This window comes from Citrobacter sp. wls615 (assembly GCF_005281355.1).
Classification (GTDB): Bacteria; Pseudomonadota; Gammaproteobacteria; order Enterobacterales; family Enterobacteriaceae; genus Citrobacter; species Citrobacter werkmanii.
In genome coordinates, this window is the sequence record NZ_SZXM01000008.1 from 1 (window position 1) to 57,671 (window position 57,671).

Below are 57,671 nucleotides of genomic sequence, written 5' to 3' on the forward strand. Positions count from 1 at the left end.
AAGTGTTACCCATGTTTCCGGTTCATACCATTAGCTCCACCGGGCAGTGCAACGGCTTAGATCGTATCAGCAGGCGGGATGCCAAAATCAGGCATCCCGTTTTCGTCCCAGCGTACCAGTTTCAGACGCGTATGGCGGTTTGGATCGTACAACGGATCGCCTTCAATTTCGGTGTAATTTCTCGCGTGGTACACCAGTACATCTTCACCTTCCGGCGTTTGCGTAAAGCTGTTGTGTCCCGGTCCATACTGACGATTTTCATAGCTGGTGGTAAAGACCGGGCGCGGTGATTTATGCCAGTTCTGCGGGGTGAGCGGATCGTCGTTGAGGTCAATCCACAGCAACCCCATACAGTAATTCTCATCGGTGGCGCTGGCCGAATAGCTGATAAATAGCTTGTCGCCATGCACCACGACGGCCGGACCTTCGTTGACCCAGAAACCCCGGCATTCCCAGTCATACTCAGGATGGCTGAGCATGACCGGCTCGCCTTTAATCGTCCATGGGTTTTCCAGCTCTGCGAGATAAATATTGGAATTTCCGGCGATATCGGGTGATTTTTGTGCCCATAGATACCATTGTTTCCCCTGATGATTAAAGGTGGTGGCATCCAGGGCGAAGGTATCAAACTGCGTTTTAATCTGGCCTTTCTCTGTCCACTTGCCGGTCAACGGATCGGCGTCTGCGCACTCCAAAGCAAACATGCGGTGCTGGAACATTCCCAGCTTATCAAGCGCCTGAGTATGGGTAGCGGCAAAATAGATGTACCACTTGCCCGCCAGATGATGAAGTTCCGGCGCCCAGATGAGCTGGCTCATAGGACCACTTTCCGGCTTACGCCAGACGACAACGGGAGTGGCGGAGCGCAATCCCTCCAGAGAGTCGGCCCGACGGATCTCCAGCCGGTCATATTCTGGCACTGACGCAATGAAATAGTAGTGGCTACCGTCGCGTAAGATAAACGGATCGGCGCGTTGTTCGATAAAGGGATTTGGCCACTGATTCATTAGGCTTTCCTTACGGGTTCAGTCGTTTTTATATCGTGGTATTCATTCAGTTCACGGTAGTTGGTACGGCGTTTTTCCAGATCGGTCTGGATTTGCTGCATAAACTCGCGGTCAACTTTTAGCAGGCGAACCACGCCTGCGGTAATCAGGTACCCTACGCCGGGTATGATGGTAAACAGCAGCATAATACCGTTGATGGCAGAGTCGCTTTGCGCTTTCGCCCCTGCGTCGTAGCCGTACCAGGAGAGCAGGAAGCCAACCATCGCCCCGGCAATCGCCAGGCCCAGCTTGAGGAAGAACAGGTTACCGGAGAAACTGATCCCGGTGATGCGCTTACCGGTTTTCCACTCACCGTAGTCATCGACATCCGCCATCAACGACCAGTGCAGCGGGGAAGGGATCTGATGCAGGATGTTGAGCAGGAAGTAGAGCACCATGATCATCATGGTGGCTTTCGGGTCGAAGAAATAAAATGCAGCGGAGAAAATCGCCAGGATGATGTTGGTCCAGAAGAACACCTTCAGTTTGCACCAGCGATCGGTTAATACCTTCGCCAGCATGCTGCCGATCATCATGCCGACGACGCCGAGGCTGATAAACAACGTGGCGAACTGCGTGCTTTGTTGCATAACCCACGTAACGTAGTACATGGTGGCGGCCATGCGAATAAAGCCCGGGCAGACGTTGCACAGGGTTAACAGCAGGATTTTTACCCACTGATCGTTCTTCCACACATCTTTCAGGTCGGCTTTTAAATCGTCGTTAGTCTGCACGGCGGGGCGAACGCGTTCACGGACTGATGCAAAGCAAAACAAGAACATGCACATGCCGATGAAGGCGAGCACCGCCATCGCCATCTGATACCCTTTAGCTTTGTCTTCCCCGCCAAACCAGTCAGCCATCGGCAGCAGGGTGAGGGAGAGTAGCAGGGTTGCAATCCCTACCAATACAAAGCGATATGACTGACAGGCGACGCGTTCATTGGGATCGTTGGTGATAACGCTGCCGAGCGAACAGTAGGGAATGTTGATCGCCGTATAGGTAATAGAGAGCAGGAAGTAGGTGACGAAGGCATAGATAACTTTGCTGTTATACGTCCACTCAGGGGTGGTAAACATAAGCACGCTGAATAATGCGTAAGGGAAAGCCATCCACAAAAGCCATGGACGAAATCGACCATATTTACTGCGTGTGCGGTCGGCCATCGCGCCCATTATAGGGTCGGTAACGGCATCTATAACGCGTACTGAGAGCAGTAATACGCCGACCAGGGCAGGCGCCAGACCAAAAATATCTGTGTAAAAATAGTTAACAAACAACATGATGGCGCCAAAGATGATGTTGCATCCGGCGTCGCCCATTCCATAGCCGATCTTTTCTTTCACCGTGAGCTTACTGGTTTCCATCAACTGCACTCCATTAATGAGATATGGAGAGAATTATTGTCTGGTACCGGTGTTTTTACGTTGCAGGATAACGCCGCTGATATGGACGAAACAGTCGTGAATGGGAAAGTGTGAGGCAGGTAACAACCCCCACCCGGTCCAGGTGGGGGAGGGAAGTTTAATGCGCTTTAACCGCGCGGGCCGTTTTCTGCTTGCACAGATAGCCGATGCCAAGAATACCAATCCATACCGGGATTAAGTACACCGAGATCGCCATGCCCGGCGTCATCAGCATAATCACCAGCACTGCGGCCATGAACAGCAGGCACACCCAGTTACCAAGCGGGTAGAGCAGAGCCGGGAAGCGGGTGGTTACGCCCTGCTGCTGTTTGGCTTTGCGGAACTTCATGTGCGCCAGGCTGATCATCGCCCAGTTGATCACCAGGGCGGAAACCACCAATGCCATCAGCAGGCCAAAGGCGGATTCCGGCGCCAGATAGTTGATCAACACACATAGAGCCGTTACCAGCGCGGAGACCAGAATGGTGTTCACCGGTACGCCGCGCTTGTCGACGTTCATCAGCGCTTTCGGCGCGTTGCCCTGCTGCGCCAGACCGAACAGCATGCGGCTATTGCAGTATACACAGCTGTTATAGACAGAAAGGGCGGCGGTCAACACCACGATGTTCAGCGCATTGGCAACAAAGGTGTCGCCCAGCTCGTGGAAAATAAGGACAAACGGGCTGGTATCAGCCGTGACGCGTGTCCACGGCATCAGGGAAAGCAGAACCGCCAGCGAACCGACATAGAAAATCAGGATACGGTAGATAACCTGGTTAGTCGCTTTCGGAATGCTTTGCTCCGGGTTATCGGCTTCTGCTGCGGTGATGCCGACCAGTTCCAGCCCACCAAAGGAGAACATGATAATCGCCATCATCATCACCAGACCGGTGAAGCCGTGTGGCAGGAAGCCCCCCTGGCTCCACAAGTTGCTGACGCTGGCCTGTGGGCCGCCGTTACCGCTAAACAGCAACCAGCCGCCGAACAGGATCATCGCAACTACGGCAATGACTTTAATAATGGCAAACCAGAACTCCATCTCGCCAAACACCTTCACGTTGGTCAGGTTGATGGCGTTGATCAGCACGAAGAAGGCAGCCGCAGAAACCCAGGTTGGGATCTCCGGATACCAGAACTGAATGTATTTACCTACGGCAGTCAGCTCTGCCATGGCAACCAAAACGTACAGTACCCAATAGTTCCAGCCGGAAGAGAAACCCGCGAAACCGCCCCAGTATTTATAGGCAAAGTGGCTAAAGGAGCCTGCAACCGGCTCTTCAACCACCATTTCACCTAACTGACGCATGATCAAAAAGGCGATAAAGCCGGCAATAGCGTAACCGAGAATAATCCCCGGTCCTGCAGACTGGATAACGGATGCGCTACCAAGGAATAACCCGGTACCAATCGCGCCACCCAGCGCGATTAGCTGTATATGGCGGTTTTTAAGGCCGCGCTTGAGCTGATCGCCATGCGGTTGACTTTCCATCATTAAACCTCGTGTGTGGTTTTACTCTTCATATTTCGAGTACTTATTTTTTGAACTACGCAGCAATGCGTGTGTAAGTTTGCAATTCCGTTTGTTGTATTAATTTGTTTACAGATGCCAATAAGGAAATGTTGCCTTAATACTTTTGTCTTGATCAGAATAATGTTATGCGAGCGCGAATGCACCTGCTTTATGCGAGGGTGTTGACGAGTTGAATAAAAAGAAACCATTTGTAAATGCGAGTTTATCTACCTCAAAATTTCCATTTTGAATATTTATTCATAAATTTCGCTTTACGAGTCGATAATTAGGTAGGTGAATCGGTTCAGATAATATATTTTTTCGTTTCAATTCGGTTAAAACTACCCCATGGTGGGTAAATTTAACATTTGTGCATAGTTACATGTTTGAAACGTTATTTCTGTAATGTTGTTAAAATATGCCCCCTTTACTGATTTCAATCAAAACCTGTATGGACAGAAGGTGAATACTTTGTTACTTTAGCGTCAAGAACATGAAATTGGTAAGACCAATTGACTCCGGGCAAATGGCTTAAGACAGGAAATCATGGCCTACAGCAAAATCCGCCAACCAAAACTCTCCGATGTGATTGAGCAGCAGCTGGAGTTTTTAATTCTTGAGGGGACACTTCGCCCCGGAGAAAAACTCCCACCGGAACGCGAGCTGGCAAAACAGTTTGACGTCTCCCGCCCCTCCTTGCGCGAGGCGATCCAACGCCTTGAAGCGAAGGGGTTACTGCTTCGTCGTCAGGGCGGTGGCACTTTTGTTCAGAGCAGCCTGTGGCAGAGCTTTAGCGACCCACTGGTAGAGCTGCTCTCTGACCATCCTGAATCCCAGTTTGACCTGCTTGAGACGCGCCATGCGTTGGAAGGTATTGCAGCCTATTACGCTGCATTACGCAGCACGGATGAAGACAAAACGCGTATCCGTGAACTCCACCATGCGATCGAGCTTGCGCAACAGTCCGGCGATCTGGACGGCGAATCCGATGCGGTACTCCAGTATCAAATTGCTGTCACCGAAGCCGCACACAATGTGGTACTGCTCCATCTGCTAAGGTGTATGGAGCCGATGCTGGCCCAGAATGTTCGTCAAAACTTCGAATTGCTGTACGCGCGTCGCGAGATGCTGCCGCTGGTAAGCAGTCATCGTACCCGTATCTTTGAAGCAATCATCGCCGGGAAGCCTGAAGAGGCGCGTGAAGCGTCTCACCGTCACCTGGCGTTTATCGAAGAGATTTTACTGGACAGAAGCCGTGAGGAAAGCCGTCGTGAACGCGCCTTACGCCGTCTGGAGCAACGAAAGAATTAGTGATTTTTCTGGCAGAACGTTAACCAGAAGATGTTGTAAATCAAGCGCTAATAAAATGCGCGGCAACTAAACGCAGAACCTGTCTTATTGTGCTCTTGAGCGAGAACACAATGGGACAGGTTCCAGATAACTCAACGTATTAGATAGATAAGGAATACCCCCATGTCAGAACGTTTCCCAAATGACGTGGATCCGATCGAAACTCGCGACTGGCTACAGGCGATCGAATCGGTCATCCGTGAAGAAGGTGTTGAGCGTGCTCAGTATCTGATCGACCAACTGCTTTCAGAAGCGCGCAAAGGCGGCGTGAAAGTAGCGGCAGGTGCAGGGGCCAGCAATTATGTAAACACTATTGCCGTTGAAGATGAACCGGAATATCCGGGTAATCTGGATCTGGAACGTCGTATCCGTTCTGCTATCCGCTGGAACGCCATCATGACCGTACTGCGCGCGTCTAAAAAGGACCTTGAGCTGGGTGGCCACATGGCATCCTTCCAGTCCTCCGCAACGGTATATGATGTTTGCTTCAACCACTTCTTCCGTGCACGCAACGAGCAGGATGGCGGCGACCTGGTATACTTCCAGGGGCACATCTCTCCGGGTATCTACGCACGCGCATTCCTGGAAGGTCGTCTGACCGAAGAGCAGATGAACAACTTCCGGCAGGAAGTTCACGGCAAAGGCCTGTCTTCCTACCCGCACCCGAAACTGATGCCAGAATTCTGGCAGTTCCCGACCGTCTCTATGGGTCTGGGCCCAATCGGTGCTATCTACCAGGCTAAATTCCTGAAATATCTGGAACACCGTGGCCTGAAAGATACCTCTAAACAAACCGTTTACGCCTTCCTCGGCGACGGCGAGATGGATGAGCCAGAATCTAAAGGTGCGATCACTATCGCGACCCGTGAAAAACTGGACAACCTGGTCTTTGTTATCAACTGTAACCTGCAGCGTCTTGACGGCCCGGTCACCGGTAACGGCAAGATTGTTAACGAACTGGAAGGCATCTTTGCAGGTGCTGGCTGGAACGTTATCAAAGTCATGTGGGGCGGTCGTTGGGATGAGCTGCTGCGTAAAGACACCAGCGGTAAACTGATCCAGCTGATGAACGAAACCGTTGACGGCGACTACCAGACCTTCAAATCCAAAGATGGCGCATACGTACGTGAGCACTTCTTCGGTAAATACCCGGAAACCGCAGCGCTGGTTGCTGACTGGACTGACGAGCAGATTTGGGCCCTGAACCGTGGTGGTCACGATCCGAAGAAAGTCTACGCTGCACTGAAAAAAGCGCAGGAAACCAAAGGCAAAGCAACTGTAATCCTCGCCCATACCATTAAAGGTTACGGCATGGGTGACACTGCTGAAGGTAAAAACATCGCTCACCAGGTTAAGAAAATGAACATGGACGGCGTGCGTTATATCCGCGACCGTTTCAACGTTCCAGTGACCGATGAGCAGGTTGAAAACCTGTCTTACATCACCTTCCCGGAAGGTTCTGAAGAGCACACCTATCTGCACGCTCAGCGTCAGAAACTGCACGGCTACCTGCCTGCTCGTCAGCCGAACTTCAGCGAGAAGCTTGAACTGCCGGCTCTGGAAGACTTCGGTGCGCTGCTGGAAGAGCAGAACAAAGAAATCTCCACCACTATCGCGTTCGTTCGTGCCCTGAACGTGATGCTGAAGAACAAGTCGATCAAAGATCGTCTAGTTCCGATCATCGCTGACGAAGCGCGTACTTTCGGTATGGAAGGTCTGTTCCGTCAGATCGGTATCTACAGCCCGAACGGTCAGCAGTACACCCCGCAGGACCGTGAGCAGGTTGCTTACTATAAAGAAGACGAGAAAGGTCAGATCCTGCAGGAAGGTATCAACGAACTGGGTGCCGGCGCATCCTGGTTGGCTGCTGCGACCTCATACAGCACCAACGATCTGCCGATGATCCCGTTCTACATCTACTACTCCATGTTCGGGTTCCAGCGTATCGGCGACCTGTGCTGGCAGGCTGGTGACCAGCAGGCGCGCGGCTTCCTGATTGGTGGTACTTCCGGTCGTACTACGCTGAACGGCGAAGGTCTGCAGCACGAAGATGGTCACAGCCATATTCAGTCTCTGACTATCCCGAACTGTATCTCTTACGATCCGTCTTACGCATACGAAGTTGCGGTCATCATGCACGATGGTCTGGAGCGTATGTACGGTGAGAAACAAGAGAACGTTTACTACTACATCACCACCCTGAACGAAAACTACCACATGCCGGCAATGCCAGCAGGCGCCGAGGAAGGTATCCGTAAAGGTATCTACAAACTCGAAACCCTCGAAGGTAGCAAAGGTAAAGTTCAGCTGCTGGGCTCCGGTTCTATCCTGCGTCACGTCCGTGAAGCTGCCCAGATCCTGGCGAACGACTACGGTGTTGGTTCTGACGTGTACAGCGTAACCTCCTTCACTGAACTGGCGCGTGATGGTCAGGATTGTGAGCGCTGGAACATGCTGCACCCGATGGAAACGCCGCGCGTTCCGTACATCGCTCAGGTGATGAACGACGCACCGGCAGTAGCATCTACTGACTATATGAAACTGTTTGCCGAACAGGTTCGTACTTATGTACCGGCTGATGATTACCGCGTACTGGGTACTGACGGCTTCGGTCGCTCTGACAGCCGTGAAAACCTGCGTCACCACTTCGAAGTTGATGCTTCCTACGTGGTTGTAGCGGCCCTGGGCGAACTGGCTAAACGTGGCGAAATCGATAAGAAAGTGGTTGCTGACGCAATCACCAAATTCAACATCGATGCAGATAAAGTTAACCCGCGTCTGGCGTAAGAGGTAAAAGAATAATGGCTATCGAAATCAATGTACCGGACATCGGGGCTGATGAAGTTGAAATCACCGAGATCTTGGTCAAAGTGGGCGACAAAGTTGAAGCTGAACAGTCGCTGATCACCGTAGAGGGCGACAAAGCCTCTATGGAAGTTCCGTCTCCTCAGGCAGGTATCGTTAAAGAGATCAAAGTCTCTGTTGGCGACAAAACTGAGACCGGCAAACTGATCATGATTTTCGATTCCGCCGACGGTGCAGCAGCAGCTGCACCTGCTCCGGCAGAAGAGAAGAAAGAAGCGGCTCCGGCAGCAGCACCTGCTGCGGCAGCGGCGAAAGAAGTACACGTACCGGACATCGGCGGCGACGAAGTTGAAGTGACCGAAGTGATGGTCAAAGTCGGCGACACCGTTGCGGCTGAGCAGTCGCTGATCACCGTTGAAGGTGACAAAGCCTCTATGGAAGTTCCGGCACCGTTCGCGGGCACCGTGAAAGAGATCAAAATCAGCACCGGCGACAAAGTGTCTACCGGCTCCCTGATTATGGTCTTCGAAGTGGCGGGCGAAGCGGGCGCGGCTGCACCGGCGAAAGCCGAAGCGGCGCCAGCAGCAGCGGCTCCGGTAGCATCTGGCTCGAAAGAAGTTAACGTACCGGACATCGGTGGTGACGAAGTTGAAGTCACTGAAGTGATGGTTAAAGTGGGCGATAAAATTGCCGCTGAACAATCACTGATCACCGTAGAAGGCGACAAAGCTTCTATGGAAGTTCCGGCTCCGTTCGCGGGTACCGTGAAAGAAATCAAAATCAGCACCGGCGACAAAGTGAAAACCGGTTCTCTGATTATGGTCTTCGAAGTTGAAGGCGCAGCGCCTGCGGCCGCTCCGGCTAAACAAGAAGCGGCGGCTCCGGCTCCGGCGGCGAAAGCTGAGAAGCCAGCAGCTCCAGCTGCAAAAGCGGAAGGTAAATCTGACTTCGCTGAAAACGACGCTTACGTCCACGCGACTCCGCTGATTCGTCGCCTGGCGCGCGAGTTTGGTGTGAACCTGGCGAAAGTGAAAGGTACCGGTCGTAAAGGTCGTATCCTGCGTGAAGACGTTCAGGCTTACGTGAAAGACGCGGTTAAACGCGCCGAGTCTGCACCGGCAGCATCTGCTGGCGGCGGTATCCCGGGCATGCTGCCCTGGCCGAAAGTGGACTTCAGCAAGTTTGGTGAAATCGAAGAAGTGGAACTGGGCCGTATCCAGAAAATTTCTGGGGCGAACCTGAGCCGTAACTGGGTGATGATCCCGCACGTTACGCACTTTGATAAGACCGATATCACCGATCTGGAAGCGTTCCGTAAACAACAGAACGCCGAAGCTGAAAAACGTAAACTGGACGTGAAATTCACCCCAGTAGTCTTCATCATGAAAGCCGTTGCCGCCGCTCTGGAACAGATGCCGCGCTTCAACAGCTCTCTGTCCGAAGACGGTCAGCGTCTGACCCTGAAGAAATACATCAACATCGGCGTTGCGGTAGATACCCCGAATGGTCTGGTTGTTCCGGTCTTTAAAGACGTGAATAAGAAGAGCATTACCGAGCTGTCTCGCGAACTGACCACCATCTCCAAGAAAGCGCGTGATGGTAAGCTTACTGCTGGCGAAATGCAGGGCGGTTGCTTCACTATCTCCAGCATCGGTGGCCTGGGTACTACCCACTTCGCGCCGATTGTTAACGCGCCGGAAGTGGCGATCCTCGGTGTCTCCAAGTCCTCTATGGAGCCAGTGTGGAACGGTAAAGAGTTTATGCCGCGTCTGATGATGCCGATTTCGCTCTCCTTCGACCACCGCGTAATCGACGGTGCGGATGGTGCGCGCTTTATCACCATCATCAACAACATGCTGTCTGACATTCGCCGCCTGGTGATGTAAGCGAAAAAGCCGGCCCGACGGCCGGCTTTTTTCTGGTAATCTCATGAAGTCAGTGAGGTTATTGTGCGAAAGACAAATCGGTTGCCGTTTGTTGTTTCAAAATTGTTAACAATTTTGTAAAATACGGGCGGATAGAACGACCCGGTGGACGACGGGTATAAATTAAGAGGTCATGATGAGCACTGAAATCAAAACTCAGGTCGTGGTACTTGGGGCAGGCCCTGCAGGTTACTCTGCTGCCTTCCGTTGCGCAGATTTAGGTCTGGAGACCGTCATCGTAGAACGTTACAGCACCCTCGGTGGTGTTTGTCTGAACGTCGGCTGTATCCCTTCTAAAGCGCTGCTGCACGTAGCAAAAGTTATCGAAGAAGCCAAAGCGCTGGCTGAACACGGTATCGTTTTTGGCGAGCCGAAAACCGATATCGACAAGATTCGTACCTGGAAAGAAAAAGTTATCACTCAACTGACCGGCGGTCTGGCTGGTATGGCTAAAGGCCGTAAAGTGAAAGTGGTTAATGGTCTGGGTAAATTTACCGGGGCGAACACCCTGGAAGTTGAAGGCGAAAACGGCAAAACCGTGATCAACTTCGACAACGCGATCATCGCGGCGGGTTCCCGTCCGATCGAACTGCCGTTTATTCCGCATGAAGATCCGCGTGTGTGGGATTCCACTGACGCGCTGGAACTGAAAACTGTTCCTAAGCGCCTGCTGGTTATGGGCGGCGGTATCATCGGTCTGGAAATGGGTACCGTGTACCATGCGCTGGGTTCAGAGATCGACGTGGTTGAAATGTTCGATCAGGTTATCCCAGCTGCCGATAAAGACGTGGTTAAAGTCTTCACCAAGCGCATCAGCAAGAAATTCAACCTGATGCTGGAAACCAAAGTGACCGCCGTTGAAGCGAAAGAAGACGGTATCTACGTTTCCATGGAAGGCAAAAAAGCGCCTGCTGAAGCACAGCGTTACGATGCCGTGCTGGTGGCTATCGGTCGTGTACCGAACGGCAAAAACCTCGATGCGGGCAAAGCTGGCGTGGAAGTTGACGACCGTGGCTTCATCCGCGTTGACAAACAGCTGCGCACTAACGTGCCGCACATCTTTGCTATCGGCGATATCGTCGGTCAGCCGATGCTGGCGCATAAAGGTGTTCACGAAGGTCACGTTGCCGCTGAAGTTATCGCCGGTAAGAAACACTACTTCGATCCGAAAGTTATCCCATCCATCGCGTACACTGAACCAGAAGTTGCGTGGGTTGGCCTGACTGAGAAAGAAGCGAAAGAAAAAGGCATCAGCTACGAAACCGCCACTTTCCCGTGGGCTGCTTCTGGCCGTGCTATCGCTTCTGACTGCGCAGACGGTATGACCAAACTGATTTTCGACAAAGAATCTCACCGTGTGATCGGTGGGGCGATTGTCGGTACCAACGGCGGCGAGCTGCTGGGTGAAATCGGTCTGGCGATCGAAATGGGCTGTGACGCTGAAGACATCGCGCTGACCATCCACGCTCACCCGACTCTGCACGAGTCCGTTGGCCTGGCAGCTGAAGTGTTCGAAGGTAGCATCACCGACCTGCCGAACCCGAAAGCGAAGAAAAAGTAATTTTTCCAAAATGATAAAAAGCGGCTGAATGGCCGCTTTTTTTATGTGTTTGTTACAAAGTAGTGTCAAAATCTGGAGAGAATTAAAGTAAATCGCCGAATTGCCAGAAAATGTTTTTTCCTGTACTGCACGATACGCCCGAACCGCATGAAATCGCCATTCCAAATCAACATCCTGTTTCACAAGAAATAAATCACCTTATCTTGTCATTAGATGAAATTAATAACCCTCTAAACTAATAGCGTGATAACAAATTGAGAGGGGAAATGATGAAACGTTTTTTAAAGGCAGCAGTAATGACTACCGTGTTTATTTCCGGCATGGCGCTGGCGCAGGACGCCGTCATCCCATGGGCTACCAACAGCGGCGGTACCGAAAGCACGCATATTGCGGCAATGGGACAAAATTTGAATGCGCAGCATCAGCAGATTAGCCAGACACAGGAAGGTGTGTGGGCCACAAACTCTGGCAGCATTCGAGCTGACGAAGTAGCACTTACCAGCACGAAGCCGACGTTTAAAGGTTATCCTGAATTAATGCCGCATCAGAATTGACTCTCCCGCTCACGTCAGACAAATCCACGCTGACGTGAGCGTCACCAATCCCAAACTACCAGTTCTGGTAGTCATCTTATTGATATTTCCTCTAAAAAAAATTGCGCAACTGCCGATACTTTTTTCGCCATTGTGTGGCTACTGGCCGCGCGGTTAAGAGGCTCTGGACTCTCTATTACACGAAAAAAGGAAAAAACATGTCTTTAAAAAAAATCGCGGTTGTTGGCATGGTTGTCGCGACAATTACGCTGACCGGGTGTGGCGCCATGACCACCGCCGTTAAAAAACGTAATCTTGAAGTGAAAACGCAGATGAGCGAAACCATCTGGCTGGAGCCTTCCAGCGAGAAGACCGTCTACATTCAGGTGAAAAACACTTCCGATAAAGACATGAGCAACCTGCAAACCCTGCTGGCAAATGACCTGTCCGCGAAGGGCTATAAAGTGACCAGTTCACCGGACAGCGCGTACTACTGGGTGCAGGCGAACGTACTGAAAGCGGACAAAATGGATCTGCGCGAAGCTCAGGGCTTCCTGAAGACCGGTTATGAAGGGGCGGCGATGGGGGCTGCTTTAGGCGCGGGGATTACCGCTTATAACAGCAACTCCTCCGGTGCGGCGCTGGGCGTTGGCCTGGCAGCGGGACTGATCGGTATGGCTGCTGATGCGATGGTGGAAGACGTAAACTACACCATGGTCACTGACCTGCAAATCTCCGAGCGCAGCAAAGCGAAAGTGACAACAGATAACGTTGCCGCGCTGCGTCAGGGGACGTCCGGCATTAAGCTGCAAACCAGCACCGCGCAAGGCGATCGCGCCAAATATCAGACCCGCGTAGTATCTAACGCCAATAAAGTGAACCTGAAGTTCGAAGAAGCGAAGCCGGTTCTGGAAGCTCAACTGGCGAAATCTGTTGCTAACATCCTGTAATTTGTTGCGAGTTGCCGGGTGGCGGCTTTGCCTTACCCGGCTTACTGACTGCGTATGGACCTCACGTTACGGGGTGACGGCTTGCCAAGTTTTATCCGGGCTGTACTCGCTTAACGCCTGCGCTTTTTGCTGTGATGCTTCGCCAAGATTGGCCTGATATACGGTGTCATCGCCGCTAATCATAAAGCTCATTATCCCTGTTTGGCCGTAGTCGACGGGCCACGCAACCATCGCGAATCCGCTGGCTTTGTCGGGAATAATACGGAAGCGATAACCGTGATAGCCAGCCCCTGGCTCCTGTGGGCTGAAAGCTGGCCCCAGAGGGCTTGGCGTTTCGCCCGGAGAGACGGGCCAATAAAGACCATCTTTTTTGCCTTCGCTGCTGACAATCTTTTGCGCATATGACTGATTGAGCGCGTAATAGCTTTGTTGAGCATCAACGTAAGCGTGCAGCGCCTCGATGGCGGAAAGCTCATTGCGACCGATAGTACGCGTGAGGATCTCTTCCTGAGCTTCAGCCATATCAAATTGCCAGCCTTTACTCGTTTTCACCATTGGAATGGGTAACTGCCAGTTCTCTTGCCCTACGTTCAGATGCGCCATGTTGTCCTGCTGAATAATATGATGGCTAATTTTCCAGTCGCGGTTAAAGCGCGCGATAGCCTCTGGGTCAGCGCCCTCCGGCGGCAAAAAATGCCGCCAGTTGTCGCCTAACAACGCCGTGAGCTGCGCTTCATTTTGCTGCGCCACTGCAGTGGCGAATGCACTCGCCGCATCCTCGGGCGACGTGAACGCCTGCTGCGCATAGCTCATGAATGGCAATGACAGCAACAGGGCGCTTAACATGATTTTTTTCATCATCGGCTCCGATTAACGACGGCGAAACTCGTGGTGCTCAGAAAAATTTTCACGTGCGGCAGCACGTTGTCCGGTATTGATATTGCCGATGCGGCGGCTTTCCTGCCCGCGCAACTGCTGCGACTGCCATGACGGTGAGCGGCTGTCATTCCCACTAAAGGCGTTGGCATGCATCTCCTGGCGGAAGGACTGACGCTGCTGCGGCGTAGAGGATTCAATACGCTGGCGGGCGGTGTCTCTCTGCTGCTGCGAAACAGGGTGTTGCTGGGCTTTAGCCTTCAGCTCGGAGCGATGCTGCTGCGTGGTAGATTTATTCAGCATCTGCTGTGCCGCCTCGCGACGACTGCTGTTTTGTGTTCCGTCATAGCCACGGTAATTATTACGCTGGGCAATTTGATTTAACTGCTGCGATGCCGCTTTGCGCTGGCTATCGCGGGATGTCTCGCCTGACAGGTTGGCGGGTGATGTATGGGTTCGCTGCTGGAACTGTGTCATCGCCGCCTGACGCTGGCTGTCACGTGTGGCGGAAGTGGTGGGGGTGTGCTGGGTTGAACTTAAGCCGCCGCTGACATTTGTTTGATGAAAGCGCTGGGCGACAGCGTTGTTCTGGTACGGCACGCCGTCACGATATGCCGGGTTATGCTGCCAGCCCATGGTCTGCCCTTTGATATTTTGCCCGGAGATATGGTTGAAGTTATTCACATTAATGTTGATGTTATCACCGTTGTGCTGGTAACCATTTCCACCATGCGGGCCGCCATTATCATGGTCGTGGTGATCGTCGTCATGATGATGGTCGTCGTCATCCCAGTCAATGTTGCTGAACAGAGCATAGGTGGTCGCAACGCCCAGGCTATAACCGAATCCTCTGACAAAACTGTCGGCAAACTGCTCTCCCGGAGGGGGCGGCAGATAGACAGGCGGGTACGCAGTATTAGGCCAGCTGCCGTAGACCACGCTCGGGTTGTAGTTGGGCACATAGACAACCTGCGGATCGGTTGGCTCAATTTTGATAACCGTTGTCGCAGGTGCGCTGCTTGCCGTATGGGATGTTGAGGTTGAGGATGATTGCGCCGGTACGACAACCGTCGTTTTTTGCGTGTTGGTCACGGTTTGCTGTGGCGAGGATTTTAGCGAACCGGTTTGTTGAGCCAACAGACGCAGGCGCTGTACCGCGTCCATCACGTCCTGCGGTTGAGCCAGAAACGCGTTCCCCAGATTTTGCACCCAGTCAGGGTTTTCGCCCATCAGAGCCATCAGTTGTGGGAATGCCACCAGCGATTTTACGCTTGGATCCCAGGACTGACCGGACACGGCCTGAATGGCGGCATCACCTTGCAGGGTTGGGTTATCACGCGACCATTGCACAGCCTGAACAACGTTTGATGGGTATGTGGAGGCCATCAATACCTGGGACAGTAGCGGATCGGGGTAGAGGGCGATAGGCGCAACCCACTGATCAAGTTGAGCCGTGGTATACGTGGCTGGCGCAGCGGGCGCGACAGGTGTCGCGGCAACAGGCGCCTGAGGCGCAACCGCTGCCGGGGCTGGTTGTTCGGGGGCTTCCGGTGTGCGGCTTTTTACATACAGCACGCCCGCACCGACAAACAACCCTGCACTGCACGCAAGAGCAATGATATGGGGCTTAAAGGGCAACGTCATTTTATCTCTCCCGGTTCAGGAAGAACCGTCATGGTCATCATGCCTGCCGCCAACGGGTGCAGTTTCAAGCGAGTATAAAGAGACGATAGTTTAATTTTTGACGAATCTTGGGATCGCCAGCGCAAGTTTTTTAAAGCGATGCGAAATAATGTGTCCAAATATTGCGGGCTGAAATAGCTGTGCCTGATATAGCAAGGGTGTTAGACCATTCTTAACGATTCAGCCAATTTTTTATGTTGCTTTTTTGTAAACAGATTAACACTTAAAGAAAATCCTGTTATTGTGCCTTATGCGGTACCGGGCATTTACCCTACTAACTACTGTCTCACAGGAGCGTGAAGAGAATCGCCCATCAACAAAAGCGCCGCATTATGACAATGAGAGCGAGGAGATATCGTCGTGCTAGAAGAATACCGTAAGCACGTAGCTGAGCGTGCTGCCCAGGGGATTGTGCCAAAACCTTTAGACGCAACCCAAATGGCCGCACTTGTCGAGCTGCTGAAGACCCCGCCTGTGGGCGAAGAAGAATTCCTGTTAGACCTGTTGATCAACCGCGTTCCTCCTGGCGTAGATGAAGCCGCATATGTTAAAGCCGGTTTTCTCGCTGCTGTCGCGAAAGGCGACACCACCTCCCCACTGGTCACGCCAGAAAAAGCCATTGAATTGCTGGGCACCATGCAGGGTGGTTACAACATTCATCCGCTGATCGATGCGCTGGACGACGCAAAACTGGCGCCGATTGCCGCCAAAGCGCTCTCTTCAACGCTGCTGATGTTCGATAACTTCTACGATGTAGAAGAAAAAGCCAAAGCGGGCAACGAATATGCGAAGCAGGTAATGCAGTCCTGGGCTGATGCCGAATGGTTCCTCAACCGTCCAGCGCTTGCTGAAAAAATTACCGTTACCGTCTTTAAAGTGACGGGTGAAACCAACACCGATGACCTCTCTCCGGCCCCGGATGCCTGGTCCCGCCCGGATATTCCTTTGCACGCGCTGGCGATGCTGAAAAACGCCCGTGAAGGCATTGACCCGGATCAGCCGGGCGTCGTTGGCCCGATCAAACAAATCGAAGCATTACAGAAAAAAGGCTACCCGCTGGCCTACGTGGGCGACGTGGTGGGCACCGGTTCCTCCCGTAAATCCGCGACCAACTCCGTGCTGTGGTTTATGGGCGATGACATCCCGAACGTGCCGAACAAGCGCGGCGGCGGTCTGTGCCTCGGCGGCAAAATTGCGCCTATCTTCTTCAACACCATGGAGGATGCGGGCGCGCTGCCGATTGAAGTCGACGTGTCGAACATGAACATGGGCGACGTGATTGACGTTTACCCTTACAGCGGTGAAGTGCGCAACCACGAAACCGGTGAACTGCTGGCAACCTTCGAACTGAAAACCGACGTGCTGATCGACGAAGTGCGCGCCGGTGGCCGTATTCCGCTGATTATCGGCCGTGGCCTGACCACCAAAGCGCGCGAAGCGCTGGGTCTGCCGCACTCAGACGTTTTCCGTCAGGCGAAAGACGTGGCAGAAAGCAGCCGTGGCTTCTCTCTGGCACAGAAAATGGTTGGCCGTGCCTGCGGCGTGAAAGGCATCCGACCGGGCGCGTACTGCGAACCGAAGATGACCTCCGTAGGTTCCCAGGACACCACCGGCCCGATGACCCGTGACGAACTGAAAGACCTGGCGTGTCTGGGCTTCTCGTCTGACCTGGTGATGCAGTCCTTCTGTCACACTGCGGCGTATCCGAAGCCGGTTGACGTGAACACGCACCATACGCTGCCAGACTTCATTATGAACCGTGGCGGTGTCTCTCTGCGTCCGGGCGACGGCGTTATCCACTCCTGGCTGAACCGCATGCTGCTGCCGGATACCGTGGGTACCGGCGGTGACTCCCATACCCGTTTCCCGATTGGTATCTCTTTCCCGGCGGGCTCTGGTCTGGTGGCGTTTGCTGCCGCGACCGGCGTGATGCCGCTGGATATGCCGGAATCTGTGCTGGTGCGCTTCAAAGGCAAAATGCAGCCAGGCATCACCCTGCGCGATCTGGTACACGCCATCCCGCTGTACGCTATCAAACAGGGCCTGCTGACCGTTGAGAAGAAAGGGAAGAAAAACATCTTCTCTGGCCGCATCCTGGAAATCGAAGGTCTGCCGGATCTGAAAGTGGAGCAGGCGTTTGAGCTGACCGATGCCTCCGCCGAGCGTTCTGCTGCCGGTTGTACCATCAAGCTGAACAAAGAGCCGATCGTTGAATACCTGACCTCCAACATCGTCCTGCTGAAGTGGATGATCGCCGAAGGCTACGGCGACCGTCGTACGCTGGAACGTCGTATCCAGGGCATGGAAAAATGGCTGGCGGATCCGCAGCTGCTGGAAGCCGATGCCGACGCGGAATACGCGGCGGTGATCGACATCGATCTGGCGGATATCAAAGAGCCAATCCTGTGTGCGCCGAACGATCCGGACGACGCGCGTTTGCTGTCCGACGTGCAGGGCGAGAAGATCGACGAAGTGTTCATCGGTTCCTGCATGACCAACATCGGCCACTTCCGCGCCGCTGGTAAGCTGCTGGATGCGCACAAAGGCCAACTGCCGACGCGCCTGTGGGTGGCTCCGCCGACCCGTATGGACGCGGCGCAGCTGACCGAAGAAGGCTACTACAGCGTGTTTGGTAAGAGCGGCGCGCGTATTGAGATCCCTGGCTGTTCCCTGTGTATGGGTAACCAGGCGCGTGTGGCTGACGGCGCAACGGTGGTATCGACCTCTACCCGTAACTTCCCGAACCGTTTAGGTACCGGGGCAAACGTCTATCTGGCTTCTGCTGAGCTGGCGGCGGTTGCGGCGCTGATTGGCAAACTGCCTACAGCGGAAGAGTATCAGACCTATGTGGCGCAGGTGGATAAGACGGCGGTGGATACCTACCGTTATCTGAACTTCGACCAGCTTTCTCAGTACACCGAGAAAGCGGACGGCGTGATTTTCCAGACCGCAGTCTAATGCGCTAACGCGTTTTGTGTAAAAACGCATCAATGCCCGGAGGAGTCTGCTTCTCCGGGCATTTTTATTTCTATTCCTTATACCCGCTACGCTTTTTTTCTGCCGCGCTGCTGCGATAATTACAGCAAGGCGCAATGCGGTATTGGCGCATTGCCGGGAGCAGAGGAAGACATTATGGATTACGAATTTCTGCGCGATATTACCGGAGTGGTAAAAGTGCGTATGTCCATGGGCCACGAGGTGGTGGGGCACTGGTTTAATGAAGAAGTGAAAGAGAACCTGGCCTTACTTGATGAAGTGGAACAGGCGGCGCGTGCGGTTAAGGGCAGTGAGCGCTCCTGGCAGCGAGCAGGGCATGAATACACGCTCTGGCTGGATGGCGAAGAGGTGATGATTCGCGCCAATCAGCTTGAGTTTTCAGGCGATGAAATGGAAGAGGGGATGAGCTACTACGACGAAGAGAGCTTTTCGCTCTGCGGCGTAGAGGATTTTCTGCAAGTGGTCGCGGCGTACCGTGAATTTGTCCATCAATCCTGAGAAATTTCAGATATCAATCAAGCCGGGTGAGACGAACCCGGCTTTTTTTTTCACAAAAATGATTATTTGATTTTTATTGATCATTATTAAACTGTGATCTGCCGCGTTTGCGCTTTTATTTTGATTGAATATAATCGTTATGATTTTATTTAATCACAACATAACAACAGGCGGGAAGACCATGAACATCAAGAAGGCAATAGAACGTGTACCCGGCGGCATGATGGTTGTGCCGTTGGTTATCGGTGCCATTATCAACACTTTTGCCCCGCAGGCGTTGCAGATTGGTGGATTCACCACTGCTTTATTTAAAAATGGCGCAGCCCCCCTAATCGGCGCGTTCCTGCTCTGCATGGGCGCAGGGATTAGCGTAAAGGCGGCGCCACAAGCTTTGTTACAAGGCGGTACGATTACGCTGACAAAATTACTTGTCGCCATCGCGATTGGTCTCGGGGTTGAACATCTGTTTGGCGCGGAAGGTATCTTTGGCTTAAGCGGTGTCGCCATTATTGCAGCAATGAGTAACTCTAATGGCGGGCTTTATGCGGCGCTGGTGGGGGAGTTTGGCAACGAACGTGATGTCGGTGCGATCTCTATCTTGTCGCTGAATGATGGGCCTTTCTTTACCATGATCGCGTTGGGTGCAGCGGGTATGGCAAATATTCCTGTCATGGCGCTGGTGGCGGTTTTAGTACCGCTGGTGGTAGGTATGATCCTCGGTAACCTCGATGCCAATATGCGTGACTTCCTGACCAAAGGCGGTCCGTTGCTCATTCCTTTCTTTGCCTTTGCACTTGGGGCTGGTATTAACCTGGAAATGCTGCTGCAGGGCGGTGTGGCAGGCATTCTGTTGGGTGTGCTGACCACCTTTGTTGGCGGCTTCTTTAACATCCGCGCCGATCGTCTCGTCGGAGGGAGTGGTATTGCTGGCGCTGCTGCATCCAGTACTGCGGGGAACGCGGTCGCGACGCCATTGGCGATAGCACAAGCCGATCCATCGCTGGCAGAGGTTGCTGCTGCGGCTGCGCCGTTGATCGCAGCGTCGGTAATTACGACTGCTATTCTGACGCCCATTCTTACGTCGTGGGTGGCGAAAAAACAGGCGCGCCAGGCAGTTCAGGAGAACAAAGCATGAAAATGATCGTTATCGCCGATGATTTTACGGGGTCTAACGATACCGGCGTACAGTTGGCGAAAAAAGGCGCACGTACGGAGGTCATGCTCACACCTGCGCAGAAACCCTCTCGTCGCGCCGATGTGCTGGTCATTAACACCGAAAGTCGGGCGATGCCTGCAATGCAGGCCGCTGCAGCTGTACAACAGGCGTTAGCGCCATGGTGTGAAGGAGAAGTAATACCGCTGGTATACAAAAAAATCGACTCTACTTTCCGTGGCAACGTGGGAGCCGAAGTCACCGCAGCCATGCGTGCTGCTGGTCGGACGCTGGCCGTGATTGCGGCAGCGATCCCTGCTGCCGGGCGTACCACACAGGATGGATTATGTCTGGTACATGGCGTGCCGCTGTTAGAGACGGAATTTGCCAGCGATCCAAAAACGCCCATTCACTCTTCTCGCATTGCTGAACTGATCGCGTTGCAAAGCGATATCCCGGTACATGAGGTGTCGCTATCGGATGTGCGTCGGGGAAGCTTAAGTGCGCTGCTTCGCGCTTTTGCGACAGAAGGCGAATGCATGGTGGTGGTGGATGCTGTGGAAGAGCGAGATCTGTCGCTGATCGCGCACGCTGTCTGCGAACAAAAACAGATGCCGTTATTGGTCGGGGCGGCAGGGCTTGCTAATGCATTGCCTGCCGGAACGTTTATGCAAGAAAAGCAGGAATTACCAGTGTTGGTGGTGGCAGGCTCGATGAGCGAAGCAACGCGACGTCAGGTGGAAAAAGCGTTGTGCCAGGGCCGGGCTGCGGTGGTTGATATCGATGCTGCGCGATTGTCTGCATCGTCATTTGAGCAGGAAATGGCCTCTGTTATTGAACAGGCTTGCGCGCAGTTGAGCCAGCAACAGCACACGATCTTGCGTACCAGTCGGTGTGCAGAAGACCGGAATATGATCGACTCGCTGTGCACCAACCTGGAAATGAGCCGGCAACAGTTGGGAGAACTGCTGAGTCGACGTCTTGGAGAGATAACATTGCGGATTATTGAGCAGGCGCGTATCGGTGGTTTGTTCCTGACCGGAGGCGATATTGCTACGGCGGTCGCCAGTGCGCTGGGGGCGGAAGGGTATCGCATTCAAAGTGAGGTTGCCCCCTGTATTCCGTGTGGAACATTTGTGAACAGCGAGATTGACGACCTGCCAGTGATTACCAAAGCGGGTGGATTCGGTTCCGACACGACCCTTTGTGATGCGCTTTATTTTATTGAGGAGATGTACCGTGGTAACTAAAACTATTGCGATTACGATGGGAGATCCGGCGGGGGTTGGCCCGGAAATTATTGTTAAAGCACTGCGTGAAGATGACCTTAATGGCGCCCCGCTGGTGGTGGTAGGGTGCCTGCAAACTCTGCAGCGATTACAGGCCCAGGGGCTGGCTGAAGGGGTGACATTCCGCGCTATCGAAAAGGTTGCTGATGCCCGATTTAAACCGGGTACGATTCATGTGATTGATGAACCGTTGGCGCAACCCGACGAACTGGTGCCGGGAACAGTGCAGGCGCAGGCAGGCGATCTGGCCTATCGCTGTGTAAAACGAGCGACGGAACTGGCGATGAAAGGTGATGTGCATGCCATTGCGACCGCACCGTTGAATAAAGAAGCATTACATCTTGGCGGACACAATTATCCCGGACATACGGAACTGCTGGCAACGTTGACGGAAAGTCGTGATTACGCAATGGTGCTCTACACCGACAAGCTGAAAGTCATCCATGTATCCACGCATATTGCTTTGCGCAAATTTCTCGATACGCTCAACGGACAACGTGTTGAAACGGTAATTGGCATTGCCGATACCTTCCTGAAGCGCGTCGGTTTTGCGCATCCGCGTATTGCCGTCGCGGGAGTGAACCCACATGCCGGTGAGAATGGCCTGTTTGGTGATGAGGAAATCCGCATTGTCGGGCCTGCGATTGAGAATATGAAAGCGAAGGGGATGAGTGTATACGGACCGTGCCCGCCGGATACTGTGTTTTTGCAGGCTTATGAAGGCCAGTACGACATGGTGGTGGCGATGTATCACGATCAGGGCCATATCCCGCTTAAGTTGCTCGGTTTTTATGATGGGGTAAATATCACAGCAGGTTTGCCGTTTATTCGTACCTCTGCCGATCACGGTACGGCATTTGATATCGCCTGGACGGGAAAAGCAAAATCTGAGAGCATGGCCGTATCGATCAAACTGGCAATGCAACTGGCGTAATTTACTGTTATGAAAGGCCAACACCGTCTGGATAAGATTGTGGCGTATTTGAAAAATCATACGCTGGTGACCGTGGAGCAACTGGTAGAGGCGGTTGACGCCTCTCCAGCAACAATCAGACGCGACCTTATCAAGCTGGATGAACAGGGCGTGATCAGCCGTAGCCACGGCGGTGTTGCCCTGCGACGTTTTGAAGCGGCGCAGCCGACCACCAATGAAAAGCAACTGCGATCGCCCGCTGAGAAACGGGCGATCGCGCGTTTTGCCGCCTCAATGGTGCATGCGGGCGATGCTGTGGTGCTTGATGCCGGTACCACAATGCTGGAACTGGCAAAATGTCTGACCCATTTGCCGCTGCGCGTCATTACTGTTGATCTGCATATTGCTCTGTTTTTGTCAGAATTCCGTCAGATAGAAGTGACTATTGTTGGTGGACGCATTGATGACAGCAGTCAGTCTTGCATTGGTGAGTTTGGACGGAAAATGTTGCGTAGCGTCTATCCCGATATCGCCTTTATGAGCTGTAACACCTGGAGCATGGAAAAGGGTGTGACCACGCCAACGGAAGACAAGGCGGGACTGAAGCAAGAAATTATTGCCAATGCGCAACGGAAGGTATTACTGGCGGATAGCAGCAAGTATGGCGCGCATTCGTTATTTAACGTCGCGCCGCTTAGCCGCTTTACTGATATCGTTACCGATGTGAATTTGCCGCAAGGCGCGCAGGCTGAATTAAAAGCGCAATCCGTGGCCCTGACGCTGGTACAGCCAGAGTAACGGCGGTGGATTATTTAACGTAAGCCAGCAGGCTCAGGGAGTCACGCGCCAGCGCTTTGCATTTTTTTGCCGTTGGGATGCCGATACCGCTGAGATCGCGATAGCTGTCCTCACCCAGTGCCTTCATGTTGAAGGTGTCGTAATTGCTCAGGTCCCACTGGTTTTGCTGGGCAAAAAAGACCAGTGCGCGACGGATCTGCCCATTTGGCAAATTCTGGTATCCACAGTCATTTTTCAGAAAAACAAAAACTGCCGTTAAATCGGCCATATCTTCGGCTTCGGACTCGCTCAGCGCGTAGCTATTTGCGCATACGGCCATCAGGCTGCCGAACAAAACTGTTCTGAAAAACGTCTTCATTGCTTCTACCACTGCATCACGGAATTTAAACGTTAGCACACTGCGAGCGAAGCGACGACCTTTATTATTAGCCGTTTACTTGACCTTCCCGTAAGGGGAAGGCTTATGCTTAAAAGATAGCCTGCTTAAGCTGCTGAATATAAGGAAGTGATTATGCAACGTCGTGACTTTTTAAAGTACTCCGTGGCGCTGGGCGTCGCGTCAGCATTACCTCTGTGGAGCCGTAGCGTTATTGCCGCCGACCGTCCGGCATTACCCATTCCAGACCTGTTAACCGCCGATGCATCTAATCGCATTCAGTTGATTGCACAAGCCGGGCAGTCGAACTTTGCAGGTAAAACCGCCACGACGTGGGGATATAACGGCAATTTGCTCGGGCCGGCGCTAAAGCTAAACAAAGGGCAATCGGTGACGGTGGATATCCACAACCAGCTTGCCGAAGAGACGACGTTGCACTGGCACGGGCTGGAAATTCCTGGTGAAGTTGATGGTGGGCCGCAAGGTATTATCCCGGCAGGCGGGAAACGTTCCGTCACTTTCACACCGGATCAACGGGCAGCAACCTGTTGGTTCCATCCACATCAGCATGGTAAAACCGGTCGCCAGGTGGCGATGGGGCTGGCCGGACTGGTGCTGATTGAAGATGAAGAGATCCACAAACTGCTGCTGCCGAAGCAGTGGGGCATTGATGATGTGCCGGTGATTATTCAGGACAAGCAGTTTTCCACCGATGGACAGATTAACTATCAACTGGACATGATGACCGCTGCCGTCGGCTGGTTTGGCGATACGCTGCTGACCAACGGCGCGATTTATCCTCAACATGCCGCACCGCGCGGTTGGCTGCGTTTACGTCTGCTGAACGGGTGTAACGCGCGTTCGCTGAATATTGCCGCCAGCGACAATCGTCCTCTGTACGTTATTGCCAGCGATGGTGGACTGTTGGCGGAACCGGTCAAAGTAACGGAACTTCCTATGCTGATGGGCGAGCGCTTTGAAGTGCTGGTGGATGTGAGCGACGGTAAGGCGTTTGATCTGGTCACTCTGCCTGTCAGCCAGATGGGGATGGCGGTTGCGCCATTTGATAAGCCGCACCCGGTGATGCGCGTTCAGCCGCTGCTGATTACCGCTTCCGCAACGCTGCCTGATTCGCTGACATCCATGCCGTCCTTGCCGTCACTGGATGGCCTGACGGTGCGCAAACTACAGCTGTCTATGGATCCGATGCTCGACATGATGGGCATGCAAATGCTGATGAAGAAATACGGCGGTCAGGCGATGGCGGGTATGGATCATGGGAAGATGATGGACCATATGAATAATGACAATATGGGCCACGGGAAGATGAATCATGGCAATATGAACCATGGCAACATGGGGAGTATGCAGCATGGCAACATGAAGCAGGCGGGATCATTTGATTTCCATAATGCCAACCGGATTAACGGTCTGGCGTTTGATATGAATAAACCCATGTTCGCCGCGGCGAAAGGTCAGCATGAGCGCTGGGTGATTTCCGGTCAGGGCGACATGATGCTGCATCCGTTCCATATTCACGGCACCCAGTTCCGCATTTTGTCTGAGAATGGCAAAGCGCCTGCCGCGCACCGCGCGGGATGGAAGGATACGGTGCGGGTAGAAGGCGGCGTCAGCGAGGTGCTGGTGAAGTTTGACCACGACGCGCCGAAAGAGCATGCCTATATGGCGCACTGTCATCTGTTAGAGCATGAAGATACCGGCATGATGCTCGGATTCACGGTATAAAAAAGCCGGGGGCGGCTTCGCCTTGCCCGGCCGACATGTCGCATCCGTAGGCCCGGTAAGCTTAGCGCCACCGGGCTTTTCAGTTATTTAGCGTCGTCCGGCAATGCATACGCCACGATATAATCGCCCATCTTCGTGCCAAACGACCCGTGACCTCCGGCGGAGATCACCACATACTGCTTGCCATTCACTTCATAGGTCATCGGTGTCGCCTGTCCACCTGCCGGTAGACGGCCCTGCCACAGTTTTTCACCGTTACTCATATTGTAGGCGCGCAGATAGTTGTCGGCGGTTGCGGCAATGAACAGCACGTTACCGGCTGTGGAGATAGGCCCTCCCAGCATTGGCATTCCCATATTGAACGGTACCTGAACCGGCATTGGGAACGGCATGCTGTCCTGCGGGGTGCCAATACGTTTTTTCCACACCACTTCATTGGTCTTCAGATCCACGGCGGAGATGTAGCCCCAGGCTGGCTGCTTACACGGCAGGCCAAATGGCGACAGGAACGGATTCAGCGTGACGCCGAACGGCACGCCGTACTGTGGCTGAATTCCTGATTCTGTGCCGGTGCCTTTGGCATCTTTCGGCGGCTCCATCGGATTACCTGGGCCGCGTGGGATCAGCTTCGATACAAACGGCAGCGCCATCGGGTTGGCTATCGCCACCTGACGGTTGGGATCAACGGAGATTCCGCCCCATTCGAACATCCCCAGGTTGCCAGGGAATACCAGCGTGCCCTGCTCTGAAGGTGGGGTGAAGATGCCCTCATAACGCAGTTGGTGGAACATTACGCGACACACCAACTGGTCGAACATGGTGGCGCCCCACATGTCCGCGCCGCTCAAATCTTTCTGCGGACGGAAGGTAAGGTCGGAGAACGGCTGGGTTTTGCTGACGTAATCACCTTTGGCTGCACCCTGCGGCACCGGTTTTTCCGGGGCAGGTACCACCAGTTCACCATTACGGCGGTCGAGCACGAAGATGTTACCGGTTTTCGCCGGGGCGTAAATGACCGGGACTTTCTGGCCTTTAACGGTGATATCCGCCAGCGTTGGCTGCGCCGGTAAGTCCATATCCCATAGATCGTGATGAACGGTTTGATAGCTCCAGGCCAGCTTCCCGGTAGTGGCATTTAACGCCAGGATGGCGCTGGCATAACGTTCCTGTTCCGGCGTGCGGTTACCGCCCCAGATGTCCGGTGTGGTGACGCCCATGGGCAGATACACCAGATCCAGCTTCGCGTCATAGGCCGCAGGGGCCCAGGAGTTTGGTGAGTTAAAGGTGAACGTATGTTCATCTGACGGGATGAAATTGGGATCTTTGGCACCTGGGTCGAATGCCCACAGCAGCTTACCGGTATTCACATCGAAGCCACGGATAACGCCGGAAGTTTCGCGGGTGGAGAAGTTATCGGTCACCGACCCGGCAATCACGATGGTTTTATCAGTGATGATGGGCGGTGACGTCGGCTCATACAGACCAGGCGTGGTATCCGGCATGTTGGTTTGTAAGTTGAGGATGCCTTGATTGGCGAAGGTTGCGCACAGCTTGCCGGTTTCCGCGTTCAGGGCAAACAGACGGCCATCGTTCACCGGCAGGATGATGCGGCGCGGACAGTCAGCCACCACTTCCGGGCTGGCGTTATCGGCACGTGCTTCATGATAAGAAACGCCGCGACAGGTTACGTGCTGGAAAGAGGTGTTGGTATTGAGTTGGGGATCGAAATGCCACTTCTCTTTGCCACTCGCCGCATCGAGCGCAAACAGACGCTGGTGGGCGGTACACAGATAGAGCGTATCACCAACTTTGATCGGCGTGACTTCATTGGTGATTTCACCCGGATCGTTTGGCTGTTTTAAATCACCGGTGCGAAATACCCAGGCTTCTTTCAATTGATGTACGTTGTCGGCGTTAATTTGTTTTAACGGTGAGTAGCGTTGACCTTCCTGATTGCGCCCGTAAGCGGGCCAGTCCTCGTCGGCCACCGGTGAAATTGCTTCGGCCGGGGTGGTATCCGCGCTCAGCGTGCCGTGTACTTCCTGCGGATCGTTGAAACCCGCCCAGGTCAGGATCGCGCCGCTAATCAGTAGTGCGACGACCAGCGCCGTTACCGCGCCGCTGGAAGGGACGATCAGGTGACGCCAGACGAACGGCAGAATCAGCCAGATACCGAAGAAGACCAGGATGTCGCTACGCGGTGTTAATGCCCAGAAATCAAAGCCGACTTCCCATACGCCCCAAATCATGGTAGCGAGAAGCAGGACGGCATACAGCCAAAGCGCGGAGCGTTGACTACGCCATAGCAGGAAGGCTACGCCGAGCATGGCCAGGCCCGCTATCGGGTAATACCAGGAGCCACCGATGGCGACCAGCCAGCCTCCGCCAATCAGGAGATAGAGTCCACAAAGTGCGGCGAACAGAGCACTCAGTGTCACGATAAGTCGTTGGGAGCGTACGTTGTTATTTGCCATAAAAAATACCATCACAGGTGTTATTTCTTTAATAGCAGTTAATTATAGGAGTTAAAACGCGTGACGATTGTCACATTATGAACTTTATCAACAGATGCCGCGGATGAATGCTTTTGCTGGTATACTGCGTGCCTTGCGCTTAGATGCTCGCTTATTAAAAGTAAGCATTGAGTGATTTGTTTTTAAATCATATGGTTAGAGATATGAAACATACTGTTGAAGTCATGATCCCGGAAGCGGAGATCAAAGCGCGTATTGCTGAACTGGGACGTCAGATTAACGAACGTTATAAGGACAGCGGCAGCGATATGGTGCTGGTTGGTCTGTTACGCGGCTCATTTATGTTTATGGCGGACCTGTGCCGTGAAGTGCATGTCTCCCACGAAGTCGATTTCATGACTGCATCCAGTTATGGCAGCGGAATGTCTACCACGCGTGATGTTAAAATCCTGAAAGACCTGGATGAAGACATTCGTGGCAAGGACGTGCTGATTGTTGAAGACATTATCGACTCCGGCAACACGCTGTCTAAAGTGCGTGAGATTCTGAGCCTGCGCGAGCCGAAATCCCTGGCTATTTGTACGCTGCTGGATAAACCTTCCCGTCGTGAAGTGGATGTCCCGGTTGAGTTTATCGGATTCTCTATTCCAGATGAGTTTGTGGTCGGCTACGGCATTGACTATGCTCAGCGTTATCGCCATCTGCCGTACGTTGGCAAAGTGGTGCTGCTGGACGAGTAATTGGCTGGAGTGCCTGATGGCGCTTCACTTATCAGGCCTACGGCGCAGGTTTGTAGGCCGGGTAAGGCATAGCCGCCTCCCGGCAATGTCTCATTATTTATGGTTGCAGTGTTTCTGGCTGAGGTTAGATAAGCCCTGGCGATAGCGCTGCTCCAGCGTTTCGCGGCTGGTGGCGGTGACGTCGAGATCGCGCAGCAGGCCATCATGAATACCGTAGGCCCAGCCGTGAATGGTGACTTTCTGACCGCGCTTCCAGGCGGATCGCATAATCGTTGAATGACCCAGGTTATAGACCTGCTCCATGACATTCAGTTCGCACAGGGTGTCCATGCGGCGTTCCTGCGGCATTTCGCCCAGCAGTGAGCTGTGTTTAAACCAGATATCGCGAATATGCAGTAACCAGTTATCAATCAGCCCCTGTTCTTTATTTTCAATCGCTGCCTGGACGCCGCCGCATCCGTAGTGGCCGCAAATAATAATATGTTCCACTTCCAGCACATCCACCGCATACTGAACCACTGAGAGGCAGTTCAGGTCGGTGTGAATAACCAGATTGGCAACATTACGGTGGACGAATAATTCGCCCGGTTCCAGACCGGTCAATCGTTCAGCGGGAACGCGGCTATCGGAACATCCAATCCATAGAAAACGTGGATTCTGCGCATGTGTCAGCGTTTCAAAAAATCCGGGATCCTCTTCTACCAGCATCTTTGACCATAGTGCATTGTTGCTGATGAGTGTATCTATGTCTTTCATGGAGTTGTACGACCCGAAACCAGATAAATTCGATGGGCTAATATAGGGTAACTCCAGCATTAATTAAACTATATATGAAATGTCAGAACGTAAGGTAAGTAAAAAACCATGACCATTGCTCTGGAACTTCAAGAACTTAAGAAAACCTATCCCGGTGGCGTGCAGGCGCTACGCGGCATAGATTTGCAAGTCGAAGCGGGTGATTTTTATGCGCTTTTGGGACCGAATGGCGCAGGTAAATCCACCACCATCGGCATTATCAGTTCGCTGGTGAATAAAACTTCCGGACGGGTAAGCGTCTTCGGATACGATCTCGATAAAGATACGGTTAACGCTAAACGTCAGCTTGGTCTGGTGCCACAGGAGTTTAACTTTAACCCGTTTGAAACCGTGCAGCAGATCGTGGTCAACCAGGCAGGCTACTATGGCGTTGAGCATAAAGAAGCCGTTAAGCGTGGCGAAATATATCTAAAACAGCTCGACTTGTGGGAAAAACGTAACGAACGTGCGCGTATGCTTTCCGGTGGGATGAAACGTCGTCTGATGATCGCGCGGGCGCTGATGCATCAGCCAAAGCTGTTGATTCTCGATGAACCGACGGCGGGCGTCGACATTGAGCTGCGTCGTTCAATGTGGGGCTTTTTAAAAGATTTAAACGATAAAGGCACCACGATTATTCTGACCACCCACTATCTCGAAGAAGCGGAAATGCTGTGTCGTAATATCGGTATTATTCAGCACGGTGAGCTGGTGGAAAATACCTCAATGAAGAGTCTGCTCTCTAAACTGAAATCCGAAACTTTTATCCTCGATCTGGCGCCGAAAAGCCCGCTGCCAAAACTGGAAGGGTATCAGTATCGTCTGGTTGATACCTCGACGCTGGAAGTGGAAGTTCTGCGTGAGCAAGGGGTAAACAGCGTGTTCTCACAACTGAGCGCCCAGGGTATTCAGGTATTAAGTATGCGTAACAAGGCGAACCGGCTGGAAGAGCTGTTTGTTTCTCTGGTGCATGAAAAACAAGGAGATCGCGCATGATGCAGCTTTATTGGGTTGCGCTAAAAAGCATCTGGGCGAAAGAGATCCACCGCTTTATGCGTATCTGGGTCCAGACTCTGGTTCCTCCCGTCATCACCATGACGCTCTATTTTATTATTTTTGGTAATTTGATTGGCTCGCGTATCGGCGAAATGCATGGTTTTAGCTACATGCAATTTATTGTGCCGGGGCTGATTATGATGGCGGTGATCACCAACTCGTACGCTAACGTGGCATCGTCATTCTTTAGCGCCAAGTTTCAACGCAATATTGAAGAACTGCTGGTCGCTCCGGTACCGACGCACGTCATTATCGCGGGTTTTGTCGGCGGTGGCGTGGCGCGTGGCCTGGGCGTAGGGATCCTTGTAACTGCTATTTCACTGTTCTTCGTGCCGTTCCAGGTGCACTCCTGGGTCTTTGTTGCGCTCACGCTAGTGTTAACGGCGGTACTGTTTTCACTGGCCGGGCTGCTGAACGCGGTTTTCGCCAAAACCTTTGATGATATCAGCCTGATCCCAACCTTTGTGCTGACGCCGCTGACCTATTTGGGGGGCGTTTTCTATTCGTTAACGCTGCTGCCGCCGTTCTGGCAGGGGCTGTCGCACCTGAACCCAATTGTCTACATGATCAGCGGGTTCCGCTACGGCTTCCTGGGTATCCATGATGTTCCGCTGGTCACCACGTTTGGCGTGCTGGTGGTGTTCATCGCGGTGTTTTATTTGCTGTGCTGGTACCTGATCCAGCGTGGGCGCGGTTTGCGCAGTTAATTCTTTCTTCCTCTCTCTGCTCGGGAGAGGAAGACTTTTGACGCTTATCACCATTATGGATTTATCACACTGATAAACTACTTGCCTGCTAAGGAGGTAGGCAATGTTAGGTTGGGTAATTACCTGTCATGACGATAAGGCACAGGATATGCTGCATCGTCTGGAGCAGAAGCACGGCCCGTTGGCCCAATGCCAGGCGGTAAGTTTTTGGCGTGGACTCAGCTCAAATATGTTGAGCCGCATGATGTGCCACGCTCTGCATGCTACTGACTCAGGCGAGGGCGTGATCTTCCTGACGGATACCGCGGGGGCCGCACCATACCGCGTGGCCTCGTTAATGAGCCACAAACACCCCCAGTGTGAAGTGATTTCAGGTATCAGCTATTCATTGCTTGAGAGAATGCTTTCGTCGCGGGAATCAATGAGCAGCTCTGCGTTTCGCGATTGCATTGTTACGCTTGGCGGGCCGGAAGTCTCAAGTCTCTGGCATCAACAACAAAAAAATCCCCCCTTCGTATTGAAGCATGATTTGTATGAGTATTAATCGTTGGTATTGATGGTGCTTTTGCTACAATAGCCGAGGTTTCTCGCCTCGGTTCGGTTATCTCATATGGTTATGCGCGTTGTGCTTATTTTGTTGCTCCTGTCTTCTGGCAGCGTAGCTGCGGCTTTGCCTGCTCGCTACATGCAAACCACCGAAGCGGCTGCCGTGTGGGCGCAGATAGGTGACAAAATGGTGACGGTGGGGAATATTCGCGCCGGGCAGATCCTCGCCGTAGAGCCGATCGCGGCAGACTATTACGAATTCACCTTTGGCTTGGGGACCGGGTTTATTGATAAGGGACATCTGGAGCCTGTTCAGGGGCGGCAGAAAGTTGATGATGGTCTGGGCGATCTCAATAAACCGCTCAGCAATCAAAGCTTGATCACCTGGAAAGATACACCGGTTTATAATGCTCCGGATGTCGGTAGCGCCCCGTTTGGCGTGCTGGCGGACAATCTGCGCTATCCCATTATCAGTAAGCTTAAAGACCGACTCAACCAGACCTGGTACCAGATCCGCATTGGCGGCAGACTGGCCTATATCAGTGCTCTGGATGCGCAGGAAGACAACGGTATACCGGTGTTAACCTATCATCATATTCTGCGCGATGAAGAGAATACCCGCTTTCGCCACACCTCCACGACAACCTCTGTACGCGCGTTTAGCAACCAGATGGCCTGGCTACACGACCGCGGCTACACGACGCTGACGATGTATCAACTGGAAGGCTATGTACGCAACAATATGAACCTCCCGGCGCGGGCGGTGGTGCTGACGTTCGACGATGGCCTGAAGTCGGTGAGTCGTTATGCTTATCCGGTGTTGAAACAGAACGGCATGAAGGCAACGGCGTTTATCATCTCGTCACGCATTAAGCGCCATCCGCAGAAGTGGGATCCGAAATCGCTACAGTTTATGAGTGTCTCTGAACTGAATGCGATCAGGGACGTGTTTGACTTTCAGTCGCATACTCATTTTTTACATCGAGTGGACGCTCATCATCGGCCGATCCTGCTGAGCCGCAACTATCACAACATTCTGTTCGATTTTGCCCGTTCTCGTCGGGCGCTGTCCCAGTTCAATTCCCACGTTCTGTATCTTTCGTATCCGTTTGGCGGTTATAACGCTACGGCGGTAAAAGCGGCGGGCGACGCGGGATTACACATGGCGGTAACCACGGTGAGAGGGAAGGTGAAGCCGGGAGATAATCCGATGCTGCTCAAAAGGCTGTATATTCTGCGCACGGATTCGCTGGAAACCATGTCGCGGCTGATAGTCAATCAGCCGCAGGGGTAAGGACTATCAGGCAACCTGGACCGGAATAGCTTTCGCGGTGCGCTTCATTTCGTTGTCGCCTTCAAAGTAGGCCACTTTCGGCCGCCAGGTACGGGCTTCTTCATCAGACATAGTGACGAAGCTGGCGATAATCACAATGTCGCCAACTTCAGCGCAGTGCGCCGCCGCACCGTTCACCGAGATGATTCTGGAGCCGCGTTCAGCCGCAATCGCATAGGTTGAGAAACGTTTCCCATTGGTCACGTTCCAGATATCAATCGCTTCGTTTTCCAGAATACCGGAGGCATCAAGGAAATCCTGGTCAATGGCACAGGAACCTTCGTAGTGCAGGTCCGCCTGCGTGACTTTTACGCGGTGGAGCTTGCCTTGCAGCATGGTGCGAATCATAACTTCTTTACCCTGTCGTTTACCTTGGCTAAGCAGGCGCTTGTGGCCTGCTTTTGAAATTCTCAGGCAGTATTGCCCGATTTTTAACCCCTGTCTACTGGGCTAATGTAACGCTTTGATTATCGATCAGACGCGCCTGACCCAGCCAGGCGGCGGCCAGAATCACTGCGCGTTTGCTGGTTTCCGTCAGCTCCTGCAGCGTGTCGGCATCACGAATTTGAATGTCGTCGGCACGGAAGCCTTTTTCATTCAGTTCCTGCTCGGCAATGGCAATAATCTCTTGCAGCTCACGGTTACCCGCAATCAGTTTTTCAGCGATGCCGTTCATCACTTTGTGCAGACCTGGCGCAATTTTACGCTGCTCTGCCGTCAGGTACCCGTTACGCGAGCTGAGTGCCAGACCATCTTTGGCGCGGATAATCGGCACGCCGACTATCTCAATGTCGTAGCCCAGATCGGCGACCATTTTGCGAATCAGCGCCAGTTGCTGGAAGTCCTTCTCGCCAAAGCAGGCGATATCCGGCTGGATCAGGTTGAACAGCTTGCTGACGATAGTCGAGACGCCGCGGAAGTGGCCCGGACGGCTGGCGCCTTCCAGCATGGTAGAGAGGCCGGGAACATCAACGTACGTCTGGCCTTCCAGCCCCTGTGGGTAGATTTCCTCAACGGCTGGCGCAAAGACATAATCGACTTTGCGCTTGTTCAGCTTTTCGCAGTCTTCCTGCAGCGTGCGCGGATAACGCACCAGATCGTCCGGCCGGTCAAACTGCATCGGGTTGACGAAAATGCTGACGATCACCACATCGGCCCGGGCTTTTGCCTCATCGACCAGCTTCATATGGCCGTCGTGCAGGTTGCCCATTGTGGGAACCAGTGCGACGCGTTTGCCTTCCTGACGCAGACGGCGAATATGCTGGCGCAGCAGCGGCAGGGTTTCAATAATCAACACAACGAGACTCCTTAATGGAAACTGTGTTCTTCGCCCGGATAAACGCCGGACTCCACTTCAGCCATATACTGCCGTACGGCGGCGCGCATGTCGCCCGCTTCGGCAAGGAAATTTTTCGCGAATTTTGGAATATGACCGCCGGTGATGCCAAACGCATCGTGCATCACCAGGATCTGACCGTCGGTGACGTTGCCCGCGCCAATGCCGATTACCGGAATCGACAGCGCTTCGGTCACGCGCTTCGCCAGTTCAACCGGCACGCACTCGAGTACCAGCAACTGAGCGCCCGCGGCTTCTAAGGCCAGCGCATCATCCAGTAGTATCTGTCCGGCGTCGCCGCGGCCTTGAATTTTATAGCCGCCGAAGATATTCACCGACTGGGGTGTTAATCCCAGATGACCGCAAACCGGCACCGCGCGTTCGGTGAGCATTTTCACCGTATCCGTAAGCCATGCGCCGCCTTCGATTTTGACCATATTAGCGCCTGCGCGCATGACCGTGGCCGCGTTTTCAAACGCTTGTTGCGGTGTGGCATAAGCCATAAACGGTAGGTCGGAGAGCAACAGACAGTTGGGCGCGCCACGGCGTACGGCGCGGGTGTGATAGGCGATATCCTCCACGGTGACCGGCAGGGTAGAGTCGTGCCCCTGAATTGTCATGCCCAGGGAGTCGCCCACCAGCATCACGTTGATGCCTTCATCGGCGAACAGTTTGGCAAAGCTGTAATCGTACGCGGTAATGGTGGCGAAGCGCTTTTTCTCTTGTTTGCATTTCTGTAACAGCGAAATGGTGGTCGGTTTCATTACATTTCCTGATGATGAAAGTCATATTTACCGGCATTCTAACAGTCACATTCAGGGGGGCAATTGATTTAAGCAATCGTTTGGCGCTAAAGCAGTAAACGCTAAAGGGGAGGCGATGTTTTACCAGTGGGCAGGTTTTGCCGCACCAAGATGGGGGAGGTGCTGATGCAGGCTGATACCATCAGGAAAGATCAGATCAGGAGCGATCTCAAACAGCGGCCATAGCATAAAGCCCCGGTTTTTCATGTCGTAGTGCGGCACGGTCAGACGCTCGGTGTTAATCACTTCATCGCCAAACAGCATAATGTCGAGGTCCAGCGTTCGCGGTCCCCAGCGTTCGGCCTTGCGCACACGCCCCTGTTGCAGCTCAATGCGCTGAGTATGGTTAAGCAATTCTTCTGGGGTGAGAGCGGTATCCAGCGCCACCGCGGCGTTCAGGTAGTCGGGCTGATCCTGTGGGCCTAATGGCGGTGTGCGGTAAAATGAAGAGACGGCCATAATGCGGCTGTCGGGAATTTCACCGATCGCCTGTATGGCAGCATTCACCTGCTCCAGCGGGGAGGCGAGGTTGCTGCCAATAGCGATATAAACGACAGTCACGCACTTCCCTCGCGGCGTGGCGCGCGTTTGCGTGGGCGACGATGACGACGACGTTCAGGCTCTTCATCCAGCTCGTTCAGCATGCCTTTTTGCTCCGGCGGCGCTGAAACCTGGAATTCACCCCACCATTGAGCCAGACGCTGCAGCTCGGCGTTGTTTTCCACTTCAGCACGCAGGGCCAGCAGGTCGTAGGCGGCGCGGAACTTCGGATGTTCCATCAGCTTCCAGGCGCGTTTGCCCTGACGACGGGACATGCGTAACTGCAACTGCCAGATATCACGGGTCAGCGAGGTTAATCGTTTCGGGATTGCCAGCGAGCGACAGGCTTCGTCGAGTACGTCATTCATTGCCAGTGCGAAAGCGTCGTAATAGGCCAGACCGCTTTCTTGCGCAATTTTCTGCGCGGCTTCCAGTAACGGATACCAGAACATGGCGGCGAACAAGAACGCCGGGTTAACGCGCATATCATTGTTAATGCGGTTATCGGTATTCTTCAGCACCTGGGCGATAATGCGCTCCATCGGGCTATCACCGTCTTCGGTGAAGTAGCGCGTAATGGTTGGGAACAGCGGCTGGAACAGGCTGTACTCACGCAGTTTTTTATAGGTTTCATATCCATAGCCCGCCTGTAATAGCTTAAGCGCTTCTTCAAACAGGCGTGCGGGAGGAATGTCGTTCAACAGCGTTGCCAGACGCGGGATCGGCTCCGCGGTTTCCGGGCTGATACGCATGTCGAGCTTGGCGGCAAAGCGCACGGCGCGGAGCATACGTACGGGATCTTCGCGATAGCGCGTTTCCGGATTACCGATCAGGCGAATGATGCCTTCTTCGAGATCCTGCATACCACCGACGTAATCTCGCACGGTGAAATCGGCCACGCTGTAATACAGGCTGTTGATCGTGAAATCGCGACGCTGGGCATCTTCTTCAATGGAGCCAAAGATGTTATCGCGCAGCAGCATACCGTTTTGCCCGCGCTGTGAGGTTGTGCGATCGGACTCGCTGCCTTCATGATGACCGCGGAACGTTGCCACTTCGATAATTTCCGGGCCAAACATGACATGGGCCAGACGGAAACGGCGACCGACCAGGCGGCAGTTACGAAACAGTTTTCGCACCTGATCCGGCGTTGCGTTAGTGGTGACATCAAAATCTTTTGGCTTTTTGCCCAGCAAAAGATCGCGCACGCCCCCGCCAACCAGCCATGCCTCGTATCCGGCCTTATTGAGCCTGTACATTACCTTCAGGGCATTTTCACTGATATCTTTGCGGGAGATAGAGTGCTGCTCACGCGGGATTACCGTCATATGTGGACGGGCGACGGCAAGCTCGGCCTCGCGCTCCTCGCGGCTTAGCACCTTGCGGCAAAAATTAGCGACTCGGGTAAAAATAGTGCACCTCGGTAGTGTCAAACTTCAATCAGAACAAGTGTTGCTGTGTAAAAATAGCGGCTAATCATAGCTCAGCATGGCGCATTTGAGAATGGCGTATTTACGATCGCTGATTCTGGCACCGTTGTCAGACTCCAGTTTTCCACTGCAAACTGAAGGATCTGATCGACCTGCATCTCCTGCCACGCGATATCCACACGCTGGCCGAGAAAGCGCAGCGCGGCAATAATCACCGGACGTGGATCGCCTTGCGGCAGGGCAGGTGCATGATTTTGTTTGGAAAGTTTAGCGCCTTGTTTGTTAAGCGCCAGCGGCAGATGAATATAGTCTGGCGCCTGCCAGCCAAACTGCTGATATAACGAAATTTGCCGCACCGTCGGTTCTATGAGATCGGCGCCGCGCACAATTTCCGTCACGCCCTGGAAGTGGTCATCTACCACTACCGCGAGGTTATAGGCAAACAGCCCGTCGCGGCGGTGAATAATAAAATCTTCACCAGCAAGTTGCGGGTCAGCCTGAATCACACCGCGTAGCCGGTCAGTAAACTGCATCACGGGGTGGCGTTGTTTAATGCGGACTGCCGCCTGCTCTGGCCCGAGGCGCAGCTCGCGGCAGTGACCATCGTAAATGCCGCCGACGCTTTGAATACGCGCGCGCGTACAGGTGCAGTAATAGCTCAGATCCTGCTGATGCAGCCAGGCGAGCGCCTCGCGGTAGGCGTCATGGCGCTGGGATTGCCACAAAATGTCGCCATCCCAGTGCAGGCCGTAATGTTCCAGCTGACGCAGAATCGTATCTGCAGCACCGGGAACTTCACGAGGGGGGTCAATATCTTCAATGCGTACTCGCCAGATGCCGCGCCGGGCACGAGCCTGCAGGTAACTGCCGAGGGCGGCAATCAGTGAACCGAAGTGCAGTTCGCCGGAAGGGGAGGGGGCGAAGCGGCCAATATAGTGTGAATCGCTCATTTTGCGGACTAACAAATAATAAGGCGGGAGAAACTCCCGCCTGTAGTAAACGTGGTAAAAATGACCGGAATTAACCTGCCATTTGTTTTTCGCGGATTTCTGCCAGCGTTTTGCAGTCGATACACAGATCGGCTGTCGGACGTGCTTCCAGACGGCGAATACCAATTTCTACGCCGCATGATTCGCAGTAGCCGAAATCTTCGTCTTCTACCTTCTTCAGCGTCTTCTCGATCTTTTTGATCAGTTTGCGCTCACGGTCACGGTTACGCAGCTCAAGGCTGAATTCTTCTTCCTGCGCGGCGCGGTCCACCGGATCAGGGAAGTTAGCCGCTTCGTCTTGCATATGAGATACGGTGCGATCGACTTCATCCCTAAGTTGATTACGCCATGCCTCAAGAATACGCCTGAAGTGCGACAGCTGGGCTTCGTTCATATACTCTTCGCCCGGTTTCTCCTGGTACGGCTCCACCCCAGCGATGGCGAGAATACTCAGGGACGATGTTTTACGGTTTTGCCCTTCTTGCATGTTGCTTCTCCTTAACACGCACTATCGATCCCCATGTTCGGGGGAAAAATCAGGTCGCTATAAATAGCAGATGCTTTTCCGGATAGCAATTATCTAAACGTAACACTTGACAAGCCTGTGAGGAAAAGCGTATTTGCACACGCGCCCAGAATATTAATTAACCAGATGTTTACACCATTACAAGGTAATGGGCAACGGCTCTTTAAGAGTCATACCATGGGCAGAAAGTTCCGCTTTATAAACCAGAATTTCGACCCCCTTTTGCCGAGCTTCGACCAATAATTGCGCATATTTCGTATCAATATGGCGCGCGGGTGAAAACCGTGTAATGGCTGAATGTAGCACAGCGAAAAATATCACCGCCCGCTTACCTTCAGCCGCTACGCTCATCAATTCCCGAAGATGTTTCTGACCTCGTTCAGTGATGGCATCGGGAAAATAACCCTGATCTTTTTCCGCCAACGTGACTGATTTCACTTCAATATAGCAGTCAGGTCGGGAATCCGCCTGTAACAAAAAGTCTATACGACTCCCTTCGGCGCCGTATTTTACTTCACTTTTCAATATGCTATAGCCTGAAACTTTTGAAATTAGCGACTGCTGAATCGCCTCTTTCGCTAATCTGTTCGCCCACAGCGTGTTAACACAAATAAACGCCCCGGATTGCGTTTGCGTTAATTCCCAGGTATGCGGATATTTCCGTTTGGTATTTTCTGATGTCGAATACCAGACGGTATCACCTGGTGTTGCGCATCCGGTCATCGCGCCGGTATTTGGGCAGTGTAACGTTAGCGTTGTGCCATCCGGTGTGATCACATCCGCTAAAAAGCGCTTGTAGCGCTGGATGAGCGTAGCCGGTTGTAAAGGTGGAGAAAATTGCATCAGCAGTCCTTTTGATTATTCAGTCAGCGTCCAGCGTTGCATCTGTGCGTAACGCGTGCGTCCTCGTGCAAATGAGGAGGAGTAAAGCGCAAATTCCGTGACCGGAAACGACCAGCCAAAGCCCGGTGGGGGGATGGGAACCGCGTGGCCGGCATCGCGCAGCAGCGTGATATGCGGGTGAAACGGCTGTGGGCTTTGGTAGCATCCGCTGCGCGCGGCCTGTGCCCGCAGCATATTCGCCAGTTGTAACAGTCCGCGCGGCGGCTGACGCATCCCCAGCCATACCACTCGTGAACGCAGCCATTGCCCGGCATCATCCAGTTTGAGCGTAAAACCTGGCTGGCGAATGCGTCCGGCTAGCTGCGACAACGCCTGTTGCTTCTCTGCGCTGACATCACCTAAAAAGGCCAACGTCAGATGCAGATTCTCGGCGGCGACGGGACGGCCTGCTTCAGGAGGGAACTGCGCGGCTCGCCAGTGGATTAACTGCTCCCGAACCCCGCCTGGCAATTCAATCGCAAAGAACAGCCTTTTTGGCTCAGACATGATGGATACTCGGTTATGAATTAACGCGATGCTACAATGCAGCGCGAAGAATGTTAACCCTCTGGAGCCATTTGTGACGTCGTTGCCCGTTGCCGCCGTAGTGCCTGAACTGCTTACCGCCCTTGATAACTCGTCGCAGGTGCTGCTGACCGCGCCGACCGGTGCCGGGAAATCGACCTGGCTGCCGTTGCGACTGCTTGAGCATGGTGGCATCAAGGGGCGGATTATTTTGTTGGAGCCGCGTCGTCTGGCGGCACGCAATGTCGCGCAGCGGTTGGCGGAGTTGCTGAACGAAAAGCCCGGTGAGACCGTGGGTTATCGCATGCGCGCACAGAGTTGCGTGGGGCCGCAGACCCGGCTGGAAGTGGTGACGGAAGGCGTCCTGACGCGCATGATCCAGCGCGATCCCGAACTGGCGGGCGTCGGGTTAGTGATCCTCGATGAATTTCACGAACGTAGCTTGCAAGCCGACCTGGCGCTGGCGCTGTTGCTGGATATACAGCAAGGACTGCGTGACGATCTGAAACTGTTGATCATGTCCGCAACGCTCGATAACGGGCGCTTGCAGCAGTTATTGCCTGATGCGCCCATGATTATCTCTGAAGGCCGCACATTCCCGGTCGAGCGACGGTATCAGCCGCTGGCGGCACATCTGCGTTTTGACGAAGCGGTGGCGATAGCCACGGCGGAACTACTGCGCCATGAAAGCGGGTCGCTGCTGCTGTTTTTACCGGGCGTTGGGGAAATCCAGCGCGTGCAGGAGCAACTGGAAATGCGTGTGGGCAGCGATGTTGTACTGTGCCCACTGTATGGCGCGCTGACGCTTGCCGAGCAGCGTCAGGCGATTTTGCCCGCGCCGCAAGGTAAGCGCAAAGTGGTGCTGGCCACCAATATTGCCGAAACCAGCTTAACGATTGAAGGTATTCGGCTGGTGGTAGACTGCGCCCAGGAGCGCTTGGCGCGCTATGACGCGCGCACGGGACTGACGCGACTGATTACCCAGCGCATCAGTCAGGCCTCGATGACGCAGCGAGCGGGACGCGCAGGGCGTCTGGAACCCGGAATTTGTCTGCATCTGCTTGCCAAAGAGCAGGCGGAAAGAGCGGCTTCGCAAGGGGAGCCGGAGATATTACAGAGCGATCTGTCCGGGCTGTTGATGGAGTTGCTGCAATGGGGATGCACTGACCCTGAGCAACTCAACTGGCTGGATATGCCGCCCGCCATCAACCTGCAGGCGGCAAAACGACTGTTGCAGATGCTGGGCGCGCTTGAGGACGACAGGCTCAGCGCCACAGGGCAGAAAATGGCGGCGTTGGGTAACGACCCGCGATTAGCAGCTATGCTGGTTAGCGCCAACAATGACGATGAAGCGGCAACGGCGGCGAAACTGGCTGCGATTCTGGAAGAGCCGCCGCGCGGCGGCAGTACCGATCTGGCTGTGGCGTTTTCACGAAATCAGCCTGCCTGGCAGCAGCGCAGTCAACAGTTGCTGAAACGGCTTAACGTTCGCAGCGGACAGCCCGACAGCACACAACTCCCCCCGTTGCTGGCGCGGGCGTTTGCTGACCGGATCGCGCGTCGACGCGGGCAGGAAGGGCGTTATCAGTTGGCTAATGGTATGGGCGCAATGCTGGATGCTGATGACGCTTCCGGACGCCATGAATGGCTGATAGCGCCGCTTTTGTTGCAGGGCAGCGCTTCGCCGGATGCGCGTATTTTGCTGGCTCTGCCACTGGATATTGAGGCGCTAATGCAGGCATGTCCTGAGCTGCTGCAACAGTCCGACACCATCGAATGGGATGAGGCTCAGGGAACGTTAAAGGCATTGCGTCGGTTGCGCATTGGTCAGCTCACGGTAAAAGTACAACCATTAGCCAAACCTTCGGAAGAGGAGTTGCACCAGGCGATGTTGAATGGTATTCGCGATAAAGGGCTAAGTGTGCTCAACTGGACGCCGGAAGCCGAGCAGTTTCGACTGCGTCTGCAGTGTGCGGCAACCTGGTTGCCAGAATACGACTGGCCCGCGGTAGATGAGGATTCTCTGTTGGCGACGCTGGAGACCTGGCTGCTGCCGCACATGAGCGGTGTGCACTCATTACGCGCGTTAAAAGCATTAAATGTGGGTCAGGCGTTGCGCGGTTTGCTGGACTGGTCAATGCTGCAACGTCTGGATAGTGAACTGCCGGCGCATTACACTGTGCCGACGGGGAGTAGGATTGCCATTCGCTATCATGAAGATAATCCTCCGGCACTGGCGGTGCGGATGCAGGAAATGTTTGGCGAAGCGAAGACCCCAACCATCGCTCAGGGCCGCGTGCCGCTGGTGCTGGAGTTGCTGTCTCCGGCCCAACGACCGCTACAGGTGACCAGCGATCTGAGCGCGTTCTGGCAGGGATCGTACCGCGAGGTGCAAAAAGAGATGAAAGGGCGTTATCCGAAACACGTCTGGCCGGACGATCCGGCGAATACCGCGCCAACGCGGCGCACCAAAAAGTATTCGTAATGAAACGGTAGGCCGGATAAGGCGTTTATGCCGCATCCGGCGAAAGAGCGGTAATAATTGAGAGATTTCTTCTTCTGTCGCAGGACGGAAGAACAGAGAATCGGGCCCTTGCGCCTGAATGTTGCGGAGAAAAAGCATGGCGGGGAATGACCGCGAGCCAATTGGACGTAAAGGGAAACCATCGCGTCCGGTAAAACAAAAGGTGAGCCGTCGTCAACTCAGAGATGAAGAGTATGACGACGATTATGATGATGACTATGAGGATGAAGAACCGATGCCGCGTAAGGGTAAGGGCAAAGGGCGTAAGCCTCGTGGTAAGCGCGGCTGGTTCTGGCTGCTGGTAAAACTGTCGATTGTCTTTTTGGTGCTGATCGCCATTTACGGCGTGTATCTGGACCAAAAAATTCGTAGCCGTATTGATGGCAAAGTCTGGCAACTTCCGGCGGCGGTGTATGGCCGCATGGTTAACCTTGAGCCAGAAATGCCCATCGGCAAGAATGAGATGGTGAAGCTGCTGGAGGCCACGCAGTATCGTCAGGTGACGAAGATGACGCGTCCGGGCGAATTCACCGTACAGGCGAAGAGCATTGAGATGATTCGTCGCCCGTTTGACTTCCCGGACAGCAAAGAAGGGCAGGTGCGCGCGCGTCTGACCTTTGACGGCGATCATCTGGACACCATCGAGAATATGGATAACAACCGCCAGTTCGGTTTCTTCCGTCTCGATCCGCGTCTGATCACCATGCTCTCTTCACCTAACGGCGAGCAGCGCCTGTTTGTCCCGCGTAGCGGCTTCCCGGATCTGCTGGTGGACACGCTGTTAGCGACAGAAGACCGTCACTTCTATGAACACGACGGGATCAGTCTCTATTCCATTGGCCGTGCAGTGCTGGCGAACCTGACGGCAGGTCGTACGGTACAAGGGGCCAGTACGCTGACCCAGCAGTTGGTGAAGAACCTGTTCCTCTCCAGCGAGCGCTCCTACTGGCGTAAAGCCAACGAAGCCTATATGGCGCTGATCATGGACGCGCGTTACAGCAAAGACCGTATTCTTGAGCTGTACATGAACGAAGTCTATCTCGGTCAAAGCGGTGACAATGAGATCCGTGGCTTCCCGCTGGCGAGCCTGTATTACTTCGGACGTCCGGTTGAAGAGTTGAGTCTCGACCAACAGGCCCTGCTGGTTGGGATGGTGAAAGGGGCGTCGATTTATAACCCGTGGCGTAACCCGAAGCTGGCGCTGGAGCGTCGTAACCTGGTGCTGCGTCTGCTGCAACAGCAGCAGATTATCGACCAGGATCTGTATGACATGCTGAGCGCGCGTCCGTTAGGCGTGCAACCGCGCGGCGGGGTGATTTCACCACAGCCAGCGTTTATGCAGATGGTGCGTCAGGAGCTACAGGCGAAGCTGGGCGATAAAGTTAAAGATCTCTCCGGTGTGAAAATTTTCACCACCTTTGATTCCGTGGCGCAGGATGCCGCAGAAAAAGCGGCGGTGGAAGGCATTCCGGTGCTGAAGAAACAACGTAAGCTGAGCGATCTGGAAACCGCGATTGTGGTGGTTGATCGCTTTAGCGGCGAAGTTCGCGCCATGGTCGGCGGGGCAGAGCCGCAGTTTGCGGGCTATAACCGTGCGATGCAGGCGCGTCGTTCAATTGGTTCTCTGGCGAAGCCGGCGACCTATCTGACGGCACTTAGCCAGCCGAAGCTGTACCGCCTGAATACCTGGATTGCCGATGCGCCAATTGCGCTGCGTCAGCCGAACGGTCAGGTGTGGTCACCGCAGAACGATGACCGTCGCTATAGCGAAAGCGGTAAAGTGATGCTGGTGGACGCGTTAACGCGCTCAATGAACGTACCCACGGTAAATCTGGGGATGGCGCTGGGCCTGCCCGCTGTAACCGATACCTGGCTGAAGCTGGGGGCGCCGAAAGATCAGCTTAACCCGGTTCCGGCTATGCTGCTGGGGGCGCTGAACCTGACGCCAATCGAAGTGGCGCAGGCGTTCCAGACTATCGCCAGCGGCGGGAACCGCGCGCCGCTGTCGGCGCTGCGCTCGGTGATTGCCGAAGATGGCACGGTGTTGTACCAGAGCTTCCCGCAGGCTGAGCGTGCCGTTCCGGCGCAGGCGGCGTATATGACGCTGTGGACCATGCAGCAGGTGGTTCAGCGTGGTACGGGCCGCCAGCTTGGCGCGAAGTATCCTGGGCTGCATCTGGCAGGTAAAACCGGGACCACCAACAACAACGTCGATACCTGGTTCGCCGGGATCGACGGCAGCCAGGTGACCATCACCTGGGTGGGCCGCGATAACAACCAGCCAACCAAGCTGTACGGTGCCAGCGGCGCGATGTCGATTTACCAGCGTTACCTGGCCAACCAGACCCCGACACCGCTGGTGCTGACGCCGCCGGAGGATGTGGTGGATATGGGCGTAGACTACGACGGTAACTTCGTTTGCAGCGGCGGGATGCGTACGCTTCCGGTATGGACCACCGATCCGGATTCACTGTGTCAACAAGGTGAGATGTTGCAGCAGTCGGGTAATCCGTTCGATCAATCTTCTCAGCAGCCGCAGCAACAGCAGCCTCAACAGCAGCAACCGCCGCAACAAGAGAAGAAGGACGGCGATGGCGTGGCCGGTTGGATTAAAGAGATGTTTGGCGGTAACTAACGCCTGCCTAAAAACCCGCTTCGGCGGGTTTTTCTTTATTCGCGCAAGATACTCACACTGCTATTCAACTATCCGCCATTGTTTTGCCTGATGGCGCTACGCTTATCAGGCCTACTGTGCAAGGGCGTAACGCCTCCTGCCAGCCTAATTTATTAACCCTTTCTTTTCATCTGGTTATTTCTTAACCCCTTAGTTTTAGTAGGGACGCGTATTGCTTGCGCTTGCAACAGCGTTTCGAATATTATGCTCTCGTTATAATAATAATTCTCGTTTACGTTATCATTCACTTTCATCAGAGAAATACCAATGGCGCGTCTTAAAACTGCTCAGCCAAACTCCTCGCTGCGTAAAATTGCAGTAGTGGTAGCCACAGCGGTTAGCGGCATGTCTGTCTATGCACAGGCGGCGGTTCAACCGAAAGAAGAAACTATCACCGTAACCGCAGCGCCTGCCGCACAAGAAAGCGCATGGGGACCTTCGCCGACGATTGCCGCGAAGCGTTCTGCCACCGCCACCAAAACGGATACGCCTATCGAAAAGACGCCGCAGTCTGTTTCGGTAGTGACGCGTGAAGAGATGGATATGCATCAGCCTGGGTCGGTGAAAGAGGCTTTGGCCTATACGCCCGGAGCTGCTGTTTCTACGCGTGGCGCTTCCAGTACTTATGATTTCGTGATTATTCGTGGCTTCTATACGCCAGGGCCCACACCAAACAATTACCTTGATGGTGTCAAGCTACAGGGTGATTACTACAGCTCTGCCGTTGTTGATCCTTACATGCTTGAACGCGTCGAGCTTATGCGCGGGCCAACATCTGTTCTTTACGGGAAAAGTAATCCGGGCGGCTTGATCTCCATGGTCAGCAAAAGCCCGACATCAGAGCCGTTAAAAGAAATTCAATTCAAAATGGGTTCGGATAATCTGTTCCAAACCGGTTTTGATTTCAGCGATTCCCTGGATGACGACGGCGTGTACTCATACCGCCTGACAGGGTTGGCTCGTTCTAATGACGAACAACAGGATTTCGCGAAGCAGAAGCGTTATGCCATTGCTCCAGTGTTTAGCTGGAAGCCTGATGACCGAACCAACCTGACTCTGCGAGCAAACATTCAGAATGAACCGTCAACGGGCTATTACGGCTGGTTGCCGAAACAAGGTACGGTCGATCCGTTACCTGATGGTTCCCGTTTGCCAGTGAGCTTTACGGATTATGCGCCGAACAATACCTATTCGCGTTATGAGCGAATGGTTGGTTACAGCTTTGAACACAGTTTTGATGATACCTTCACTGTGCGTCAAAATTTACGTTATAGCCAAATCAAAACCTCTCAACAGAGTGTGTACGGTTTCGGCGCAGTGGGTAATCAATTGACTCGTCAGATTATCGTCGCCGATGAACGCTATAATGATTTTGGCGTAGATACTCAATTGGAAAGCAAGTTCGCGACGGGAGATGTTGGACACACTCTGCTCACCGGCGTCGACTATTCGCGTCTGCGAAACGATATTGATAACGCCTACGGAAGTGCACCGCCTTTAGATATGAATAATCCGGTGTATGAAGATGTTGATTTCCCTGACGCGAAACCGTTCCAGCTTAACACGCAGCACCAAACTGGCGTGTATGTACAGGACCAACTGGAATGGAATAAATGGGTTGCAACACTGGGAGGCCGCTATGACTGGTCTCAGCAGGCAACCACTATTCGTTCCAGTAATCAGAAAGTTGAGCGTAACGATGAGCAGTTCACCTGGCGCGGCGGGATTAACTATCTCTTCGACAATGGTATTACGCCATACTTCAGCTACAGCGAATCTTTTGAGCCGAACCCTTCTAAAGCATGGGCAGCAACTCCTGCCGACAACGTTGCGTATGCACCGTCAAAAGGTAAGCAATATGAAGCTGGCGTGAAATATATTCCAAAAGATCTGCCCGTTGTTGTTACTGCCGCGGTATATGAGCTGACGAAAACGAATAACCTGACTACCGACCCGCTTAACCCGTATGCGCAGGTTCCGGCGGGTGAAATACGTTCTCGTGGCGTTGAATTAGAAGCAAAAGCCGCAGTGAATGCGAACATTAACCTGACAGCGTCTTATACATATACCGATGCGGAATATACAGAAGACACGACGCTTAAAGGTAAAACACCTGTTCAGGTACCAAAAAACATGGCCTCTCTGTGGGGGGATTACACCTTCTACGAAGGCCCGTTATCTGGGTTAACGCTGGGAACCGGTGGCCGTTATGTCGGTTCTAGCTATGGTGATCCTGGAAATACTTTCAAGGTGGGTAGCTCAACCGTGATGGATGCCGTCGTTAAATACGATCTCGCTCGTCTCGGTATGGCAGGTTCCAGCGTTGCGGTTAACGTTACTAATCTGTTTGACCGTGAATACGTTGCCAGCTGCTTTGATACCTATGGCTGCTTCTGGGGCGCAGAACGTCAGGTCGTTGCAACCGCAACCTTCCGTTTCTAATTTCTCTTTGGGCACGCTTTGCGTGCCCGTTTTACAAGTTGGCTGCTATGCAGGAAAACAGATCCCATCCCGACACCACTTTTGCGTTGCGTAATGTCTCCTTTCGTGTGCCAGGGCGCACGCTTTTGCATCCCCTCTCGTTAACGTTTCCTGTGGGAAAAGTGACAGGACTTATCGGTCACAACGGTTCCGGAAAATCGACGTTACTGAAAATGCTGGGACGTCATCAGCCGCCGTCAGAAGGCGAAATCCTGCTAGACGACCAGCCGCTGGAGAGCTGGAGCAGTAAAGCGTTTGCCCGCAAGGTTGCTTACCTGCCGCAGCAACTGCCGCAGGCTGAAGGGATGACCGTCCGCGAGCTGGTGGCCATTGGCCGCTACCCGTGGCATGGCGCGCTGGGACGGTTTGGTGTGGCTGACCGGGAGAAAGTAGAAGAAGCCATTTCGTTGGTGGGCTTAAAACCTTTAGCGCATCGTCTGGTCGATAGCCTGTCCGGTGGGGAACGCCAGCGTGCGTGGATCGCCATGCTGGTGGCGCAGGACAGCCGCTGTCTGCTACTTGACGAACCGACCTCCGCGCTGGATATCGCCCATCAGGTTGACGTGCTGGCGCTGGTGCATCGCTTAAGCCATCAGCGTGGGCTGACGGTGGTTGCGGTGCTACACGATATCAACATGGCGGCCCGCTATTGCGATTACTTAGTTGCGCTGCGCGGCGGTGAAATGATTGCGCAAGGAACGCCGGCTGAACTGATGCGCAGTGAAACGCTGGAACAGATTTACGGCATCCCGATGGGCATTTTGCCGCATCCGGCCGGTGCCGCACCCGTGAGTTTTGTCTATTAATGATCGGATTACCTCATATTACCCGTCGGCGGCTGCTGACGGCGATGGCGCTGTCGCCGCTGCTGTGGCGGATGAATACGGCGCACGCGGCGGCGATTGATCCACAGCGTATTGTGGCGCTGGAATGGTTACCGGTAGAGCTATTGCTGGCGCTGGGTATTACGCCGTATGGCATTGCCGATATCCCTAACTACAAGCTGTGGGTCAATGAGCCTCCATTGCCGGAGTCGGTGATTGACGTCGGGCTACGTACGGAACCCAATCTCGAACTGCTGACCGAAATGAAGCCCTCGTTTCTGGTGTGGTCGGCTGGTTATGGCCCCGCCCCCGAAAAGCTCGCGCGGATTGCCCCCGGGCAGGGATTTAATTTCAGTGATGGCAAAAAGCCGCTGGCCGTTGCGCGAAAATCGCTGCAGGAAATGGCGCAATTGCTGAATCTGTCAGCCTCCGCTGAACGCCATCTGGCCGAGTACGATCGTTTTATCGCCAGCCTGAAACCGCGCTTTATGCAACGTGGCGCGCGCCCCGTGCTCCTGACATCCCTGCTTGATTCGCGGCATATGCTGGTGTTTGGGCCGAACAGCCTGTTTCAGGAGGTGCTGGACGAATATGGGATCCACAACGCCTGGCAGGGAGAAACCAACTTCTGGGGCAGCACTGCTGTGAGTATTGACCGTCTGGCTGCTTATAAGGATGTTGATGTGCTGTGCTTTGATCACGGCAACGATAAAGAGATGGCTGCGCTGATGTCTACGCCATTATGGCAGGCGATGCCGTTTGTCCGTGACGGACGTTTTCAGCGCGTGCCTGCCGTCTGGTTTTATGGCGCAACGCTGTCCGCGATGCATTTTGCCCGCATTCTGGATAATGCGCTGGGAGGCAAAGCGTGAGTAAACGAATTGCGCTGTTCCCAACGCTTCTTCTGGCGGTTCTGTTTGTCGCTGCCTGCTGGCTGACCTGGGTTAACTTCTCTGTTGCGCTACCGCGCAGTCAGTGGCAACAGGCTATCTGGTCACCGGATATCAATGCTATTGAGCAGATGGTTTTCCACTACAGCTTGCTGCCGAGGTTGGCAATTTCGCTGTTGGTCGGTGCCGGGCTGGGCCTGGTCGGCGTGTTGTTCCAGCAGGTGCTGCGTAACCCACTGGCAGAACCCACTACGTTAGGTGTCGCAACCGGGGCGCAGTTAGGTATTACGGTCACGACGCTGTGGGCGATTCCGGGGGCGCTGACCGCGCAATTTGCGGCGCTGGCAGGGGCCTGTATCGTTGGCGCGCTGGTGTTTGGCGTTGCCTGGGGCAAACGTCTTTCCCCCGTGACGCTAATCCTTGCCGGTCTGGTGGTCAGCCTGTACTGCGGGGCGATTAACCAGTTGATGGTGCTCTTCCATCACGATCAGCTGCAAAGCATGTTTTTATGGAGCAGTGGCTCGCTGACGCAAACCGACTGGAGTGGCGTTCAGCGTTTGTGGCCGCAACTGCTGGGCGGCGTGATGTTGACGCTGCTGTTATTACGCCCAATGACGCTGATGGGGCTGGATGACGGCGTGGCGCGCAACCTTGGGCTGGCGCTATCGCTGGCGCGTCTGGCGGCACTGACGCTGGCGATTGTCATCAGCGCCTTGCTGGTTAACGCCGTCGGAATTATCGGTTTTATCGGTCTGTTTGCGCCGCTGCTGGCAAAAATGCTCGGTGCCCGGCGCTTACTGGCGCGTCTGTTGCTGGCCCCGTTGATTGGCGCGCTGATCCTCTGGCTCTCCGATCAAATCATTCTGTGGCTAACCCGCGTCTGGATGGAAGTCTCCACCGGCTCGGTGACGGCACTGGTTGGCGCGCCGCTGCTGCTGTGGCTGCTGCCGCGCCTTAAAAGCATGAGCGCACCGGATATGAATGCCAGCAACCGCATCGCCGCTGAGCGTCAAAATGTACTGATGTTTGCGCTGGCGGGCGGTGCGATTTTACTGCTGGCGGTTGTCGTGGCGTTGTCGTTCGGACGTGATGCACACGGCTGGACATGGGCCAGCGGCGTGATGCTTGATGAACTGATGCCCTGGCGCTGGCCACGTATTCTGGCGGCGCTGATTGCCGGAGTGATGCTGGCGGTTGCGGGCTGTATTATTCAGCGTCTGACCGGAAATCCAATGGCCAGCCCGGAAGTCCTGGGTATTAGCTCCGGCGCGGCATTTGGCGTAGTGCTCATGCTGTTTCTGGTGCCCGGCAATGCCTTTGGCTGGCTACTCCCCGCCGGGAGCCTCGGAGCGGCAGTCACTCTGCTTATCATCATGGTTGCCGCCGGGCGCGGCGGTTTTTCGCCGCACCGTATGCTGCTGGCAGGGATGGCGCTCAGCACGGCGTTTACAATGCTGCTGATGATGCTGCAGGCCAGCGGCGACCCGCGCATGGCGGGCGTGTTGACCTGGATCTCTGGCTCAACCTATAACGCGACAGGCGAGCAGGTATTGCGTACCGGGATAGTGATGGTTTTCTTGCTGGTGCTGACGCCGCTGTGCCGTCGTTGGTTGACGATTTTACCGCTCGGCGGCGATACGGCGCGGGCGGTCGGTATGGCGTTGACGCCGTCACGCGTGGGGTTACTGCTGTTGGCGGCGGGATTGACGGCGACAGCAACCATGACGATTGGGCCGTTGAGCTTTGTCGGGCTGATGGCGCCGCATATTGCTCGCATGATGGGTTTTCGCCGGGCGATGCCGCATATACTGATTTCGGCGCTGGCGGGAGGCGTGCTGCTGGTCTTTGCCGACTGGTGCGGCAGAATGGTGCTGTTTCCGTATCAGATCCCGGCGGGATTACTGTCGACATTTATCGGCGCGCCGTACTTTATCTATCTGCTGAGAAAGCAGAGCCGCTGAGGCTGATTCTTTTCATGTAGGCAGGATAAGACGCTCGCGTCGCCATCCGGCAATAAAAAAGCCGGGTGGCGGCTTCGCCTTACCCGGCCTACGTTGTTTCTGTACGTTCTCTTTTACAGTTTCGCAAACACCCGACGCGCGGCGTCGATGGTGTTATTGATATCTTCTTCACTGTGCGCCACAGACATAAAGCCCGCTTCGAAGGCGGACGGCGCCAGGTAAATCCCTTCATCCAGCATCATGTGGAAGAAACGCTTAAAGCGTTCAACGTCGCATGCCATCACATCCTGATAGCAGGTCACGGTTTCTGCATCGGTGAAGAAAATCCCGAACATCCCGCCCACATGGTTAACCACCAGCGGAATATTGGCGTCTTTGGCCGCTTCCAACAGACCTTCCGCCAGACGCGTTGTCAGTTCGTTCAGCGTTTCATGAATACCCGGTTGCGCCACTTCGGTCAGACAAGCAAAGCCCGCCGCCATTGCAATCGGGTTACCGGACAGCGTACCCGCCTGGTAAACCGGACCGGTCGGCGCCAGCGCGTCCATCACATCACGACGGCCACCGAATGCGCCAACGGGCATCCCGCCACCGATGATTTTACCCAGGCAGGTCAGGTCCGGAACAACGCCGTAATAATCTTGAGCACCGGCCAGTGCCACGCGGAAACCGGTCATCACTTCATCGATAATCAACAGCGCGCCAAACTCATCGCACAATGCACGCAGGCCTGGCAGGAATTCTGGCAGCGGCGGGATGCAGTTCATGTTGCCGGCGACCGGCTCAACGATGATACAGGCGATCTCCTGCGGGTACTGTTCAAACGCTGCACGCACTGAAGAGAGATCGTTATAGGTGCAGGTCAGGGTGTGTTTCGCGAAATCAGCTGGAACGCCAGGGGAGTTCGGCTGGCCCAGCGTTAACGCGCCGGAACCGGCTTTGACCAGCAGGCAGTCAGCATGGCCGTGGTAGCAGCCTTCAAATTTGATGATCTTATCGCGACCGGTAAAACCGCGCGCCAGACGGATGGCGCTCATTGTCGCTTCCGTACCGGAGTTCACCATGCGCACCATGTCCATGGTCGGCACGAGTTCAGTGACCAGCTCCGCCATTTTCACTTCCATCTCGGTTGGCGCGCCGAAGCTTAAACCGCGTTCTGCGGCTTCAATCACCGCATTACGGATTGCCGGATGGTTGTGACCCAGTACCATCGGTCCCCAGGAACCGACGTAGTCGACATAGGCTTTACCATCGACATCGTACAGATACGCGCCGTCCGCTTTTTCGATAAACAGCGGAGTACCACCCACGCCAGTAAAGGCGCGAACGGGGGAGTTAACGCCGCCGGGGATAAGTTCGCGTGCTGCGCTGTAGAGATTTTCAGACTTACTCATGGATGGGGTCCTGGTTCGTAGAAAAAGTAAATGCCCGCTATTCTAGTTATTCAGAGAAGGTTATGAAAGTTTTACGCAATTGAAACAATGCGATTTGCAGGGGATTTTCGTGAAATGTGCGAGTAGAATGCCGATTCCGTATTTGTATTACCAATTAATGATCATCTGATGAAGACAGACACTCCCTCTTTTGAAGCACAACAAATTGTGCGTTTACGCCGCAGGGATCAAATCCGTCGACTCCTGGAACGAGACAAAACGCCGTTGGCGATCCTCTTGATGGCCGCGGTAGTGGGGACCGTGACGGGACTAGTGGGCGTAGCCTTTGAGAAAGCGGTGACCTGGGTGCAGAATCAGCGCATAGGCGCGCTGGCTCAGGTTGCGGACCATGCCATTCTGCTGTGGCCGCTGGCGTTTATCCTCTCTGCATTGCTGGCGATGGTCGGCTATTTTCTGGTGCGTAAATTTGCACCGGAAGCGGGCGGTTCGGGGATCCCAGAGATTGAAGGCGCTTTGGAAGAGTTACGACCCGTGCGCTGGTGGCGCGTTCTGCCGGTGAAATTTATCGGCGGTATGGGCACTCTGGGCGCTGGGATGGTGCTCGGGCGAGAAGGGCCGACCGTGCAGATTGGTGGCAACATTGGACGCATGGTGCTGGATATTTTCCGTATGCGCAGCGCCGAAGCGCGGCATACCCTGCTGGCTACCGGTGCTGCAGCGGGCTTGTCGGCGGCGTTTAATGCTCCTCTGGCGGGGATCCTGTTCATTATTGAAGAGATGCGTCCACAGTTTCGCTATAACCTCGTGTCGATCAAAGCCGTGTTTACCGGCGTCATCATGTCGAGCATTGTGTTTCGCGTTTTCAACGGTGAAGCCCCGATTATTGAAGTTGGCAAGCTCTCCAATGCGCCGGTGAATACGCTGTGGCTGTATCTGGTGCTGGGGATTATTTTTGGCTGCGTCGGACCATTGTTTAATACCATGGTGTTGCGTACCCAGGACATGTTCCAGCGTTTCCACGGTGGCGAGATTAAAAAATGGGTGCTCATGGGCGGTGCGATTGGCGGCCTGTGCGGGATCCTTGGATTAATTAAACCTGAAGCGGCAGGTGGCGGGTTTAACCTGATCCCGATTGCTGCGGCAGGCAATTTTAGCGTCGGTCTGCTGCTGTTTATCTTTATTACCCGGGTTATTACCACGCTGCTGTGCTTCTCGTCCGGTGCGCCTGGTGGGATTTTTGCCCCGATGCTGGCGTTGGGCACGCTGCTTGGTACCGCGTTCGGTATGGCCGCAGCGGCCTCCTTTCCGCATTATCACCTCGAGGCCGGGACCTTCGCCATCGCCGGAATGGGGGCATTGTTGGCGGCGTCGGTAAGGGCGCCGCTCACCGGTATTGTGCTGGTGCTGGAGATGACCGATAACTATCAGCTCATTTTGCCAATGATTATTACCTGTCTTGGCGCAACACTATTAGCCCAATTTATGGGCGGAAAGCCGCTATACTCGACTATCCTTGCCCGCACGCTGGCAAAACAGGAAGCGGAGCAGGCGGCAAAAAGCCAGGGTACCGCCGCTGGCGAGAATACTTGAACGAAATACCAGGGTATTAGATAATGGCTTTAACCATTGGGTTATAATTTGCCCAATTGCCAATGTCGTTTGGAGCAAAATATGAGTGATGACGTAGCGCTGCCACTGCAATTTACTGAAGCAGCAGCCAATAAAGTAAAAAGCCTGATCGCTGACGAAGATAACCCGAACCTGAAATTACGCGTGTATATCACCGGCGGTGGTTGCAGTGGTTTTCAGTATGGTTTCACCTTTGATGATCAGGTGAACGATGGTGACATGACCATTGAAAAACAAGGTGTTGGTCTGGTGGTTGATCCGATGAGCCTGCAATATCTGGTGGGTGGTTCGGTTGACTATACCGAAGGTCTGGAAGGTTCCCGCTTCGTTGTGACTAACCCGAATGCTAAAAGCACCTGCGGGTGTGGTTCTTCTTTCAGCATCTGATTGCTGTCTGTAATACTGATGGTCTGATGTTGTAGGCCCGGTAAGCGCAGCGCCACCGGGCAATGTGCCGGATGGCGGCGTAAACGCCTTATCCGGCCTACATGTTCTGTATCGTCATATCAACGTCCGTTATCATCCAGCGCAAACGTCGGCAATTTCAAATGCCAGCGAATGGCGGCCAGCCGAATCAGCAGGGTGACAATCATCCCCATCATACTGGCGTTTTCCAGTGAAATATCAAAGGTATAAAACGCGGTCGCATGTACGATCCCGCCGATAATGCAGGCTGTCGCGTAGATTTCGGTGCGCAAAATCATCGGTACTTCACGGGCTAATACGTCACGAATGATCCCACCGCCAACGCCGGTAATCACTCCCATACAAATCGCCACCAGAGGCCCTGTTCCGGCTATAAAAGCTTTGTTGACGCCAATGCCCACGAATACCGCCAGACCAACGGCATCCAGCACCGGCAGGATCCACTTCGGCAACCGTCGGGGCTGACGCACCAGCAGGATCGTCAGCATGCTGGTGATCATCGCCACCACCAGATCGGTAGGATCCTTAACCCAAAACACCGGTCCGTTATCCAGCGCCATATCGCGGATCGTCCCGCCACCGACGGCTGTTACCACGCCTAAGACCAGAACGCCGAACGGATCCATACGCAGTTTACCGGCAAGCAATACGCCAGAGATAGCAAATACCGCGGTACCGACAATATCCAGCCAATAGACGAGCATGTTTAAATCCTCACAACAAACCTGGTGGGGGCAGGCGCTAATTTACCTGTGAAAGCGCATTGCAGAGTTGTTTTGCGGCGAGGATAATACGCGGGCTCGCGCGTTCGAACCAGTCACTATTAAGTGTAATAATGGGTATTTTTAGCTGGTTTCCCCAGTATTGCTCAATTTTCAGCGTTTCGCCCGAACCACCGGTGGCAACGATAGCCTGCGGCGCTCTTGCCAGGACCTGTTCACGGCTAACCTGCGGCCAGGGAACCCGGCTGCCAGCAAAAATGTTTTCTCCACCGCATACCTCAAGAACCTCATGTTGAATGGAGCCTTTTCCACTGGTAAACAGAGGATTCGCCCCAAACTGGAGAAACACGCGTTTTTTCGGTTTGTTGGCATACTGAGATTTTAGTAAAGCATATTCATCAAGCAACGTTTTTGCTGCCTGTTTGGCCTGCTCTGGCCTGGGGCTCCATGGCGCCAACTGGCGTAGCGCATCGGCGACCTGCTCAATGGTAACGGCATCCACCCAGACGACCTTAATGCCCAGCGCGGTTAGCTGATTAACCTGCCGCTCAGCATTTCCTCCGCGCCAGGCGACGACCAAATCCGGTTTCAACGCCACAATGCGTTCCAGATTCATGCCTTGCCAGCTTGAGACCTCTTCAATATTTTTGGCCTCGGGCGGGTAATTTGAATAGCTACTGACGCCAACGGGGGTAATGCCGGCGGCAAAGGCGAGTTCAGTATTAGCGGGAGAAAGCGTAACAACACGCGGTGCGGCGTAAAGGAACGCCGGGAGAGTGAAAAGCAGGGCGACCAGCGCCCTGGAGAGTAATTTAGCCATGCGCCAGTTTCTGTACCAGCGTTTCAACCATCAGGCTTGACTGCTTCGCGGCGACCACCAGGAACTCGTCAAAGCTGAGATGGGACTGCTGATCGGCGACGTCAGAGATGGCGCGAACTACGACGAACGGCACGTTAAAATTGTGGCAAACATGCGCAATCGCGGTTGCTTCCATCTCAACGGCAATCGCCTGTGGGAAGTTATGTTGAATTTTTGCCAGGCCAACAGAGCCATTAATGAAGGCATCGCCGCTGACGATAAGCCCACGGACAGCATTCAGATTCAGTTCTGCAATGCAGGCTTCTGCCGCAGCAATCAGTGCAGGATCGGCTTTAAAACCCGCCGGGCAACCCGGTAGCTGACCAAATTCATAGCCAAAGGCCGTGACGTCGGCATCGTGATAGCGCGCTTCATCAGAAACCACGATATCGCCGACTTTCAGCGTAGAGGCCAGGCCGCCCGCTGAACCGGTATTAATGATGGCGTCCGGCTTGCAGCGTTCAAGCAGCAACGTAGCGCCCAGTGCAGCAGCGACTTTACCGATGCCTGATTTCAGTAGCGCAACCTCAGTACCGTTCAGTTGGCCGGTGTAAATTTCACAACCGCCGAGAGCGATGGTCTGACGGTTTTCGATTTTGTCACGCAGTAGCGTAACTTCTTCTTCCATTGCACCAATGATGCCGATTTTCATAGATTTACTCGCGATAAGCCAGATTTGAGGGCATAGTCTATCATGCGCTTAAGGGGTAGCGCATTTCTCAGGCGGGAGAGGACATGGCACAGATCGATTTCCGAAAAAAAATAAACTGGCATCGTCGTTACCGTTCGCCGCAGGGCGTGAAGACTGAGCATGAGATCCTGCGTATTTTCGAAAGCGATCGTGGACGTATTATAAATTCTCCGGCAATTCGCCGACTGCAACAAAAGACCCAGGTCTTTCCGCTGGAACGTAATGCGGCGGTGCGCACGCGTTTAACGCACTCAATGGAAGTTCAGCAGGTTGGCCGCTATATCGCGAAAGAGATCCTCAGCCGACTAAAAGAGCAAAAGTTGCTGGAGCAGTATGGCCTGGATGAACTGACGGGGCCGTTTGAAAGTATTGTCGAAATGTCCTGCCTGATGCACGACATTGGCAATCCGCCGTTTGGTCACTTTGGTGAAGCGGCAATTAATGACTGGTTCCGCCAGCGACTGTATCCCGCAGATGCGGAAAGTCAGCCACTCAGCGA

Annotated in this window: 48 protein-coding genes and 1 pseudogene (1 of these 49 running past the window's edge); 28 read left to right on the plus strand and 21 right to left on the minus strand. The window is 54.0% G+C overall.

Translation table 11 applies throughout. The features are described 5' to 3' along the window. Positions 1 to 56 precede the first annotated feature (56 nt). From FDX04_RS03455 to aroP, 3 genes are all read right to left on the minus strand, one after another. Complete coding sequence (locus FDX04_RS03455; RefSeq protein WP_137360257.1) at positions 57 to 1,007, minus strand: family 43 glycosylhydrolase; 951 nt, start codon at positions 1,005 to 1,007, stop codon at positions 57 to 59. Next, on the minus strand, positions 1,007 to 2,413 hold the full coding sequence (locus tag FDX04_RS03460) for a glycoside-pentoside-hexuronide (GPH):cation symporter (RefSeq protein ID WP_137360258.1): 1,407 nt from the start codon (positions 2,411 to 2,413) through the stop codon (positions 1,007 to 1,009). Before FDX04_RS03460 ends, FDX04_RS03455 begins: the two co-directional genes overlap by 1 nt. 157 nt (positions 2,414 to 2,570) lie before the next feature. After that, positions 2,571 to 3,944, minus strand: coding sequence for an aromatic amino acid transporter AroP (gene aroP / locus FDX04_RS03470; protein ID WP_165406846.1), 1,374 nt, complete (start codon positions 3,942 to 3,944; stop codon positions 2,571 to 2,573). A gap of 564 nt (positions 3,945 to 4,508) precedes the next feature. On the opposite strand from aroP, the gene pdhR reads away from it, so the two are divergent. The 6 genes from pdhR to traT all read left to right on the plus strand — a co-directional run bounded on the left by pdhR (position 4,509) and on the right by traT (position 13,086). Beyond that, positions 4,509 to 5,273: a pyruvate dehydrogenase complex transcriptional repressor PdhR gene (pdhR, locus tag FDX04_RS03475; RefSeq protein ID WP_003018699.1), complete on the plus strand. Its 765-nt coding sequence runs from the start codon at positions 4,509 to 4,511 to the stop codon at positions 5,271 to 5,273. Between the two features lie 162 nt (positions 5,274 to 5,435). Then, positions 5,436 to 8,099, plus strand: coding sequence for a pyruvate dehydrogenase (acetyl-transferring), homodimeric type (gene aceE / locus FDX04_RS03480; protein ID WP_137360259.1), 2,664 nt, complete (start codon positions 5,436 to 5,438; stop codon positions 8,097 to 8,099). A 14-nt stretch (positions 8,100 to 8,113) separates the two neighbouring features. Further along, the gene (gene aceF / locus FDX04_RS03485; RefSeq protein WP_137360260.1) at positions 8,114 to 10,003 is read left to right on the plus strand and encodes a pyruvate dehydrogenase complex dihydrolipoyllysine-residue acetyltransferase; all 1,890 of its coding nucleotides are present in this window, start codon (positions 8,114 to 8,116) and stop codon (positions 10,001 to 10,003) included. 175 nt (positions 10,004 to 10,178) lie between these two features. After that, positions 10,179 to 11,603 carry a dihydrolipoyl dehydrogenase gene (gene lpdA / locus FDX04_RS03490; protein ID WP_003018686.1) on the plus strand — a complete coding sequence of 475 codons (1,425 nt, stop codon included), beginning with the start codon at positions 10,179 to 10,181 and terminating at the stop codon, positions 11,601 to 11,603. 269 nt (positions 11,604 to 11,872) lie between these two features. Then, positions 11,873 to 12,157 (plus strand): hypothetical protein, encoded by a 285-nt coding sequence (locus tag FDX04_RS03495; RefSeq protein WP_137360299.1) that lies wholly within the window; start codon positions 11,873 to 11,875, stop codon positions 12,155 to 12,157. A gap of 197 nt (positions 12,158 to 12,354) precedes the next feature. Beyond that, entirely contained in the window at positions 12,355 to 13,086 is a 732-nt protein-coding gene (gene traT, locus FDX04_RS03500) for a conjugal transfer complement resistance protein TraT (RefSeq protein ID WP_137360261.1), read from the plus strand. Between the two features lie 66 nt (positions 13,087 to 13,152). Here the strand turns inward: traT and FDX04_RS03505 are convergent, their stop codons facing one another. Together FDX04_RS03505 and FDX04_RS03510 are read right to left on the minus strand one after the other, a co-directional pair. Then, on the minus strand, positions 13,153 to 13,947 hold the full coding sequence (locus FDX04_RS03505; protein ID WP_137360262.1) for a DUF2950 family protein: 795 nt from the start codon (positions 13,945 to 13,947) through the stop codon (positions 13,153 to 13,155). A 9-nt stretch (positions 13,948 to 13,956) separates the two neighbouring features. Continuing rightward, positions 13,957 to 15,606, minus strand: coding sequence for a DUF3300 domain-containing protein (locus FDX04_RS03510; RefSeq protein WP_137360263.1), 1,650 nt, complete (start codon positions 15,604 to 15,606; stop codon positions 13,957 to 13,959). 399 nt (positions 15,607 to 16,005) lie between these two features. Here FDX04_RS03510 and acnB point away from each other — a divergent pair, with 399 nt between their 5' ends. The 6 genes from acnB (at position 16,006) to FDX04_RS03540 (ending at position 23,293) form a co-directional block, all read left to right on the plus strand. Beyond that, positions 16,006 to 18,603, plus strand: a complete 2,598-nt coding sequence (gene acnB / locus FDX04_RS03515) for a bifunctional aconitate hydratase 2/2-methylisocitrate dehydratase (protein WP_137370438.1) — start codon at positions 16,006 to 16,008, stop codon at positions 18,601 to 18,603. A gap of 174 nt (positions 18,604 to 18,777) precedes the next feature. Beyond that, positions 18,778 to 19,140 carry a protein YacL gene (gene yacL, locus FDX04_RS03520; RefSeq protein ID WP_038637284.1) on the plus strand — a complete coding sequence of 121 codons (363 nt, stop codon included), beginning with the start codon at positions 18,778 to 18,780 and terminating at the stop codon, positions 19,138 to 19,140. 181 nt (positions 19,141 to 19,321) lie between these two features. Beyond that, on the plus strand, positions 19,322 to 20,275 hold the full coding sequence (locus FDX04_RS03525; RefSeq protein ID WP_137360265.1) for a 2-keto-3-deoxygluconate permease 1: 954 nt from the start codon (positions 19,322 to 19,324) through the stop codon (positions 20,273 to 20,275). Next, on the plus strand, positions 20,272 to 21,543 hold the full coding sequence (locus tag FDX04_RS03530) for a D-threonate kinase (RefSeq protein ID WP_137360266.1): 1,272 nt from the start codon (positions 20,272 to 20,274) through the stop codon (positions 21,541 to 21,543). The genes FDX04_RS03525 and FDX04_RS03530 overlap by 4 nt, the downstream gene beginning before the upstream one ends. After that, the gene (locus FDX04_RS03535; protein ID WP_137360267.1) at positions 21,533 to 22,516 is read left to right on the plus strand and encodes a D-threonate 4-phosphate dehydrogenase; all 984 of its coding nucleotides are present in this window, start codon (positions 21,533 to 21,535) and stop codon (positions 22,514 to 22,516) included. The genes FDX04_RS03530 and FDX04_RS03535 overlap by 11 nt, the downstream gene beginning before the upstream one ends. Positions 22,517 to 22,525: 9 nt before the next feature. Then, positions 22,526 to 23,293, plus strand: coding sequence for a DeoR/GlpR family DNA-binding transcription regulator (locus FDX04_RS03540; RefSeq protein ID WP_137360268.1), 768 nt, complete (start codon positions 22,526 to 22,528; stop codon positions 23,291 to 23,293). Between the two features lie 10 nt (positions 23,294 to 23,303). On the opposite strand, the gene FDX04_RS03545 is transcribed toward FDX04_RS03540, so the two are convergent. After that, positions 23,304 to 23,651, minus strand: a complete 348-nt coding sequence (locus FDX04_RS03545) for a YacC family pilotin-like protein (protein ID WP_003018667.1) — start codon at positions 23,649 to 23,651, stop codon at positions 23,304 to 23,306. Between the two features lie 153 nt (positions 23,652 to 23,804). Here FDX04_RS03545 and cueO point away from each other — a divergent pair, with 153 nt between their 5' ends. Beyond that, the gene (gene cueO / locus FDX04_RS03550) at positions 23,805 to 25,415 is read left to right on the plus strand and encodes a multicopper oxidase CueO (protein ID WP_137370439.1); all 1,611 of its coding nucleotides are present in this window, start codon (positions 23,805 to 23,807) and stop codon (positions 25,413 to 25,415) included. An 83-nt stretch (positions 25,416 to 25,498) separates the two neighbouring features. Here the strand turns inward: cueO and FDX04_RS03555 are convergent, their stop codons facing one another. Next, positions 25,499 to 27,889: a glucose/quinate/shikimate family membrane-bound PQQ-dependent dehydrogenase gene (locus tag FDX04_RS03555; RefSeq protein ID WP_137365165.1), complete on the minus strand. Its 2,391-nt coding sequence runs from the start codon at positions 27,887 to 27,889 to the stop codon at positions 25,499 to 25,501. 203 nt (positions 27,890 to 28,092) lie between these two features. On the opposite strand from FDX04_RS03555, the gene hpt reads away from it, so the two are divergent. Further along, complete coding sequence (gene hpt / locus FDX04_RS03560; RefSeq protein ID WP_042312274.1) at positions 28,093 to 28,629, plus strand: hypoxanthine phosphoribosyltransferase; 537 nt, start codon at positions 28,093 to 28,095, stop codon at positions 28,627 to 28,629. Between the two features lie 93 nt (positions 28,630 to 28,722). On the opposite strand, the gene can is transcribed toward hpt, so the two are convergent. Next, complete coding sequence (gene can, locus FDX04_RS03565; RefSeq protein ID WP_038637306.1) at positions 28,723 to 29,385, minus strand: carbonate dehydratase; 663 nt, start codon at positions 29,383 to 29,385, stop codon at positions 28,723 to 28,725. Positions 29,386 to 29,493: 108 nt separating this feature from the next. Here can and FDX04_RS03570 point away from each other — a divergent pair, with 108 nt between their 5' ends. The 4 genes from FDX04_RS03570 to FDX04_RS03585 all read left to right on the plus strand — a co-directional run bounded on the left by FDX04_RS03570 (position 29,494) and on the right by FDX04_RS03585 (position 33,027). Continuing rightward, positions 29,494 to 30,420, plus strand: coding sequence for an ABC transporter ATP-binding protein (locus FDX04_RS03570; protein ID WP_137370440.1), 927 nt, complete (start codon positions 29,494 to 29,496; stop codon positions 30,418 to 30,420). Continuing rightward, the gene (locus tag FDX04_RS03575; protein WP_137370441.1) at positions 30,417 to 31,187 is read left to right on the plus strand and encodes an ABC transporter permease; all 771 of its coding nucleotides are present in this window, start codon (positions 30,417 to 30,419) and stop codon (positions 31,185 to 31,187) included. The genes FDX04_RS03570 and FDX04_RS03575 overlap by 4 nt, the downstream gene beginning before the upstream one ends. A 103-nt stretch (positions 31,188 to 31,290) precedes the next feature. Continuing rightward, entirely contained in the window at positions 31,291 to 31,731 is a 441-nt protein-coding gene (locus FDX04_RS03580) for a PTS sugar transporter subunit IIA (RefSeq protein WP_038637318.1), read from the plus strand. Between the two features lie 66 nt (positions 31,732 to 31,797). Next, the gene (locus tag FDX04_RS03585) at positions 31,798 to 33,027 is read left to right on the plus strand and encodes a polysaccharide deacetylase family protein (protein ID WP_137370442.1); all 1,230 of its coding nucleotides are present in this window, start codon (positions 31,798 to 31,800) and stop codon (positions 33,025 to 33,027) included. A gap of 6 nt (positions 33,028 to 33,033) precedes the next feature. Here FDX04_RS03585 and panD read toward each other — a convergent pair whose 3' ends face one another. The 9 genes from panD to thpR all read right to left on the minus strand — a co-directional run bounded on the left by panD (position 33,034) and on the right by thpR (position 40,079). Next, positions 33,034 to 33,414 carry an aspartate 1-decarboxylase gene (gene panD / locus FDX04_RS03590; RefSeq protein ID WP_000621526.1) on the minus strand — a complete coding sequence of 127 codons (381 nt, stop codon included), beginning with the start codon at positions 33,412 to 33,414 and terminating at the stop codon, positions 33,034 to 33,036. A 94-nt stretch (positions 33,415 to 33,508) separates the two neighbouring features. After that, positions 33,509 to 34,363 carry a pantoate--beta-alanine ligase gene (panC, locus tag FDX04_RS03595; protein WP_137370443.1) on the minus strand — a complete coding sequence of 285 codons (855 nt, stop codon included), beginning with the start codon at positions 34,361 to 34,363 and terminating at the stop codon, positions 33,509 to 33,511. Between the two features lie 11 nt (positions 34,364 to 34,374). Continuing rightward, entirely contained in the window at positions 34,375 to 35,166 is a 792-nt protein-coding gene (gene panB / locus FDX04_RS03600; protein WP_137370444.1) for a 3-methyl-2-oxobutanoate hydroxymethyltransferase, read from the minus strand. A gap of 120 nt (positions 35,167 to 35,286) precedes the next feature. Next, the gene (gene folK, locus FDX04_RS03605; RefSeq protein ID WP_137370445.1) at positions 35,287 to 35,766 is read right to left on the minus strand and encodes a 2-amino-4-hydroxy-6-hydroxymethyldihydropteridine diphosphokinase; all 480 of its coding nucleotides are present in this window, start codon (positions 35,764 to 35,766) and stop codon (positions 35,287 to 35,289) included. Continuing rightward, complete coding sequence (pcnB, locus tag FDX04_RS03610; protein WP_208616126.1) at positions 35,763 to 37,157, minus strand: polynucleotide adenylyltransferase PcnB; 1,395 nt, start codon at positions 37,155 to 37,157, stop codon at positions 35,763 to 35,765. Before pcnB ends, folK begins: the two co-directional genes overlap by 4 nt. A 71-nt stretch (positions 37,158 to 37,228) precedes the next feature. Then, on the minus strand, positions 37,229 to 38,125 hold the full coding sequence (gluQRS, locus tag FDX04_RS03615) for a tRNA glutamyl-Q(34) synthetase GluQRS (RefSeq protein WP_137360275.1): 897 nt from the start codon (positions 38,123 to 38,125) through the stop codon (positions 37,229 to 37,231). 70 nt (positions 38,126 to 38,195) lie between these two features. After that, positions 38,196 to 38,651 carry an RNA polymerase-binding protein DksA gene (gene dksA, locus FDX04_RS03620; RefSeq protein WP_003018625.1) on the minus strand — a complete coding sequence of 152 codons (456 nt, stop codon included), beginning with the start codon at positions 38,649 to 38,651 and terminating at the stop codon, positions 38,196 to 38,198. Between the two features lie 177 nt (positions 38,652 to 38,828). Beyond that, positions 38,829 to 39,533 carry a DNA/RNA nuclease SfsA gene (gene sfsA / locus FDX04_RS03625; RefSeq protein ID WP_137370446.1) on the minus strand — a complete coding sequence of 235 codons (705 nt, stop codon included), beginning with the start codon at positions 39,531 to 39,533 and terminating at the stop codon, positions 38,829 to 38,831. A 15-nt stretch (positions 39,534 to 39,548) separates the two neighbouring features. Further along, on the minus strand, positions 39,549 to 40,079 hold the full coding sequence (gene thpR, locus FDX04_RS03630) for an RNA 2',3'-cyclic phosphodiesterase (RefSeq protein ID WP_137370447.1): 531 nt from the start codon (positions 40,077 to 40,079) through the stop codon (positions 39,549 to 39,551). A gap of 73 nt (positions 40,080 to 40,152) precedes the next feature. Here thpR and hrpB point away from each other — a divergent pair, with 73 nt between their 5' ends. From hrpB to fhuB, 6 genes are all read left to right on the plus strand, one after another. Beyond that, positions 40,153 to 42,582, plus strand: a complete 2,430-nt coding sequence (gene hrpB, locus FDX04_RS03635; protein WP_170975139.1) for an ATP-dependent helicase HrpB — start codon at positions 40,153 to 40,155, stop codon at positions 42,580 to 42,582. A gap of 136 nt (positions 42,583 to 42,718) precedes the next feature. Next, a complete protein-coding gene (gene mrcB / locus FDX04_RS03640) occupies positions 42,719 to 45,256 on the plus strand; it encodes a bifunctional glycosyl transferase/transpeptidase (protein ID WP_137360278.1) in 2,538 nt (845 codons plus the stop codon). A gap of 306 nt (positions 45,257 to 45,562) precedes the next feature. Next, entirely contained in the window at positions 45,563 to 47,737 is a 2,175-nt protein-coding gene (gene fhuA / locus FDX04_RS03645) for a ferrichrome porin FhuA (protein WP_137370449.1), read from the plus strand. A 47-nt stretch (positions 47,738 to 47,784) separates the two neighbouring features. Then, a complete protein-coding gene (gene fhuC / locus FDX04_RS03650; RefSeq protein ID WP_137360280.1) occupies positions 47,785 to 48,582 on the plus strand; it encodes a Fe3+-hydroxamate ABC transporter ATP-binding protein FhuC in 798 nt (265 codons plus the stop codon). After that, the gene (fhuD, locus tag FDX04_RS03655; RefSeq protein ID WP_137370450.1) at positions 48,582 to 49,472 is read left to right on the plus strand and encodes a Fe(3+)-hydroxamate ABC transporter substrate-binding protein FhuD; all 891 of its coding nucleotides are present in this window, start codon (positions 48,582 to 48,584) and stop codon (positions 49,470 to 49,472) included. The genes fhuC and fhuD overlap by 1 nt, the downstream gene beginning before the upstream one ends. Next, complete coding sequence (fhuB, locus tag FDX04_RS03660) at positions 49,469 to 51,451, plus strand: Fe(3+)-hydroxamate ABC transporter permease FhuB (RefSeq protein WP_137370451.1); 1,983 nt, start codon at positions 49,469 to 49,471, stop codon at positions 51,449 to 51,451. The genes fhuD and fhuB overlap by 4 nt, the downstream gene beginning before the upstream one ends. A gap of 113 nt (positions 51,452 to 51,564) precedes the next feature. Here fhuB and hemL read toward each other — a convergent pair whose 3' ends face one another. Continuing rightward, complete coding sequence (gene hemL, locus FDX04_RS03665) at positions 51,565 to 52,845, minus strand: glutamate-1-semialdehyde 2,1-aminomutase (RefSeq protein WP_137360283.1); 1,281 nt, start codon at positions 52,843 to 52,845, stop codon at positions 51,565 to 51,567. A 168-nt stretch (positions 52,846 to 53,013) separates the two neighbouring features. Here hemL and clcA point away from each other — a divergent pair, with 168 nt between their 5' ends. From clcA to erpA, 3 genes and pseudogenes are all read left to right on the plus strand, one after another. Then, positions 53,014 to 54,435 (plus strand): H(+)/Cl(-) exchange transporter ClcA, encoded by a 1,422-nt coding sequence (gene clcA, locus FDX04_RS03670; protein ID WP_042312194.1) that lies wholly within the window; start codon positions 53,014 to 53,016, stop codon positions 54,433 to 54,435. Between the two features lie 23 nt (positions 54,436 to 54,458). Then, positions 54,459 to 54,524: pseudogene (gene yadW, locus FDX04_RS24280) on the plus strand (small protein YadW). Continuing rightward, positions 54,517 to 54,861 (plus strand): iron-sulfur cluster insertion protein ErpA, encoded by a 345-nt coding sequence (gene erpA, locus FDX04_RS03675; protein WP_006686771.1) that lies wholly within the window; start codon positions 54,517 to 54,519, stop codon positions 54,859 to 54,861. Before yadW ends, erpA begins: the two are co-directional and overlap by 8 nt. Positions 54,862 to 54,980: 119 nt before the next feature. Here the strand turns inward: erpA and FDX04_RS03680 are convergent, their stop codons facing one another. The 3 genes from FDX04_RS03680 to mtnN are packed head-to-tail and all read right to left on the minus strand — an operon-like array spanning position 54,981 to position 57,133. After that, a complete protein-coding gene (locus FDX04_RS03680) occupies positions 54,981 to 55,604 on the minus strand; it encodes a TRIC cation channel family protein (RefSeq protein ID WP_137360284.1) in 624 nt (207 codons plus the stop codon). A gap of 37 nt (positions 55,605 to 55,641) precedes the next feature. Continuing rightward, positions 55,642 to 56,442 (minus strand): vitamin B12 ABC transporter substrate-binding protein BtuF, encoded by an 801-nt coding sequence (gene btuF / locus FDX04_RS03685; protein WP_137370452.1) that lies wholly within the window; start codon positions 56,440 to 56,442, stop codon positions 55,642 to 55,644. Next, complete coding sequence (mtnN, locus tag FDX04_RS03690; RefSeq protein WP_042312191.1) at positions 56,435 to 57,133, minus strand: 5'-methylthioadenosine/S-adenosylhomocysteine nucleosidase; 699 nt, start codon at positions 57,131 to 57,133, stop codon at positions 56,435 to 56,437. Before mtnN ends, btuF begins: the two co-directional genes overlap by 8 nt. An 83-nt stretch (positions 57,134 to 57,216) precedes the next feature. Here mtnN and dgt point away from each other — a divergent pair, with 83 nt between their 5' ends. Beyond that, positions 57,217 to 57,671, plus strand: the 5' portion of a protein-coding gene (dgt, locus tag FDX04_RS03695) for a dGTPase (RefSeq protein WP_042312189.1). Its footprint extends 1,063 nt past the window's final position; 455 of the gene's 1,518 nt are visible here — the first part of the coding sequence; it begins with the start codon at positions 57,217 to 57,219; the stop codon falls past the right edge of the window.

Excerpts from the sequence above, each read along its gene's own strand:
- can (WP_038637306.1), bottom strand. The coding sequence starts at position 29,385 with ATGAAAGACATAGATACACTCATCAGCAACAATGCACTATGGTCAAAG.
- gluQRS (WP_137360275.1), bottom strand. The coding sequence starts at position 38,125 with ATGAGCGATTCACACTATATTGGCCGCTTCGCCCCCTCCCCTTCCGGC.
- FDX04_RS03505 (WP_137360262.1), bottom strand. The coding sequence starts at position 13,947 with ATGATGAAAAAAATCATGTTAAGCGCCCTGTTGCTGTCATTGCCATTC.
- FDX04_RS03455 (WP_137360257.1), bottom strand. The coding sequence starts at position 1,007 with ATGAATCAGTGGCCAAATCCCTTTATCGAACAACGCGCCGATCCGTTT.
- FDX04_RS03570 (WP_137370440.1), top strand. The coding sequence starts at position 29,494 with ATGACCATTGCTCTGGAACTTCAAGAACTTAAGAAAACCTATCCCGGT.
- sfsA (WP_137370446.1), bottom strand. The coding sequence starts at position 39,533 with ATGCAATTTTCTCCACCTTTACAACCGGCTACGCTCATCCAGCGCTAC.
- btuF (WP_137370452.1), bottom strand. The coding sequence starts at position 56,442 with ATGGCTAAATTACTCTCCAGGGCGCTGGTCGCCCTGCTTTTCACTCTC.
- aroP (WP_165406846.1), bottom strand. The coding sequence starts at position 3,944 with ATGATGGAAAGTCAACCGCATGGCGATCAGCTCAAGCGCGGCCTTAAA.
- FDX04_RS03580 (WP_038637318.1), top strand. The coding sequence starts at position 31,291 with ATGTTAGGTTGGGTAATTACCTGTCATGACGATAAGGCACAGGATATG.
- panB (WP_137370444.1), bottom strand. The coding sequence starts at position 35,166 with ATGAAACCGACCACCATTTCGCTGTTACAGAAATGCAAACAAGAGAAA.
- erpA (WP_006686771.1), top strand. The coding sequence starts at position 54,517 with ATGAGTGATGACGTAGCGCTGCCACTGCAATTTACTGAAGCAGCAGCC.
- panD (WP_000621526.1), bottom strand. The coding sequence starts at position 33,414 with ATGATTCGCACCATGCTGCAAGGCAAGCTCCACCGCGTAAAAGTCACG.
- cueO (WP_137370439.1), top strand. The coding sequence starts at position 23,805 with ATGCAACGTCGTGACTTTTTAAAGTACTCCGTGGCGCTGGGCGTCGCG.
- FDX04_RS03575 (WP_137370441.1), top strand. The coding sequence starts at position 30,417 with ATGATGCAGCTTTATTGGGTTGCGCTAAAAAGCATCTGGGCGAAAGAG.
- pdhR (WP_003018699.1), top strand. The coding sequence starts at position 4,509 with ATGGCCTACAGCAAAATCCGCCAACCAAAACTCTCCGATGTGATTGAG.
- yacL (WP_038637284.1), top strand. The coding sequence starts at position 18,778 with ATGGATTACGAATTTCTGCGCGATATTACCGGAGTGGTAAAAGTGCGT.
- hpt (WP_042312274.1), top strand. The coding sequence starts at position 28,093 with ATGAAACATACTGTTGAAGTCATGATCCCGGAAGCGGAGATCAAAGCG.
- aceE (WP_137360259.1), top strand. The coding sequence starts at position 5,436 with ATGTCAGAACGTTTCCCAAATGACGTGGATCCGATCGAAACTCGCGAC.
- FDX04_RS03540 (WP_137360268.1), top strand. The coding sequence starts at position 22,526 with ATGAAAGGCCAACACCGTCTGGATAAGATTGTGGCGTATTTGAAAAAT.
- fhuA (WP_137370449.1), top strand. The coding sequence starts at position 45,563 with ATGGCGCGTCTTAAAACTGCTCAGCCAAACTCCTCGCTGCGTAAAATT.
- hemL (WP_137360283.1), bottom strand. The coding sequence starts at position 52,845 with ATGAGTAAGTCTGAAAATCTCTACAGCGCAGCACGCGAACTTATCCCC.
- thpR (WP_137370447.1), bottom strand. The coding sequence starts at position 40,079 with ATGTCTGAGCCAAAAAGGCTGTTCTTTGCGATTGAATTGCCAGGCGGG.
- FDX04_RS03460 (WP_137360258.1), bottom strand. The coding sequence starts at position 2,413 with ATGGAAACCAGTAAGCTCACGGTGAAAGAAAAGATCGGCTATGGAATG.
- FDX04_RS03680 (WP_137360284.1), bottom strand. The coding sequence starts at position 55,604 with ATGCTCGTCTATTGGCTGGATATTGTCGGTACCGCGGTATTTGCTATC.
- aceF (WP_137360260.1), top strand. The coding sequence starts at position 8,114 with ATGGCTATCGAAATCAATGTACCGGACATCGGGGCTGATGAAGTTGAA.
- dksA (WP_003018625.1), bottom strand. The coding sequence starts at position 38,651 with ATGCAAGAAGGGCAAAACCGTAAAACATCGTCCCTGAGTATTCTCGCC.
- lpdA (WP_003018686.1), top strand. The coding sequence starts at position 10,179 with ATGAGCACTGAAATCAAAACTCAGGTCGTGGTACTTGGGGCAGGCCCT.
- FDX04_RS03510 (WP_137360263.1), bottom strand. The coding sequence starts at position 15,606 with ATGACGTTGCCCTTTAAGCCCCATATCATTGCTCTTGCGTGCAGTGCA.
- FDX04_RS03555 (WP_137365165.1), bottom strand. The coding sequence starts at position 27,889 with ATGGCAAATAACAACGTACGCTCCCAACGACTTATCGTGACACTGAGT.
- traT (WP_137360261.1), top strand. The coding sequence starts at position 12,355 with ATGTCTTTAAAAAAAATCGCGGTTGTTGGCATGGTTGTCGCGACAATT.
- FDX04_RS03525 (WP_137360265.1), top strand. The coding sequence starts at position 19,322 with ATGAACATCAAGAAGGCAATAGAACGTGTACCCGGCGGCATGATGGTT.
- mrcB (WP_137360278.1), top strand. The coding sequence starts at position 42,719 with ATGGCGGGGAATGACCGCGAGCCAATTGGACGTAAAGGGAAACCATCG.
- FDX04_RS03530 (WP_137360266.1), top strand. The coding sequence starts at position 20,272 with ATGAAAATGATCGTTATCGCCGATGATTTTACGGGGTCTAACGATACC.
- mtnN (WP_042312191.1), bottom strand. The coding sequence starts at position 57,133 with ATGAAAATCGGCATCATTGGTGCAATGGAAGAAGAAGTTACGCTACTG.
- FDX04_RS03585 (WP_137370442.1), top strand. The coding sequence starts at position 31,798 with ATGGTTATGCGCGTTGTGCTTATTTTGTTGCTCCTGTCTTCTGGCAGC.
- clcA (WP_042312194.1), top strand. The coding sequence starts at position 53,014 with ATGAAGACAGACACTCCCTCTTTTGAAGCACAACAAATTGTGCGTTTA.
- FDX04_RS03545 (WP_003018667.1), bottom strand. The coding sequence starts at position 23,651 with ATGAAGACGTTTTTCAGAACAGTTTTGTTCGGCAGCCTGATGGCCGTA.
- fhuC (WP_137360280.1), top strand. The coding sequence starts at position 47,785 with ATGCAGGAAAACAGATCCCATCCCGACACCACTTTTGCGTTGCGTAAT.
- fhuD (WP_137370450.1), top strand. The coding sequence starts at position 48,582 with ATGATCGGATTACCTCATATTACCCGTCGGCGGCTGCTGACGGCGATG.
- FDX04_RS03495 (WP_137360299.1), top strand. The coding sequence starts at position 11,873 with ATGAAACGTTTTTTAAAGGCAGCAGTAATGACTACCGTGTTTATTTCC.